Raw genomic sequence first — 44,082 nt, forward strand, 5'->3', positions numbered from 1 at the left:
CGGCAGCACTGGGAGCCGTCACCGCCCCCGCCCGGTGGCCCCTCGGGCGGCGGGCCGGCAGGCGGCGGCCAGGGCGGCCCACCGGAACCGCCGCGGTTCCCGAACTGGCTGTGGCTGGTGGCCGGCGCCGCGGTGCTACTGGTGGTCGGCATGGTGATCGCACTGGTGATCGCCAACGGCTCGGAGCGGAATTCGGCTACGGTGACGCCGGTTTCGCCGCTACCGACGGCCCCGAGTACACCGATTCCCAAGCGCACCCCGACAACCACGCCGCCGCCGACGCGGTCGACGACGCCCAGCACCACCCCGAGCACACCGCCGCCGACCACATCGACCACCGCCGGGGTCCCCGAGACCATCGTCTACAGCGTCACCGGGACCGGCAGGGCGCTCAGCATCGCCTACATCGACACCGGCGGGGTGCTGCAGACCGAGTTCAACGTGACGCTGCCCTGGACCAAGCAGGTCACCCTGACACCACCCGCATCGACTGCGGCAGCGGTCACGGTCGTCAACTTCGGCGAGCAGGTCACCTGCTCATTGTCGGTGGACGGCACCCAGGTGCGTCAGCGCACCGGGTCCATCCTCACGGTCTGCACGGCGAAGGGCTAAACCGTCACGCCGCCCGTCGCGGCACCCGCACACCGAGCATCGCCAGCAGACCGAGCACCAGCACGGTGCACAGCCCGCCCATACCGGCCCGGTCGCTGTGGAAGATGTCGACGAAGAGCGAGAACAACCACGGCGCCAGAAACGACACCGCGCGGCCGGTCATCGTGTAGAGCCCGAAGGCCACCCCTTCGAGCCCCTCCCGGCCTTCCTGCGCCATCCGCAGCAGCAACGTGCGCGCCGAGGACTGGGTGGGCCCGATGAACAGACACAGCAGCAGCCCACAGGCCCAGAACGCGACCGGCCCGGACAGCGTCATCAACGTGATGCCGGCGGCCACCATCGCGACCAGCGAGCCGACGATCACCGTCTTGGACCCGATCCGGTCATCGAGCAGGCCACCGGCGATCGCGCCGAGCGCGGCCACCACGCTGGCGGCCACCCCGAAGATCAGCACGTCGCCGGTCGAGATGCCGTAGACGTTGACGCCGAGCACCGCCCCGAACGCGAATACCCCGGCCAAGCCGTCCCGGAAGACCGCACTGGCGACCAGGTAGTAGACCAGGTTGCGATCGCGGTGCCATTCGGCGGTGATGTCGCGCCACAACTGGCGATAGCCGCTGAGCAGGCCCACCCGTGGCGGGGCCGGCTCCCCGGTGCCCGCCAGCCGGTGGGCGATCAGCAGCAGCGGCAGCGCGAACGTCGCCAGCCACGCGGCGGTCAGCCACATCGCGGCCCGAACGTTCTGCCCGCCCTCGACCGGCAGGCCCAGCAGGCCGCGGGTCGGACCGCTACCGGCGACGAAGCCCAGGTAGACCACCAACAGCAGCACCACGCTGCCGGCATAGCCTGCGGCCCAGCCGAATCCGGAGATCCGCCCGGAATTCGCCGGCGTCGACACCTGCCGCAGCATGGCGTTGTAGGGCACGCTCGCCAGGTCACCGCAGGCGGCGGTCAGCGCCAGCAGCACCAGCCCCGGTGCCAAGTAGGCCGGCGCGTCGCGAATCGTGCTCATCGACGCGATGAGCACCACCGCAGTCCCGGTAAGGACCGCCAGCGTCACCCGCCGGCGGTGCGGGGCGGCCACCCACACCCCGACCAGCGGCGCCACCGCGGCCACGGTCAGACCGGAGATGGCCAGCGTGCGGCCCAGCCAGCTGGCCGGCGACACCGCACCGGGCAGCTCCCGGCCGACGCTGCTGGTCAGATACACCGAGAACACGAACGTCACCACGATCGCGCTCACGGCCGCGGCGCCGGTATCCCACAACGCCCACGCCACGATCCGCGATCGCCCGGATCTGACCACCCCCGGGCCATCCATGCCTGGCACTCTACGATTGGCCCATGCCAGTGCCTGCTCCCAGCCCGGATGCCCGCGCCGTCATCACCGGAGCGTCCCAGGGGATCGGCGAAGCGCTGGCGACCGAACTGGCCGCCCGCGGACACGCGCTGATCCTCACCGCGCGCCGCGAGGACGTGCTCAACGACGTGGCGGCGCGGCTCCGCGACAAGTACCGGGTGACCGTGGAGGTGCGGCCCGTCGACCTGGCCGATCCCCCGGCCCGCGACGAGTTCTGCGCCGAATTGGCCGATCGGGAGATTTCGGTGCTGTGCGCCAACGCCGGTACCGCGACGTTCGGGCCGATCTCCGGCCTGGACCCCGCCGCGGAAAAGGCGCAGGTGCAGCTGAACGCCGTTGCGGTACACGACCTGGTGCTGGCGGTGCTGCCGGGCATGCTGGCGCGCCGCGCCGGGGGAATCCTGATCTCGGGTTCGGCGGCCGGCAACTCACCGATACCCAACAACGCCACCTACGCCGCCACCAAGGCCTTCGCCAACACCTTCAGCGAGTCACTGCGCGGCGAGCTGCTCAAATCCGGGGTGCACGTGACGCTGTTGGCACCGGGGCCGGTGCGCGCCGAGATGCCCGACGCCACCGAAGCCTCGCTGGTCGACAAGCTGATCCCGGACTTCTTGTGGATCTCCACCCAGCACACCGCCAAGCTGTCGCTGGATGCCTTGGAGCGCAACAAGATGCGCGTCGTTCCCGGAATCACATCGAAGGCCATGTCGATGGCCAGCGGGTACGCCCCGCGCGCGATCGTCACGCCGATCGTGGGCGCGGTCTATAAGAAGCTCGGCGGCGGCTAACGGCGGTCGCAGGCACGGCGAAGCCGGGGAACCAGGTGAACCCCGTCTGATTTAACGCCGGCGGCGGCCGGTGCCCATCTGGCCGCGAGAGATCTGCCCGACCACCACGGTGGTGACCGCGGCCACCACTCGCTTGCCCTCCCGGGTGGATAGGAAGTGGGCCAGCCAGCGTCCGAACCGCCGCCACCAGGGCGGCCGCTTCGGCGGCGGCGGAATGGTGACGTCACCTTGCGGGGGTCGGCTGCCCTCTCCGGCGGCCAGTTTCGCCGACAGGATTTCGTAAGCCGACTCCCGATCAACGGTCTGGCCGTATTCGGTCTGCAGCGGACTGGCTTTGGCCGCAGCGGTGATCGCGTCGATGCCGATGGTTCCCATCAGTGACCGTGGCGCACGCAGCCGGGTCCACGCGACCGGGGTCGGGGCGCCATGTTCGGACAGCACGGTGACGACCGCTTCACCGATGCCCAGCGACGTCAGCGCCGACTCCAGGTCGTACACCTTGGTTTTCGGGTAGGTGCGCACCGTTTTGCTCAGCGCCTTCTGGTCGTCGGGGGTGAAGGCACGCAGCGCGTGCTGGATGCGCGCACCCAGCTGCGACAGCACCGCGTTGGGCACATCGGTGGGCAACTGCGTGCAGAAGAACACCCCGACACCCTTGGAGCGGATCAGTTTGACGGTCTGCTCGACCTGTTCCAGGAACGCCTTGGAGGCGTCGGTGAACAGCAGGTGAGCCTCGTCGAAGAAGAACACCAGCTTGGGTTTGTCCAGGTCGCCGACCTCGGGCAGGAAGGTGAACAGGTCGGCCAGCACCCACATCAGGAAGGTGGAGAACAGCACCGGGCGCGCCGCCTGGTCGCCGAGTTCCAGCAGCGAGATGATGCCGCGGCCCTGCGGGTCGAGCCGGATCAGATCTTTGGGATCCAATTCCGGCTCCCCGAAGAAGGTGTCGGCGCCTTCGGCTTCCAGGTTGACCAGTGCCCGCAGGATCACCCCCGCGGTCGCCGGAGAAACCGCGCCGAGCTGCTTGAGCGCCGGCTTGCCCTCGTCGCTGGTGAGGTAGCTGATCACCGAGCGCAGATCCTTCAAATCCAGCAGCAGGTAGCCGTTCTGGTCGGCCCAGTGGAAGATCAACCCGAGCGTCGACTCCTGAGTGGCGTTGAGCCCCAGCACTTTCGACAACAAGATAGGCCCGAAGCTGGAAATGGTGGCGCGCACCGGCACGCCGATGCCGCCGGTGCCCAGCGACAGGAACTCCGTCGGGAACGCGGTCGCCGCCCAGTCATCGCCGGTCTCGGTGGCACGCTGGGTGATCTTGTCGCCCGCCTCGCCGGGACGTGACAGCCCGGACAGGTCACCCTTGACGTCGGCCATCAGCACCGGGACGCCGGCCGCCGACAGCTGCTCGGCGATCACCTGCAGCGTCTTGGTCTTGCCGGTGCCGGTGGCGCCGGCCACCAGCCCGTGCCGGTTGATCGTGGCCAGTGGGATGCGGACCTGCGCCGACGCGTCGGCGGTCCCGTCGATGACCACCGTGCCCAGTTCGAGGGCCTGACCGTCGGCGACGTAGCCGGCCGCGATCTGCTGAGCGGCGTTCGCCGCCGAATCGGGACTCACAGCCCCCGACATTACTTGCCCGGTCAGCACCGTCATGCGACTACGGGCGCCGCGAGGGGCTAACGTGGGCAAACTGTGAGCGCTGCACGAGACGAACTCGTCTGGATCGACTGCGAGATGACCGGTCTTGATCTGGCTTCGGACAAACTGATCGAGATCGCCGCCCTGGTCACCGACGGTGAGCTGAACATCCTCGGCGAGGGCATCGACGTGGTGATCCACACCGACGACGCCACGCTGGACGCGATGAGCGACGTCGTGACCGACATGCACACCCGATCAGGGCTGATCGAGGAGGTCAGGGCCTCGAGCATCGACCTCGCCACCGCCGAGGCGATGGTGCTCGACTACATCCGCACCCACGTAAAACAGGCCAAGACGGCACCGCTGGCGGGCAACTCGATCGGCACCGACCGGGCGTTTCTGGCCCGCGACATGACCGCGCTCAACGACTATCTGCACTACCGGATGGTCGATGTCAGCTCGATCAAGGAGTTGTGCCGGCGCTGGTACCCGCGGATTTATTTCGGCCAGCCGGACAAGGGGCTCGCGCACCGGGCGCTCGCTGACATCCACGAGTCGATCCGGGAGCTGAAGTTCTACCGGCGCACCGCATTCGTGGCCCCTCCCGGGCCTCCTACCAGCGATATCGCCGCGATCGCTGCCGAACTGGGACCGTCGACGGACGCGCCCGAGGAGATCGATTCGGTCGCTGAGCGCCCGAGCGGCTAGTATCGACGACGCTGCGTGCTCGGCTCGCCGATCGGCAGCAATGGTGGCTGTAGTTCAGCTGGTAGAGCACCAGGTTGTGATCCTGGGTGTCGCGGGTTCGAGTCCCGTCAGCCACCCCGACAGGTCGGAGGGTTTCGCCCTCCGACCTCTTTCTTTCGTGTTTCTTTCGCGGGGAACCGTTACCGGGTGACTATTTCGTGGCCTGACCGCCGGCAGTGGAGCTCCCGGACCCGGCTTGTCCACGCACCGGTGACTGGGCGCTCGATGCCTCTCACCACCCCGCTCCGGAACGAGATCTGCGCCACACTCGACCGGCTCCCAAGGGTGAACCGGGCGATGTAGTCGCCCTGCGGCCGCTGACTATCTTAATTCCCCAGGTCAGGATGATTTTTTGCGGCGGTTGACACCGGCCGGAGCGCGGTGAGTCCAGCCGCCGAAATGTGTCACCGCGGTGAGTATTTGTAACGCGATCAGGGCGCGTCGGTTTGGTGGGAATGTCACGTTTTGGTTACGGTCCCTGCGTGCTCACGCAAGGACTAGTTGATCTGCGCATGAAATCCTCGGTTCTGGCGGCGACGGCCGTGTTGCCGGCCGCCGTCTTGTTCGCCGCCGGCGGCGCCGGCGCTGAACCGGGTAACAACGACGAACCCGCGGCCGCCGCCGAGGCGCCGCCCCCGCCCGAGGACCTGCCTCCTCCGCCGCCGGAAGACGGGCCTCCCCCGCCTCCCGAGGACGCCCCTCCGCCGCCGCCCGAAGACTTTCCGCCGCCTCCGGCCGAAGCCTTTTCGGTGGGTGCCTGGGGCATGCCGGCGCCGCACGCACTGCCGCCGGGCATCGCCAACGAGCGCGGCATGCAGGTCAAGACGATCCTGGTCTCACGCAGCATCAGCGAGGCGTTCCCGCAGGTGCACAACATGATCGGGGTACGTCCGGACGGCCAGCGCTGGCACCCGTCGGGCCTGGCGATCGACATCATGATCCCCAACTCCGGCAGCCCCGAGGGCATTGCGCTCGGAGACCAGATCGTGGCGTACGCCCTGCGCAACGCCGGCCGGTTCGCCCTGCAAGACGCGATCTGGCGCGGCACCTACTACACGCCTGCCGGACCCAGCGGCCGAGGCAACGGCCACTACGACCATGTGCACATCACCACCTTCGGGGGTGGCTATCCCAACGGCAGCGAAGAGTACCTGCAAGAAGAGACCGAGCCGGCCCCTGCCTGAGCCGCGGACGCCGAAGCGCCGCTAACGCGTCGGCTCGTTGGCGTTGCCGGCTTCCCATTGCGACCACGGCACGTTCCAGTCGCCGAGGCCTTCGGTGCCGGGCAGCAGCGACCCGATCGTGTTGCTGATCTGCACCACGTCGCCGCGCTTGACGTGGTCGTAGAACCACAGCGCGTTGCTGGGACTGACGTTGATGCAGCCGTGGCTGGTGTTGGAGTAGCCCTGCGCACCCACCGACCACGGCGCCGAGTGCACGAAGATTCCGCTGTAGGAGATCTGGGTGGCCCAGTCCACATCGGTGCGATAGCCGTTGGGCGAGTTGACCGGCACCCCGTAGGTCGACGAATCCATCACGATGTGCGGGAACCGTTCGCCGACGATGTAGGTGCCGTTGTTCGTCGGGGTGCTGTCCTTGCCCATCGACACCGGCATGGTCTTGACGATTTCGCCGTTGACCCGCACCACCATTGACTTGGTGTCGTCATCGACGGTCGCGATCACCTCGTCGCCGATGACGAAGTGGCTCGACGCGTTGTCCTGTCCGAAGACGCCGTTGCCCAGGTCCACGCCGTAGATGTTGACCGCCACGTCGACCTTGGTTCCGGACTTCCAGAAAGATTGTGGGCGCCACCGCACTTCCCGGTTGTTCAGCCAGTAGAACGCACCGATCACGGGCGGGTCGGTGGTGATCTTGATCGCCTTTTCGGCCGCCGCGCGATCAACGATGTTCTCGTCGAAACGGATCGCCACCGGCTGACCGACGCCGACGACTTCGCCGTCGCGGGGCATGACGTAGGGCATGGTCAGGTTCTGCGGCGAATGGGTCTGGAAGGTCACCTGCCGGCTGGTCACACCGCCTAACCCGAGAGACTTGGCGTTCACCGTGTAGCGCTTGTTGTAGCCGAGCGGTTCGGTCGTCGACCAGGTCAGCCCGTCGGGGCTGAGCCGACCGTCGACCACCGCGCCGTACTCGTTGACCATGGTGACCGAGTCGAGCACGCCATCCTCGGCGGTCACCGTCACCGGCACGTCCACCGCCACCCCGACGGCCTTGTCGGTGACCGACGCGGTGAGCTTGGGCACCAGCAGGTCGGCGAACGGGGTGCCCTTGTCGGTGATGATCTTCGTCGCCTCCGCGTCGGCATTGCCGCCGCAGGCGCTCAGACCCAACACGACGGCGGGCACCACCAGCAGCGCCGCGAGCCGGGACCGATACCCCCGACAGCGGCGCGTCGAACCAACCTGCCCCATGCTCTGTTCCCACCTGACCCAGCTCAAACTGCTCGCAGGCAGTCTAGTGGCTAATCGGGCCTGCCGCTGCCGAGCGATCGCCGCCCGGGCACCAGCGGATTTCGCCTCGTGGTGCAGTGCCTGTTATTGTCTTCCTCGCGGTCTTGACCGCCCAGCGCCGTTAGCTCAGTTGGTAGAGCAGCTGACTCTTAATCAGCGGGTCCGGGGTTCGAAACCCTGACGGCGCACAGCTCAGGATAGGTTTTCAGAATCAGCGGGAACCCTAAGGGTCACCCTATCGACAGCGGGGCACCCTCGGCGTTGAATTGATGGCATGAACGCCACGACTGACCGCACCGTCACCGCCGGCCAGATCCTCGCTGTCGCCACGGCCTGGGAGCAGTGCGCCGACGAAGCCTGTGATGATGCGGCCCGCCTGGGAATGTGTCCCGACAGTGCGATGATGGCGATTTATTCCGCCGAGGAACGGATGCTGCGTAGTCACGCTGCGGCGCTGCGGAGTCTGCTGTCGCCCGCTAGCGGTACGGTCGCATCATGAAGCGCCTCACCCTCGCAGTCTTGGCCGCGCTGGCGCTGATCGCCGCACCATCTGCTCATGCCGACCCCGCCAGCAACGCTATCTGTCGCCTCCTTGCCGCCGGGAACACGCCGAGCACTTTGGAGTCGTCGGTGACGGTGCGCCAGGTGCTCGGGCCGGATGCGACGGCGGCTGATGCGCGGGTGTACATCCGGTCGGTGGTCGCGGGGCAGTGCCCGCAGTATCTGTGGAGGTGGTGACGGTGACGGCGCGATCAGAGATCGTCAGACGCGCTGGCCAGGCCATCCTGCTCCGCTACCCCGACATCCAGTACTGCACCATTGATGGCGTGGTGGGGGCAGTGCTCGCGGCGACCGTCGAGGCCGACGCCGATGACGTGGTGCGTTCCTACATGACCGAAATCGGGTGGCGGTGATGGGACTAGCCAGGACGGTGACGGTCAGCGAGGGCGACCTGCACGCGACCATCGCCAGCGTTCTCGCCGACTACCCATGGTTCGCCGACTACCGCTCCTGCCACGATTCGTGCGCGCGGTGGCGCATCGCAGATGAGTATGGCGACGAGGCCGGTCGGGCGTGGGGGCGATATTCCAGTGCGCTGTGGCTGCTGACCGGGCTTCCGGCCCACAAAGCGGAATGAGCCCCGGCGGTCTCGGAGCGCGGGACGGGGCGCTACAACGAGACCGCCGGGGCGGCATGGGAAAGATGGAACGGTGACGGGAAGCGAGCAAATGAAAACAGGCGACTGGCGCGATGACTTCGACTACCACCATCGTCCGTTCAGCCCAACGGGCCTTGTGGACGTTCTGAATGAAGCGCAGCGTCAGTGGCCCGGCTGCCTCGTCGGTCGGTCGGCCAGCGGCACGGGCAACCTCAACGTCTACACGGCCGACGGACGTGAGTACGTAGCCCGGATCGAACAGCACGATCCGCCCGAACTGGTCGTGTTCGAAACGGCGTTCGCGGTCTGACGCCATCGCAACCGAGTAACCCCGTGCAGCACATCCCACCGCTCGGGAAGAAGATCAACCAGGTGTAGCGCGACGTAGCCCACCACACCGTAAGTCAGCAGCGGATGTGCGAGTCGGTGTCGAGTGCAGGCTTCGCTCAACGTCTCGCCCGGGCCACAGGTTAAGTCCCACGCCGCCACCCCGCCAGCCAGCACGAGCCAGGCCCGATCCGCCGGCCTCATCGCACGAACCCGAATCCGCCGCGGTCACCCCACGGCGCGTATCGGTCATCGGGGCTGATCGGCGCGCAGTCGCGCTCAAAGTTGTGTCCGCTGCCGCCGCCCATGGTCGGCTCGTTGTTGCACTCAACGACGTCGGCGTCGTCGCGGTTGAACTCCACGGACCAGATTTCTCGGCCGAGGACAACGAATCGCAGCCTCACTGGTCATCCTCGCAATACCGCAGCTCATCCACCGCGCACAGCAGCCCGGTCGTGATGTAGTCGGCTTGACCGTCGGCAACAAACAGGGCGGTGCAGGCTTCCAGGTCGCCGTCACTGTTGACCCGTTCGGCGCCGATGAGGCAGACGAAGTGGTTGACATGCCAGCCGGGATGGTCGGCGTTCAGGGCGGCTTGGATGCCGTCAATGAGGCTCACGTGCGTTGAGCCCGTGAGTCGACATCCGTTAAGCGCGAGTCGTAAGCGGGGTGTGTATCCATGAATTCAGCGAGCGCGAATGCGTGCCATGCCACCGCGATAATGTGTGGCGATCCGGTTTCGGTGTCGATATCCTCACCCGACCAGAACTGCCACAAGTGCCGGTTGAGCGCGGCGAACGACAACTTCCAGTCGTAGCCTCTACGCCAGTTGTGATCGTCGTACTTCTTCGCCCCAACGCCATAATGGCGCGCAAGTAACCGCAGTGGCTCAGCGGGAATGAGGTCATAGCGCTCGTCGTTGCCCGCCTTCTGGCCGCCGGTTGGCGAAGTGTTGATGGACTCATTCGCGCTCATAACGCCTCGCCTTCGGGGTATGTGATAGACATACCTAGGGCTGTTGCAACATGATGCTCAAGCTGCGAGCCCTTGCTGCTCTTCCAGCCGGGCAAGAACACAATGTGCGAGCACAGCACCAAGACGGCGAGGTCGCGACGTAGGTACCAGTCGGTCGGCATCAGCGGTTCCGCAGGATGAATCTCCGCAGGTGAGATGACTGACTTCCCCGCCTCGCGCAGCTCGGCGGCTTTCGCCTCAAACGCGGGGTAATTGAAGTCGACGTACCCGGTCATCGGACCGGCGATGTAATAGATGTCGGGACTCGTCATGTCACACTCCGCAACTCGGTCGTGAGCTTGCTGCGCTTCCCTCGTGACACCGAGCCGCAGTGCGGGCACTTGTACGCCTGGTAGGCATACGCGGCGGTGTAGACCTTCTTCTTGAGCGCCCGCAGCCCCGACTTGCCGCACTTGGTGCAGCGCAGCACTTCATCGTCGGGGTCGCTGCGGTAGAGCGCGATGTTGAGGTTGGTCCAGGGCAGGTGCTCGTCAAGCAGGCGTTCGGTCAAAATGACATCATGCTTGCAATAATCGGTCATGATCTTCTGCGCCGCCCGTTGCTGAGCTCGCGTCCCATGCCGAATGTCGTGCCACAGGTCCGATCCGCCGTGTGGGACTTTGCCGTCGTGCAGCCAGTAGCGCGCCGACCATTCGAGCTTGCAGCTCATCAACCCCGCTTTGAATCGCCGCTTGACGATCTTGAACAGGTCGACCGACTTGTACGGTGCGGGTCTGCCCATGCCGAGGCGGGCGCATTCGGCTTCGACCCATTGCAGGTCGAAGCGGTCGCCGTTGTAGGTGACCACGATGTCTGCGGCGTCGAGTAGTTTCCAGATGGCCCGCAGCATCTTCTCGTACTGGACCGGGTCGACGTTGTGCTTGTCATCCTCGTCCCAGGCGGCGTGGAAGATGTCTTTGTCTTCACCTCGCCAGCGCGCGGACAGGCACAGGATGCGCGCCGGGACCAGGACACGCTGCATGGGCGTGTACTTGCTGAACAGGGAGAATGTCTCGATGATTGCGCGTTGAGTCTCTATGTCAAAAGTGAGCACCCGGGCGGTGGTGTCGAGTTCGCGCAGGCCCGCCAACTCGGCGGCCAGACTCACGACTTCGCCTTACGGCACTCGCGAATGTGCTTGCGGAAGGACGACTCGTTGCGGTCCAGGCCGTTCTCCTTGCACACCCTGTACACCGCCGACCCGGGTATCTCGTCGTCAAGGCAGGCGTCGAACTCGGCGCGGTCAGCCTCGGACAGTGCGTCTCGCCAGCGGCACACACCGCACTTAGGCACCGGCTTTCGCAACTCCGCCAACTCATCGGATAACGCCATCGTCCCTCCTACCGTTCGCCTTCGATGAACCGGTCGAGCAGCCGATCCAAGAGCTGTGAGTAGCCAAACTCTGCCGTGCAGTCGCCACTGAGCCGCGCAGCCTTAAGCCCGCGCCAAGCGATAGTGATGCGGTCGGTCAGTGGCAGCGTGGACGGGACGTAGACCATGACATCCGCCTCACCGTCCGTACAGCCGTGGACGATCAAGCTTGTCCACCCGGCGCTCCAGCGATCCCACGTCCTTGCGGATGTCGCCGATGGTGTCGGAGATCAGGTCGATCTTGCCCTCCATGCCGTCGAGCTGGTGGCGCATGTTCGGCTCGTCGGGGTGGCTGTTCTTCACCTGACTGTGGACGTCGTTGAGCTGCTTGCCCTGCTTGACGTTCTGGATGAACAGCGTCAGGATCGGCCCGGCGACGAACAGGAACATGCCTGCCAGTCCCACGTAATCGTGGGGCAGCTCCGTCACCGCTTCGCCGTCCAGTGCGTGACAATCGCGGTGGCGACGATGCCGACATAGGCGATGACGACGGAAGCGGTGCCGTCGATGCCAGGCATGAGCTGAAGTGCGGACACGACGGACAGCGCTGAGCCGGCTGCGGCGACGATGCCCTCTTTGACCTTGCCTAGGCGTGATGCCCATGCCGCCGGGATGATGGTGACGAGCAGCGCGAGGATCATGCCGACGGTCTTGATGGCGGTGTTGATGCGGGATTCAGTGCTGGTTTCTGGGTCGGGTTGTGCGTGGGTCATGGGCGTGCCTTTCAGTCGGTGCAGTCGTGCTCGGGGTAGTTGCCGTCGCGGACGTAGCAGGGTTTGCCGCACTTGGGGCAGTCGCGGATGTCGCCGACGTGGCCGCCCGTCGGTATCGCGAACTGGGCGGCTTCGGCCACGTTGTGTGGGCAGTTCTGGCCGGGAGTCACGCTGCGGCCTGCGCGGTGAGCAGATCGCGCACCCAGTTGATGCCGCCGGTGATGTCGTAGGGGGCGTAATGAGCCGCACCCTGCCCGTCCATGAGGAAGCCGATGCCCGAAACGATGGCGTTGAAGATCGCCACGACTTCCTCGAATGGCGTGCTGAACAGGTCGCTGATCTGCGCGACGAGGCTCGCCGGATCGGAGAAGAAATCGGCGCGGGCGACGGCCTGATACACGGCCGCCTTGACCTCTCCGGACTTGCCATCCTCGCAGTCGGCGAACAGGTCACCCTTGCGCCACACATCCATCCAGTAGTCCGGCTTGGGTGGCATGCTAGCCTGCCCGAGTCGCCTGTACGGGTCAAGTCCGTGCGACTCACGATCGCCCGCTTGCGCGACGGACCACGGCGCAATGGACCCGGCAGCCCTGGACGGGTTGCCGTAGCAGACGACGGAGATGAGGTCACGGGCGCGCGGCTCGTGAATCTGGCCGGGCTGTAGGAACTGCTCGTAGAAGTCGGTGACGACCGTCGCGCCCTGCGAGAAGCCCATGAGGACGAATGGCGTGCCGAGCGGGAACGGGTGTCCGGCTTCGGTGGTGGGGTTGCCGAGCAGACGGGCGAGTTCGTTGACTCCGGACGGGTTGTTGAAGGGGATTGACACCGAGTCGTATCCGACGGGTTGCCACCAGCAGTGGCCTTCGGCTTCGAGGATGCGGGCCGTGTCGGCGCATGGTCCGGCCATGAGGTCGCTGAGGTGCCCTTCGACGGTCAGCACCACGGGCCGAACGGGCTCCGGCGGCGCGGGCGGCGGGTAGGAGCCCAGTCGAACGCGGACGGCGTAGTCGGCGACAGCGAGTCCGTTCGGATCGCGGGGCGGGGTGAGGCCGACGCGGGTGCCGAATTCCTCGATGGCGGCGGCGGTCAGCTCGGTGTAGGTGTCACCGTGCGTGACGCCCATGTCGCGCGCCCACTGGTACTTGTCGTGCAGCTTCTCGCGGATGAGTGTGACGCGGTGCCAGTCGGGGTCGTTGCGTGGGACATCAGGATCGGTGTCGCCGACGCCGACGCCAATCCAGTTACCGCTTGCGTCTTCCATGTGCGCGCCTCCAGTATTCATTTCGATGACATGTGCGGCAGACCCGCTGAGTCTTGCCATTCCGCCTGACGTAGATTCGTGTGTTGACTGCGTCGAACGGATGTCCATTGATGCAGTGGGTTTTCGACGCCATGCCGTGAGTTCCGTGGCGGACCGCATCGTGCAAGTTTTCGGACTGCGTCCCCCATGCCGGGTTGTCCAAACGATTGTTCTGCGGGTTGCCGTCAAGATGGCGACACACCGTGCCATTCGGTCGTGCGGTGTCGAAGGCCTCAAGAACGAGGTTGTTGACGAGCGCGCGATAGGTCCGACGGTCGCGGCGCATTGAGACGGTCCGGTATCCGCCGCATTTAGCGGACCATGGCTTGAGCATCTTCCCGTGAAACGTTTGAACAACGCCATCAATGTTGATCACCACACGGGTTACGCTCCGCACCCGCCCCAGGTCGCTGACCTCGTACGAGCCTTCGAACCCGACTACCGGGCGCCATTCCTCATGGGTAGCATTCACTGCTAGCCCCTCTCTGCCGTAATCAGTGAGTGGGTCAGGGGCCGGTCAGCGTTGGCGCGCTTTCCGGTCCCGTCTTGATTGATTTTACTTGTCGCGCACGACAATCGGCGTCACTTGTCCGCCTTCCGAATGTGCGCCGCCAGCCCATCCCGCAGCGTCAGTTCCTCGCCCTTGGCGTTCTTACCGAGCGAGGACTCCGGACCCCACACGTTCGGGCCGAGTTGCTGCTTGATCCAGCGCACGCCGTCGAGCAGTTCGTGTTGTTCGGCGTCGGTCAGTGCCATGAGGGGGCCTCCGGTGTCAGGGTTGGGCGGCACTACGGGGGGTTGCGTGCCAAGATCGATGGCGTACTGGATGAGCACGTCGAACGGGAAGTTCGGGCCGGGGTCGGTGTGGTCGGTGCCGCCCCAGACGCGGGTGTCGCCGTGGCCGAGGATTCCGGGCAGGTGCGCGGCGTCGACCCGACGCAGGGGGATGTTGTATTTGTCGGCCCAGTAGCGGACGACCGTCGCGCCGGCGCGCAGCATCTTGTCCTGCGCGAGCCACTCGTCGCGGGTTTGGGACGCGGAGCCGACGAAGCACAGATGCAACAGGATGTCGTTGCCCTTGTTTCCCGTGCTCCAGGTCGCCCAGTCGTCGGTGTTCTGCCGTATGCGTTCTCCGTCGACGCCGACCATGACGTGGTAACTACCGGTGCGACTGGTGCATTGGTAGGTGGTGACGTTGTCGTCGGTCTCGTCGTCGGCTTGTGCAGAGGTGACGCCTTCGGTGTCGTGGATGCAGATGCCGACGATGTTGGCGGTGTTGCGTGGTCCGCCGAATGCGAACTCTTGGCTGCGGTCGGTGTCGTAGTAGGTCGCGGACGGTATATTTTCTGGCATATTTTCAGCCCCTTTTGTCAGCCGGTCGTAGAGCGCCTGCGCCTCACCCATGCGCTGGTCGTAGCGGTCGGGGTATGCGGATTGCTGCACCTGTTGGGCGTAGCTACCCGGCGAGCGCGACGTGTTGTTGTAGTCCAGGCGCGCGAGGCGGTCGAAGAACAGGCGTGTGCTGGACACGGGGTCTTGGCAGGTTTCGACCGGACCCCACCACCAGCCCATGCTGCTCATCACGACCTGCTGCTGTTGGACCCCGACGCTCATGCCGTCGCTACCCACGGCGTCGTGTGGGAGGTCTAGGGAGCCGGGCACTTTCGCGTTGGCGTAGACGGTCAGGTTGGATTCGACCAGTCCGACCGATAGTCCGATCACGATGCCGCGCGGCGTGATCCCTGCGGCTTGCCCGCCCGCGATGATGATGCGAGCGATGTCGTCTTTAGTCCAGCGGCGCGCGCTCATACCAACCTCCGTGCATTGCGATACGGCCCCACCGCGTCAATCGGCACCTCAGCCACCGGTCGCCCGTATGTGCTTGCGTGGATGACGTGCCCCTCGCCCGCGTACAGGCCGACGTGGCTGGCGTCGGGGTAGAACACGATGACGTCTCCGGGCTCGAGGTCGGCGCGGGCGACGGGCATCCCCGCGACTGCTTGCTGTTGGCTGGTGCGGGGCACGCTGATTCCGGCTTGTGCGTGCGCCCAGACGACGAGTCCTGAGCAGTCCATGCCGCGCAGGTCTGTGCCGCCCCATCGGTATGGCACGCCGACCGCGGTGCGTGCTGCTGCGACTACCTCGGTGGGGTCGGCGTTAGCCATCGGCGCGGCGAGCAGCCACGCGGTGATGGCCAGCGCGGCGAGTGCGCGGGACACTCCGGTCTCCGTCGAGGTCGGCTAGTGCGCAATCGCCCCACCGGACCAGTCGGACGCAATTACGCGGCATTGCGGCTCCTCGCTCTCTGCCGCGTTTCGCGGCTATTCCTTTCGCGCTCGCATGCGATGCATACGCGCGACGGACTGGGGTTGACGAAGGCTTTGCCCTTTGGGATTCGGTACTTGGTGTTCTCCGGCGTGAACTCGTGACCGTTCTTGCAGTGCGTCTTGTTGGCAGCATGGTTACGTCCATGTCGAACCGTGTCGTGCGCATTGGAACTCCATGTGCCCCAACGGAGGTTGGTGGGCCGGTTGTCGAGTCCGTCGCCGTTGATGTGGCAAACGCAATGCCCGTCTGGGCGCGGGCCTAGAAACGCCGCCGCGACGAGATGGTGGACCCTTTCGGCCTTTTCGATGCCGTCGGTATTTAGGGTGACCCGGTAGCGGCCGGTGTGCGTATCCAGGCGTAGAGCCCGAACGTATGGACCACGCTTGGTGTGGATCGACCTGATGCGGCCTAGCGAAGAGGCTTCGTATCGCCCCTCGTATCCGGGTATGGTCCGCCATTCTTCGTGCTCATGGGTAGCATCCACTGCTAGCCCCTCTCTGCTTGCTCAGTGATGGGGTTAGGGGCCGGTCAGCGTTGGCGCGCTTTCCGGCCCCGTCTATCGAATTCTACTGGCCCACAACGATAATTGCCGTGTTCAGAACGTAAGTATTGAGTCTGAACTGGCAATGAATGCAAGGCCCGCCGTGGTGGCGAGCCCGATGATGGTTAGTGCGGCAACGATTTTCATAGCAGTGCTGTGTCGATTGCCGCCGCCATCAGGTTGTGGCCCCGCGACGTCGGGTGAACACCCTCCTCGGTCATCGGCCCGATAGTCAATGCTGCATCGGTGACGGTTGTGCTGGCAATCGTGTTCGTTTGGTACGAGGTGTTGCTTTGGTATTTTGCGAGACTGCCCCGCAGGGCCGCACCGCTAGCTCCCGCGCCAGACAAGATGAACTCCAGCCCCTTATCACCACCTGACTCCTGGTTCGCCGAGCTGAAAGTTGTTGACGAAGTAGTCAAAATAAAGTCGCCAGACGCCATCGATCCTGTCGCCACCCGTGACGCCGGAGCCCACAGTCCAGAGTTCAGGGATGATTCGACCGTGGCGGCGACATCGAACATCCCCGTAATCGGATGCCCGAAACTGCCAGCCAACAACGCGCCGGGAGTGCCTACCGCGACAGCGGCTTTGGTTTCAGGATCCACGGGGCATTTGGCCCGAACCCAGGTGTTGTACAGCACCCGCTGCGGATTACTGGGGTCGGTGGTTTGGTTAGTGATGGTGGCCCAGTTGTCGGTGGAGGTCGAGCGCGGGACAATCGTCAGCAGGAACACCTTGCTGATTCCCAACCGGCGAAGCTTGCTGGCTAGATCGAGGACAGCGGCTTCAAGTGATGCCGCCGACACACCAGCTCCGAGGTCGTTGGCGCCGTACTCGATAATGGCACTATTCGTCCTACCTGCAACGCTTATTCGCCGGAAGCTACCGTTGGTGCCCTGGAACAAGGTTGCTTCATCCCCACCGATGGCAAGGTTCAACAACCCAGCTTTACCCGACAGCGCGCGTGGTAAAAATCCCCACATTTTAGTCGGAATCGTGTAAGTCCAGCTGATGTCACCACCGCCGTGGCCGATGGAGTCACCCAGCGCTAAAACGGATTTCGCGTTATTTGCATCGTCGGGATATCCCAGGACATTCGCGGGACCGTAATAGTATCCGGTCGAATCGGGAATAGCAGCACTGCCGGGGGCGGTAAGGTCGGAGCCCGCTGTGAAACCGCCAGGTACCCCGGTCGAAGCGTTGCCCCAAGTTAACTCAGGCGCGTAAGCAGTTCCACTGGAAAGGTACGTACGCACCGCGATAACATCACCCGCTGCCAGTGACAGTCCAAGCGGGTCGGATAGGATTTGTCCCCCCGGATCGAGAATGGGCGTAGTCCTACCACCGAACGTGAGTCGCCACAGCTGACCTACCACGGTGCCGGGGCTTGTGCTGCTGATCACCTCCAATGAGGCGCTGAACGTGATGGGACCAGACGGATCTAAGTCATACTCACCACCGTCCATGTCGGTGTACCAGTGATGCCACGCCGTTTGGATGTTGGTAGCACCTACGCCGATATTGAAGAACCGCTTGCTTGTGCCCGCCGTGCTGGCGGCAGCTTTCGAGTCAGGTGCAGACCCCCAGCAGTTGTCAGCTATAGACACCAGTTTTGGAGCGCCTTTGGTCGGTGACCAGGGGGCTAACGCATTCCACGGGGTGGTTCCGTCTCCGACCTTGAAATCGGTGCTGCCGGTAACGAATCCGATCTCACCCTGCGCCAGGGTCGGGTTACGCGATGCCCAGTTCCCTGCGGCGTCTCGCCGCTGCTGAATCCTAACGGACAACTTAAGCGCCCCCTCCATCTATTGACGTAATGGCAGCATCGGCAACGGCGTAGAACCCTGCCGGATTGTTTTGGTTGGCGTATTCGGCCGCGACACGAGCCGCGCTGAGGACCATGCGACTGGCGCGAATCTCGTCGAGAAGGCCAATGAAGCTTTTGGCGTTTAACTGTGATAAACCCAGATCGCTGGCGTTACTGATGTCCTGTCCCGCCAACGCGGCAATACTGAGCGGGTTCAACGCGCTTGTTGCGACGGCTCCGTCGATGAAAATCGACGCATTGCCGGCGCGGTCATAGATGACGGTGACCAAATGCCAAACACCGTCATTGACGGATTTTGACTTCGGTGCCACGGCGTCAACGGATGCGCTGCCGGTTATGTTCGCTGCTAACTGCCCGGAAGTCATTTGGATCTGCCACCCAGAGACGCCTACGTCCAGCTTCCGCATAATGACGCGCCCGCCCGGGGTTGTGTCAGTGGTGTTGAGCCACATCGACACTGACAGGTCATCGGTGCCCATATCCAAGTGGTCGCCGAACAGCACCTGGTCTGCGTAGTTGGTGACGGCAGTGGCGCCCCCGAGCTTGCCTTCGCCCGCACGGGAGGTGACCGAGACACTGGTCGAGTCAATGGCATTACCCGTCGAATCCCGGTACGCCCCAGTTGTTTCGCTCAGGTGCCACACCGCGGCATAATCCGACCACACTGCATTACGTCCGAACGGGTCGGTGGGAGCGTAATCGACCCCACTGCCATTGACCTTCACCGTGATTACGGTGTCTGCCGTGGATGACAGATCGACTTTGACATGCAACTCCCCGGTACGGGATGTCTTGTCGCACAACACCACTTCACGTGCCAGCTCGATCTCACCGACATAACATCGAATGTCTCCGCCGCCTTGAGCGACCGTCTCCCAGAAATTAACTGGCATCCCCGACAAGTCGACATACAAGGGAAATCCGGGGATATCAGCCGACACTTTAGTGCGGGATACCGTGACGTTTGTGACGTTGGTGAGTGTGGTAATGATGGGGGTATCTCCGATTGAGACACCACCGGGGTAGACGTAAACCGTGGACGGGTCTTTCGACGCCACCGCAGCGAACTGGGCCGCGGTACCAGTCCACAACGTCAATCCGGTTGCGGTGCCGTTCACCGACCCGGTGACCTTCTCAGACAATGCAGTAGTTGCAGCGTCAGACAGTGGCTTGTCGGCGTCACTGGTGTTGTCGACATTGCTCAGTCCCACATCAGCTTTCGTCACCATGACATCAGTCGTCAAGTCGTGCCCGTTGACCTTCCGACTTGCTGGTGCCGCCAAATCAGCCACCGCCGCCGCAGCCTCAATGCCGTCTTCCATGTGAGACAAGCGAGCCGCCGACAACGGTGTGTCAGTGGCCGGTGCATCGTGCCACGTCTGCTTGGTATAAGTCATCAGTCGTTACACTCCTATCGGAAACACGGACTGGGATGGAAACAAAGACTCAGACGGATGCCGTGGCGTCCACCGCACCCGATGACGCCCCACCACAATCCGCGGCACCACACGATGCGATGCACCGATCCGCGGTGTCGACAAATGCGATACCACAACATGCGAGACACGACGAACCTGAACACCAACAACGGGCGTCACCGCGGTGGCTTCCCGTCATAACGAGCCGTAACCCCGTTCAGCAGAACATCATCCACACCATTGGCATCAGTCAACACCAGCCGCCACAACACAGGTTTGGCCAGCTGATCGACAGGAAGATGATCTTCCAACACTGTCGCTTCACTGCCCGCAACATCAGCGACAACCACAACGGGAGCATCGGGAGCATCCAACTCCAGGCGGACGGTACAGCCCGGCGGATAATCCGCAACCGCGAACGTCGCCTTGCCATCCTCGTCCAGCACCGGGGTCCCGGATGAGTCGAGTACCTGCGGCTGATACACGAAAACGCAATGAATGTCTCCGCCTTTTGACAAAGGCAGCGTGAAACTGTCAGGCGGATCGAACAGCAATTCCGACGGTGTGGTCATCAAGGCTCCCTGCGCTGCGTGTGGGTCATGCGGGCACCCCCATTGGCCATAGCTTTGGCGAGGGGTAGAGGGTTGTCGACGGGTAGACGGGGTCCTGCGGCTGGGGCCACCAGCCGGTCTCATCAACCCGCCGATAATCATCATCGGTGCCAAAGAAGTCCGTCGTGAACAAACTGATCTGCGCATAGTTCGGCGACGGCAACACCACCGGGCGGCTGAACGCGGTCTCGATGCTCTTACGCTTCTCCCGGTCCAAGCTCGGGAAAGTCTGCCCGATACCCAACAACGGCACCGGATACGTGGGCGACCACACGTACTCAACCAGCGGATGATCCGGGTCGGTGTAGCGCACGTTGTGCTGGTCGTCGGGGGTGACGGTGAAGTAGTTCGTGTGGACCATCTGCATGCCCAGCACCGCGTTCAGGGCGGCATCAGCATGGGCGCCGATCACCGCGTTGACCACATCCTGCAAGGCTTTCAATGCCCAGTTGAACGGATCCGATGTAGCGGCCCCGACGCTGTCCACCACCTGCTGAATGTCACTGGCGCTAGGGAAGTCCGCAAACCCGTCGTACTGGCGCGCGAAGTCCGTCACCGCGTAGTGAACGGTCGACGTTCCATCTGACAGCGGATCAGGCAACCCGTCCACGTCACAGATTTGGTTGAGGTTGTTGTGCTTGTACGCGAACCCGCCATAGCGCCGTTCCGCATTGCCGATCAGCAGGAACGTCAGTCTCGATGTCGGTATTACGGGGCTGTCGATACCGTATTTCCGCAGCCACGCCGTTGCAACCTGCGCCCCCTCGGAATAGCCGAACACCAGAATCTCGCCAGTCGTGTTACCCAGCTTCGTGTTCAACAGCTCGACGCCCGCGTCGATGTTCGCTATCCCGGCGGTGTTGTTGTACGGCAGGCGATACACCGTGTCACCGGGTTGAACGAGCGTGCCCTTGAGGAGGAGGTACTGCATGCCGAGACTGACGAGGTTGAAGCCCATCGGGTCGATGACGATCAAGGTGCGGGTCACGTCTGCGCTTCCACCGCCGCGACAACGTCTCCCGAAATGAGGATGTCGACGCCGGCCCTAATGTTCCCGTCGACAATGCTAGAATACTCGCTCATCTCAATCGGGACAGAGCTTCCGTCGTCAGGCATATTGAACGTCCCTTCAGCTGGAGATCTTGGTCGCTACCACAATGAGGGCCTGGAGCGAGATGCTGCCGTTGCTCGTCGACGCGTTGTCAAACGTGAATCCTGGTAAGAAATAGAGGTTTCCGGGGTCTGTGCGCTGATAGATGTGTTTGCCGACCGCCCAGTTGCGCACCGATGAGTTCACGACCGTCACGCAAGTGCCGCATGGCGTTGTTGAGCTTCCGGTCCAGGTTCCAGTTGACGGGGGCGGGGTGCTATTGCGGATGAGCAACGGAGTAATGACGCAGTTCCCGGCCAGGCCGGCACTGGCAGTGAACGCCGCCGTCACCTCAAAGTCGTAGAGACCCGGCTCTTTAAGCCAAATGCCCTGTGTCGCACTTGCCCCCATCGATTCGCCGTTAACAAAGAAGGTCGTAATCTTGCTCGGCGGAATGAATGTCGAGGCGTTTGGCGCAAGTGAGAACGTGTAGGTATCAAACGCGATGCCGGTATAGTCGTGCGCGGTGATGTTCTTCGGCGGGATCGCGGTTAGATTCGCTTTGATCGCTGCAGCCGTTTTCGCAGAGCCTGTATCCGTGGTTCCGGTTATCGCCTGGTTGATGCCATCCGCGATAGCCTGCACTCCAGTGTTTGCGCCATCTGCCGTCGACTTCACCACTTGCGTCGACAGCTCCGCATCAGTCTTTGGATGCGCCACATTCGTTGCGTCAGAACGCGTCACCTTGTCGGACAACGGCGGCGACAACGCCGGGTAGTCGGTGGCCGGTGTCGCAACCAACCGCCATGCCTGCGCCGCATAAGTGTCATCCACCTCGCGGTAGATCCGATACGAATCCGCACCACCGGTTGGCGCGCTGTAGGCCAGGTCCACCCGGCCCGAACAGTTCGGCGGGAACAGCGTGCCAGCGAACACCGTCACCATCGCCGCCGGACCTTCAACCCCCCCCTTCACTGCAGCAATCGCGTACGTGATGTTGCCCGCCGGGAACCCCGGCACTGTAAGGTCAAGCCACGGAATCGCCACCACGCCGGTCGGCTTTCCCGGAATCGTCGCATCGACCCCTGGCGAGATCGCAGGCGTGTCATCACCGCGCCCCGGAGTCATCACCGCATTGCCGGACGGTTTTTCGCTATTCGGAATCGTCAGCGACGGAACCCACGCCCAGTTGGAATCGAAGTAGCCCCAGTGCAAGCCTTCGATCATCTGGTTGATGTAGCGGCGCACCGGGTCGAAGAGGTTCAGCCAGCTAGTGCCAGAGTTGCCCCACAGCCAGCCAGTGACAGGGTTGTTCTTCAGGGCGGCCTCGGTCGCGCTTGCGAGACTGGCGAAATCGGCGTGCGTCTTGTCCGATCCCCACGCCGCGAGCACCGCGTCGACCATCGTGTTCCAGGCCGAATTGATCGCGCCCGTCATCGTCGTCCACGCACCGGACGCACCCGGGTCGGCGGCGAACGTAGTGATCGCCTTCCAGCAGGAGTCACCGAAGTCCGTGACTGCCTTGCCGATGTTCAACACCGGCTGCAACCAGTCGTCCACCATGTCGAAGAACCAGCCGAACCAGGCGTTATTGCGCAGCGCCGCAGTCGTCGCCGTCGACGGATTCGGCATCGCCTCGGCCTTCGTGTTCGCCTCAGCCTCGGTCGATCCCCACGAGATGAACACCGCGCGGATGAACAGATCCCACGCGGTCTCAATGCTCGACACCATCGTCTGCCAGGCATTCGGCGCGGTCACGTTCCCGACGAAGACCGTGACTGCCTGCCAGCACGCATCGCCGAAATCGGCGCACGCCTTGCCGATCTTCAAGATGGGCTCAAGCCAGTCATCGACCAGCTGGAACAGCCAGCCAAACCACGGGTTCTGTTTCAGCGCATCCGAGATGATCCCCGAGGTCGACGGCGGCACATAGGAGTCCGCGTCCGCATGACGCAGGGCGCGCTTGACCCGCTTGACGAACAGCGCCCACGCCGCGTCCGTGTCGGTCTTGAGTGCCGTCCACGCCGACTGATCAAAGATCCCCTGAACCCACGCCTCGATAGCGGCCCACATGTCGGTCAGGTACTGGCGGCCCGCATCGAACAGATCGGCCAGCACAACCAGGAAGCCGCCCGCGGCAGCAACCCGCGCACCATCGAACCTGACCGGGACATCCCCGCCGGCCGACTCCGAGACAACCAGGCGCAACTCCACCGTGTCAGGGATATCCCCGACCTTCGGAACCTCATAGTCGACATCGAAGAACACAGCCTTCGAACCAGCCGGGGCCGCAATCCAATCCGACGAATCACCATCAGGCACACCGCAATGCGCCAACACCACCGCGTCCTGCAACACGCCCTTAAGTGACGGGACCAGCTCAAGCCGGATCGCCTGATCATCGGCGGCGGTAAACCCATCCTCAACCAGCGCATGAATCTGACACGTGAGAATCTGCCCCGCAGCCACAGCCGACGCATCACTGATTGCATTCGACATCAAGGCGTGCCGCGCGCCATCAGCGGTCGTCCGTGCGCTGCCCTGCGGATCGGTGCGCGGCAACCCACCCGGACCCGTCACCGTCCCCAACGACACGACCGCATCCCACGACCAGTCAGGAGCGGCAGCAATCGCAGACGGCGACGAAAAACTCGGCCGCGACAACAAATTCGGGGGACGCTGAATCGGATTCTGCAACCACGCCATCAGGTCGTTGGCCTGGCGCACCAACTCCATAATCGTGTTCGTCGTCCACGACCAGTCCAGCATCCAGAACAAGTCGATGCCCGTGTACTTCTTGATCTGCTCAAACAAGTTCTCCACAAAGAACTTGAACGGATCATCCACAGCATCACGCGCCGACGACCACCCGAAATCCGGGATCGGACCCGCCATCCCCTGATTCGGGCGCCGATCCTCAGGCACCCCACGCGGGTCAATCGCCCTAGGCACGCTGCGCCACCGCCTCGAACACGCGCCACTCGAACTGGTCAGACTTCGCGCCCAACTTGCGATCGGCCTTCGGCGGCACGTCCATCGGATTCATGCGCGGGGCCTCTTTGAACGACTGCACCACCAGGCCATCCGACTCGGCCGCGCGCCACATACCCTCAGCCACCAGCCACTTGAGCTGCACATCACTCATCGACTCGCCCTTGCGGATCGGAACCACGCGGCGATACGTCTTGGTGTAGGCCATCAGTTGTCCGGGCCGCCAGCGGGGATCACCAGCAGTCGCGCCTGGGCATCGTTGCGGGAGAACGAATACCAGGACGCCAAGCCCTCGTTCTTGAGGATGAAGTTCAACCGCACCTGCACCCCGGCGCTCACCACACCGACGCCATTGCCGGGAGCCACTGCGCGGTTCGGGTCGCCATTGCTGGAGAAGTGCGGGGAGATCGTCGACACCCGAGCGCTGGTGCCCTTGCCGTAAGCCACGATGTCGCCATCCATCGGGCCGGCGGTCTGCGGGGCCAGCTTGACGATGCAGCCGATTTCCGTCGGGTCATCGTCGAGCTCAAGCCCGGTCGCCTTGATCTTGCCGACGACATCAGGAATCCAGTCGAAGTCCTGCGCCGGGATCACGTAGCTGCCGATAGCGAACTCGGTGGGTCCGATGCCGATGAAGTTCGGCGTGCTGGTGAACGCGCCCTCGGGAATCGTGTACATGCGCGGCTGCTTCAACGCCGCAGTCGACGGACCCCACTTGCCATTCGCCAACACCGTCAGCGCATCACCGACGTTCTTGCCGCCGGAGCCGTCGTAGTCCAAGGCGTCATCAATCGCTGCGGCCGGACCCGGCTCGCCCTGCGGAGTCAGCGCACGGATCTTGAAGTTCGGGTTACGGATGTCGCCGGAGACTTCGACCGTCTCGACAACACCAGGCCCGCGCTCGTCCATCGGGATCGTCTCGAACTCAAGCGAAATGTTCGGCGTCGCACCCACCGGACCAGCAGGCCCAGGCAGCACGTGATGCCACTCCGAGCCGTCCCAGACATAAACCAGGCTCTTGGTCGGGTTGTCCTCATCGTCGACCAGCCACACACCGTGGTTGGCCATCGACGAATCCCAGTCGGGGAGCATCGTCAGCGCGTCATCGAACGTCTTCAGGCCCTCGATGAAATGCAACTGCACAATCGGCGCGTTGTCGCCCTTGTCGCCCTTGCGGCCCTGAAGAACCGGCGTGGTGATGACCGCCTCGCCGCCGACGACCTCCATCGTCATCGACATCATCTGCGGGGTGTCCTCATCGCACACGACACCGAACAGCGAGTTGCTGGTGATGAAGTTGGTCAGGTGGACGACATCGCCGACCTTGGTAACAGGCGTGGTCATCAGCACTCCTCATCGAGCTTGATGGACGGGCGGACGCGCCAACCGTCGGGCGGGGGTGGATTACTGCCCGCCCCGAATCGGGCGGCAATGAGTTCCTGGACGCGCGGGTCGTCGGGGTCCAGCTCGGACAGCGGCGTGTTATCCAGGTCAACCGGCTCAGGATCGGGGGCGTCGATGTCGATCCACTGCCGATAGCCGCCGGGTGCGTCATGGGGGCGAATAACGGCCTGACCTGCGACGGGGCCGATACCAGCGCGGGCAAGATGGCGGGCCAGGACGGGGATGTTGACGTAACGCAGGTCGTAAATCGTGCCGTCGGGTGATACTGGATTCATGAGCGCGTCCGCAATCGCCCACATCGCCTTGTCGAGCGGGTGGGCATGCGGGCCAGGCTCAGGAATCTCGGGAAGCTTTAGCTGTCCGAGCGCGTTGATATAAGGCGGCTTCACCAAGGCTCCTAGGAGGTAGCGATGAGGATTGCGAAAGCGATCGGTGCAGGCTTGATTGCCGCCGGGATGGCGGTTGGGACGGCGGGGGTGGCGTCGGCGGATGAGCGGAGCTACCTGGACGCCTTGGCTGCACATGGCATGACATACGGGACAGGGTTTCTACGTCCGGTTGGGATCGCCTCGCCTGCCGAGGCTGTACGCGCAGGCCATGACATCTGCGCCAACATCAAATACAGTGGCGACCCTCGCGCCGGGTTCAACGTCGTGACGAATGCTTCGGTCCCCGACTACATGATCGAGAGCGCGCAGCGGGAGCTGTGCCCAGGCACGCTGTAGTTAGGCCGCAGCCCTCGCGCGCTTGCGCTCAAGTGCTGATATAACAACCGTTCGTGCCGAGCGTCCATTTGTTGTAGGCGCGCTCCGCTGCACGTGCAGGAATTACTTTCATTACCTACTTTCTTATGGTGTACTCAGAAAAGGTCATTTGAACCTAACAGTGTCCCCACCGCGTTCCACATCGTCTGGATCGTCCGAACCGCTTGCCCTAGTGGGTCTTCCTGCTCAGTGTCAGTGCCGACCGTGACATCGAACGTCTTGGGTGTGGACTCGTCGTAGTGCATGCGAACGGCGTTGATCTGATCGGTGTAGAGCAGCGTGTCGACCTCGAATAGGCAGCGCGTCCCGAGGTCGAAGTCATAGTAAAGGTTGTACGGACGCCGATTCCAGATCGACACCTTGAAGGCCTGGTACGGCCGGGTCTTCCAGTGGCCCTGGCGGATCGTGAGAGCCGAGCTGATGGTGTAGGCTGTGCCGCCGCCTTCCTGTGTGAAGTATTCGAGGTAACCCATGTCGCCGGCGGCGATCTCGCGCAGGGGGTCGGTGTAGCGCTGGAAGGCCAGGAGCATGTTGTCGAATTGGCCCTGGTAGACCTCTTCGAGGCCGGAGCCTTGCGGGGCGGGGCCTATGCCGTGTCCGCCGCCGTATGCGGCAACCTCCACGTTGGTGATCTGAAATTGGCTGAGGCCGTACTTGATCCCGAACGTCTGCAACTGGTTGACCCAGCCGGGACTCTTACCGCCCGTGAGGATCGACTTGGCCTTGCTCTTGAAGATCGCCCGCTCGGACGACTTAACGGGCGTCTGGGCGTTGGAGTCACGGAACACGATCGACGGCTTGATCGGCGCGATACCCAACAGGTCCCTGATGTACGGGGGCACATTCTGGTTGGTGCGCGGGTCAATGGCGTCGGCGTCCCGGAACTCGTACAGAATCTCGCTAATCAGGTCATCGGCGGTGGTGGCCACCAGGTTGATCGCCCCGTCGATAGCCGTGCCGGTCAGCCCGACCATGCCGGAGTTGTCCTCGACGGCGAGCACGATGCAGTTGCGCCCCGGCCGCGCAGCTTCCTCGCCGATGAGCTGGGCCAGCTCGGGGTGCGGGGAGTCCTCGTCTTCCTCTAGCCACGTGTACGCCCGCACGTTGCAGCCAGAGTCCTTGAGTAGACCCGCGCAGGTGTCGTGAGCCGGCGACCAGCGAGTGGCGATGACAGAGAAGCGGCTGGTGTCGGTGAACGGGTTGACGAATTGCATTTGGATCGGCCAGTTCAGCGGCGACCACAGCGACGCATCCGACAGCGGCTTAAGCCACGCGCCCGGGTTGACGAAGTTGTCGATGATTCCCAACGGCGGCCAGAAGATCCGCGCCAGGTTCACGAAGCCGGTGGTGGCCACGATGGTGCGCGTGTTGCCCGGCAGCACCCAGGCCTTGAGGGGCTGGAATTCCGGGGCGAACCAGGGCGTGGCCGCGAAGTAGAGGTGTTTCCAGTGCTCGCGGTTCTCGGCTACGTCAAAGTGCAGCTCGTGCAAGCCCTGTTCGGTGCGGACGTTGCGGACGGCGGTCACCTTGGCCCCGTAGCGCCACCGCCAATTGCGGTTGTTGGGGTAGGGGTCGATGGTGATGTTCAGGTCATCGTTGGCGCGCACGTCGGTGCGTAGGAACTTGTTAATCCAGTCCGAGCCGCGCAGGACGATGGAGCCGGTGCCGGTGTCGTGAAGGCGCTGTTCGACATCGACCGACTTCTCGCCGCCGATGCGTCCGATGAACTGCATGTCTTTATCCCAGAGCCGGATCAGCGGCCGGGCGCGGGACTCGTAGTCCTTGACCTTGCGCTTGGCGTCGGCGTAGCGGTAGGCGCTGATAGGTGCGGTCAGCGGGTTGGGGACGCCGTTCTGGCCGATGGGAGGCAGTGGGGTCGTCACGTCAAGACCAGGCAGTCCGATAGTGCTGTGGGAGTATGCAGGTCACGGTCCCTTGCGGGTTGTCGTGCTCGACATTCAGGTGCGCCACCGTGCGCGCGGGGATCGGGTTGTCGAACAGCACGCCGCCGGGAACGCGTCGCTGCGCCGGGGTTGCGCGCGCCACCTGGTCGTGGAACATCGCTTCGAGGAGCTGGCTGTTGCGCAGGAACTTCGCCAACCCGTCGTCCACCGGCTCATTGGCCGTCACAATCGTCTGGCGCGTCGGGTCGGTGTCGACCATCATGAACGCGCCGTCGCTGTCGTAGAACTCGGGCAGCTTCACCATCTTGCCGCCGATGCCGTCCTGAATGCTGACGTTGCCGCGCCCGGTGATGATGAACTTCGGGTGATTGCGCCACGTTCCCCGGTTGGCAATCGCGATCTTGCCGTGCGCCACACCATCACCGGCCGTCACCAGCTCAGCCGAGGACTTCCAGGTGGCCGTCAGGGCGCGCTTGGCGTACATGGGATATGGGGCGTGGGCGACGATGTTCCACAGTTCAGCGTTGTTGCCGAACGCCGTCGGGGAATGCTTCGTGGCGCCGCCGGATACCGCGCCCTTCCCTTTGAGCACTTGTAGCCAGCGCCATCCGTGCACGCGGTTGAAGCAGCCCAGGTAGCCGGGCACCGTCTCAGACCAGGACTGCCGGAAGGCGTCGGCGGTCATCAGGTAGCGGAATGGCCCGGTGAGACCGGCGATGTGCCCCGCTATCCAGAACCCCATGTGGATTTCGCGCATCGGATAGTCGACGCGCTCAGGCTCGGCACCCACGACGTAGGTGCCGGACTGGTATTTGATCTCATAGTCGGGGTCCATGACGCCATCGAGGTCGGTTGCGAGCGCAACACCTTCACGTCCCTCGCGCGGTCCGGAAAGGTGCCAGACGCGCCAGTTGAACGGGTGGGTGTATACCCAGGTGATGTCGCCGCCCAGGTCGCCGTGACGCAACTGATAACCGTTGGGGCCTAGGTCGAACCAGTTCGTCAGACGCTGAAACGACGGGTGCCGGGGGTCGGGTTCGGCGTATCGCGGGTTACCGTAAGCATCGTCTGGGTAGTCGATGTTCAGGTAGTAGAAGTCGCCCGGGAGGGTCATAGCGGCAGCGGCCCTGTCGTCACACGGGTGCGAGCGGTGCGCGCTTGGTTGGCCTTGGCAAGCCCCTTGGATACGTCGCCATCAACGTTGCCGTTGAAGTTGGTGGAGTTGTCAATAGTCACGCCACCGTCGCCGCCCTGACGCGCTACGCCGCCCTGGGTGAGTTGCGTCATCATGCCTTCAGCGCCGCCGATCAGGGATGCCGATCCGCCAGCGGTGATCGCGGGGTTTAGTTCGCCGGGGGCAAGGTTGCGGGTGTCGCCGATGAGGCCCTGTTGGCCGCCACCGCCCAGCATTCCGCCGAAGATGTTGAGCAACGCCATGCCTGACTTGACGTTTGGCCACGATGTCGGGTCCGAGAATCCTTGGGGCAGGAAGGTCTCTTTCAGGCCGCCCTCGCCGATGGACTTGAGTTGGTCGAAGACCTGACGCGCTTGGCCGCTGCCGCCGGTTGCGCCGCCGCCAATGCTGGTGCTGCCGCCGCCTCCACCGCCTCCACCGCCCGAGGGGCCACCACCGAATCCGCCGAGGCCACCGCCTCCAACAGAACCGCCGCCCACACCGCCAGGGCTGCCGAGCGACGCGCCGTCCCCGCCGACCGGCTGCCCCTGCGGCGACATGGGCAGGAATGCATGGTGGTCGAACATCGGGTCGTCAGCACCGCGAGCGTTCGCGCCCATGGTGAACATGCCGGTACGACCCGACGATTCGACATTCGTGCCGTCTGGCAGAGTGCCGGCGGTGTGTCCGTTCGCGCCGCCGCCGTGGTCGAACCAGCCGATGCGGAAAGTGCCGGGACCGCCCTGGCCGAGAATGAAGCCGCGCGACTGCAGCCATGCGCCCTCATTGACCGTCGTCATCAACGACGAGCGTGGCGGGCGACCAGTGGCGACATTCGCCAACGCGCTCATCGTGCCGGAGCAGTCCCAGCGGTTGGCCATCGAATACGGCGTGCCGACGATAGACGCCGCGTAGGACTTCAGGGGCGAGTTGGCGCCCACCAGGCCGCCCTCGTCGAATCCCGGCAGCGTGCCGGAGTTGATCGCGTTGAGCAGGCCGATATTGCGTTGTGTCGCCTGCGCGTTGACGATGAACTCGCCATTGCTGACGCGCGCGACGATGGAGTCAGATGTGCCGGTTCCAGGGCCGGAGATGTATCCGCCGCCCGCATGGCCGCCAAGGAAGCCTAGTCCGGGCACGTGCGATAGGGCGTTGCCGATGCCGCCGAGCGCGCCACCGATTCCGTCCTTGATTTTGCTGATGATGTCCAGTACCGGCTGCATGACCTCTTTGACGCGGTCGAACACACCGACCACCACGTCGCGGAACGTTGTGAATGCCGCGCCAGCGAATTCGATACCGGCCTTGATCCCCGGCCACAACGTCGACTGGAACCAACTCCACGCCGCAGATGCCTTGTCCTTGACCCAGTCCCAGGCCTTCCCGGCGACGTCGGTGAACTTTTCCCAGATCTTCCGGCCGGTCTCGGTTTGGGTGAAGAAGTAGACGAGTCCGGCCACCAGTGCCGCAATGGCCGCGACGACGATGCCGATGGGGTTGGCGGTCAGGGCGGCGTTGAATATCGTCTGTGCGCCCGCCGCCGTCTTGGTGATGCCAGAGAACGCGGAGATGGTGTCGTTGACCGTGCCTGTGACAGCCTGGATTGACCCCAGCGCGCCACGTGCATGGTCTAGGCCATCGGCGAAAGTGGATACCGCGGACCCGACGAATGTGTCGCCGAGCGCTCCCCGTAAGGTCTTCGCTCGATCCGACAGGTTGCCCAGGACGCTGTCGACGCCGGAGAAGTTGGTGGACAACGCGGCAGTGAATCCCGAGGCGACGGCTGTCCCTGCCGCAGCCGCAGTGGCCTTGATGCCGCTTTCGCGCAGACGTGCCGCCACGCGGGTGGCAAACGACCCGGCCGCTTTGGCTCCGGCGGTGCCGAAGATGTCGCCGAGATCGCCGAGGTTGTCGAACACACGCGGGAACTTCGATCGCGCCCAATCCCCGACACTGCGGCCGATCTCGCCACCGATGGTCTCGGCGATCTCCTGTCCCGCACTCTTGGCGCTCTTGGCGCCGGAGTTCTTGACGTCCTCGCCGACCTTGGTGCCGACCTTCTTGCCGGTGTCCTTGGTTGCGTCCTGAACACCTTGGTCGATCTGCTTGCCCGCGTCCTGACCGGTCTTGCGAGCCTGCGCGGGGTCGACCTTGACCTCGATGGTGGCGTCTTTCTTGGCGCTGTCGAACGCCGCCGCAATGCCTTTTTCCAGAGACTTTGTGTCGGGAACGAGGGTGATCCAGTGCTCAATTGCCACGAGATGCCCTCCTTTCCTCGATGCGCCTCTGGAACTCTTCGGCCGACATCACCGACGCGCTCATGCCGCCCATGAGCGGGGCTTCAGTCGGACGCTCATCGCTGTAGTCAGGTCGCGGAATCGGCTTCGGGCGGTGGCGGGGGAACTTCTGCTGTGCGTCGGGGGTGTTCTGCCACGCCAGGATTGCCGTCAGGTCAACGAGGACGGCGACGAGATGATCGGTTGTCGACCAGCCCTTTTCGACCGAGTTGAAGAACGCTGACCCGGGAGGACTGGCATAGATGAACGCGTGCAAATCCTTGAATGAGAGCTTGCCGTCATCGAGACGCAAGCCCGCACAGATCAGGTCGCGCCTTATCGCCGCTTCTTGCGCTTCGAGGGCTTCGTAGACCTCGGCGATTTTCCCGGGGTCACCCCGCCGTCTTCGTCCCAGGCGTCGAAGAACTCTTTGTACGCCTCGTCATTGAGGTCGAAGATCGCCATGAGCGCGTCGTCGTCGGCGAAGATCTTCAGGTAAAGCTTCAGACGCAGGTCATAGTCCATCCCGGCATGACGAATGATCCACGCTTGCGGAATCGGCTTGCCGCGCTTAATTGAGATGATCGCGCCGTCCGGGTACTCGCGCCCGTCATTGAACTCCGGGTCAAGGAAATCCTCGGCGTCGAACTTGGCCGAGAACACCTCAGTACCGGCCGGATAGTTGCCAAACTCCGGCCGGTCCACCGTCACGTCATCACTCATCGTCTTGCGCGTCCTTCACGATCGCTCCGTTGTCCGTCACCGTCACTTCGCCGCAACAGAACGTCACCTGAACCCGGTTGAGTTTGTCGTGTCCGCCGGGTAGCACAACAACGCCGCCAGCGGTCGAATCGGCAATGATTCCCGGCAACTCCTGGCCGTCGATCAGGACGCGATGCGGCTCGATGACAGCCTTCGGAAGTTCGGTCACGAGGACACCGTCACGCCGTCATCGGTGTGAATGATCAGGTGCTTGCCGTACTGGTTCTGCAACGTGCGCCAGGTCGGCTTCAGCGACAGCGGCTTGTTATGAACCAACGTCAGGTCATCGAGGCTCGACCGCTGAGCGGCGGGCACAATCTGCCGCATGTACTTGTCGCCATAGAACGACTCGATCAGAATCGTGTTGATACCCGGCATGATCGGCGTGATGGACACCTGCATCCGAGCGCCAGTGCTCGACGTCGCCGCCGCAGTAGACACCCAGTCCTCGCCAATGACGGCCGCCCACGCCTTCGGGTCCAGCGCCTGGTACAGCTCGGCGGTGATCTCCACGGCGAACTTGTCGCGCAACTGGGCGATCTCACCGCCACCCCAGACCTCGACGGGACTGGTGTTGTCGTCAACCTTGATCTGCACGCCGTCAGCCGAGACGTAACCAAGGTTCGTCCAGCCCGAGCTGGCCGCATGAAGGTCAGTGTCGAGGTCCACATCCTCGGCGGGGTTGAAAGTCGGGTCATACGGGCGAATCCAGAATCCGCCGGCCACTTCAAACCCGGTCGGCGATGCGGCGTAGACCTTGGAGATGTCACCCCATGTCTGCGCAGGAGTCGGTGAGGTCATGGTTGTTACTCCCTTTGTTGGGCCATCAAAAAAGCCCCCGCATCAACGAGGGCAATGACGAATTGGGGGGTTAGAGAATCGAATTGGACATCAGTAGCCGCACGCCCATGCGACGACCGAATAATGGAACATCAGGGTCGGGGTAGTCGACGGGGCCGAAATCAGGACGCCCAGCGAGTAGGTGGGTGCGGCCTTGGATGGTGTCGACGGGCGTGTTAGCGACCGACAACATCAGCGCCAAGATGAGGTGCGTGGTCAGGCCGACCTGAACCGCATCCTTGTCATAGACGATCACGTCGACCAGGTGCTCGGTGGTGAACCTATTCGGATGCGACTTGTCGAAGATGTTGCCGCCGTAGGTGAGCAGGATGTACCGGTCCGGCTTGCCTTCGGGTGCGCTGACGCCGATGTGAATGCCCTTGTCGCGCTCTGCCAGTTGGGCGTCGAGGTAGACCTTCGTGGCGAGTAGGGGGTCGACGGCTGAGCCGATGACGCTCACTTGGTGTTGCCTTTCGGCTTCGACCTGCGCCCGGTACGGCCCTTGCCGTGCTGGCTGGCGGCGGCCACAAGAACGGCTGCTTTGCGTTCCGCGTGGATGGCGGCGCCGTTCTTGGCCCAGATGTACGCCTTGGCTCTGGTGAGCACCTGGGAGTCCACGCCGAACTCGGCGCCCTCCTTGTGTTCGTCACCAACGAGTGCGTCGGCGGCCGATGTGGCTTCCGCTGCGATCTCCCTGGCGACACCGAGCAGAAATGCCTCGGTCTCAGGGGAGGTCGCGATCTGCTTGGCGATGTCTTTCGCCGACACACCCTTAGGCATCGGTCACCCGCCGTAAACGAATCGTGTAGCCCGGCTTCCATCCATGCCAACCGTGCGTGTAGTCCGCGATTTGGCCGTCCACCTCATAGGTGACGCCATCAACAACCACGGCATCGTTAGCCTGGAAGTCGTTGGTCGGGCAGGTGATTTTCAGGTCCGTGACCGTGCGACCGGCCAGCGCGGCAGTGTATTGCTCGCTTTGGCTCGTCGGCTGAATGCTGCACACCGCCACGTTTTTCACCGTCTCGGTGTATGTGGGCTGCCCTAGGGCGTTCTCGCCGCTGCGGGTGCGGCGCACACGCTGGACGGTGAATGGCGTGGGGAACATCAGAAGCGCGCGCTCCACCAGTTGGCCCAGTCCCATCGCCAACCATCCAGCCAACGGTTACGGCGGTCATCCCAACGGGAGATGATGACCGTTCCGGCGACCGGACGATAGGAGCGGGCCTCGGCCTTCTCGTCGTCAGTGAGCACTGACGTCGACGTCACCCAGGCCGCACCCTTGGCGCGGAAATCAGACCCCGCCGTCAGGTCGGTGAACTTCGTCTCCGGAGAGCCGGGTTGCACCGACAGGCGGCGAGCCACGATGGAGCCGATAGCGGCCTTCACCGCTTCAGGGACCGGTGGGGCTGTGTAGGAGACGTTGACGATGACGCCAGACGGGAGGGGCCAGTCATTGCGACCAACCTTGAGTCGTGGGCCGTCGCTCACCATGGCGGTGAGTTCTTTGCCGTCGCGGTCTTCTATTTCGATGTCCGTGCCGTCGACGGGTGAGTCCATGAGAGTGACCCACCCGCCGACGACCGTGCACTGGACGCGGACGGGGCCGGGCGTGAAGTCTCGCTCCGCTTCGCGCAGGAACGCACGTTCCACGCGCGCCAGCTCACCGGGCAGGCGGGTTACCTGACTGTCGGTGAGCTCGCTGATGTCCTCCACCCCTAAAGCGGCGGCGACATCAGCCTCGGTAGCGAGACTCACGGCGATTAGCTGCCGCCGCCGGGGTTGTACACCGCAACGCCGTCGCCGCGGATGACCTTGGCGCCGTAGACGTGCAGCATCCGAACGCGGTCGGCGATCCGGTCGTGGGCACGCAGCGCCTCAACCTCTTCGATCTGCGACACGTAGGCGATGGCCCGCTGGTGGAACAGCACGAACTGCGGCTCATCCATCTCCGGCAGGGTGTTCGACTCCACGACACGAGCGCCACCGAGCTGGCCGATGGTGCCGTTACGCAGACCCTCGGTGTCGCCACTGGTGTTGAAGCTGGTCAGCTTGGAGTCGGCACCCTTGAGCAGGGCGGCGAACTCGGCGTTGACCACGGCGACACGGCCGACGAACGGCACGTTCTTCTTGGTCAGCAGCTTCTGCGCCTTGTTGAGCAGGTCGAACGCGGCGTCGCCGGTCGTCGGCGCGGTGCCGGTGACCTCGATGCCGGCGTCCTCGACAGCGGCGTCGGCGATGTACTTGTCGGAGTCGACAGCCAGCGCCTGACCGGAGGCCATTGTGTACTCGTCGAGCCCGCCGGCGACCTGAATCCGGTCGATGTCCTGGACGTAGAAGTCCACAACCTTCTCCTGGTCGATCAGCAGGTCGACCCCGGTGTCGGAGATGGCGTCGGCCGAGGTGGTGCGGGAGACGCCGCCGACACCGGTCTTGTAGTTCTTCACCGTGGGCACAACGACACCGGAGATGGTGACCTTGTTGCCCCGGCTCGCGACACCCTCATAGGTGCGGTTGACCAGGTTGCCGAAGACGGCGGTGGCCTGCCACGCCTCCAGGAGCGCGGCGCTCCACAGGGTGGGGATGAAGTGGGTGAAAGCCATGATGGCTCACGTCCTTTCAGTGCTTGGATTTTGTTGGGTTTAGCGCCCCAGCAACTTGTCCACGCGGCCTTCCTTGTACGCAGCGAGTTGCTGCGACGGGGTGAGCTTTCGAAGCTCGGCCTCGGTGAGTTGCTTGGGGCCTTCCACGCGGTCGCCGCTTGTGACGGTGGACGTGGATTCGGTTACGGGGGCGGTCGTCTGCTTCAGCGCCGCCTGAACCTTCGCGTTGACGTCGGCCAGGTAGCGTTCTGCTGCGGCCTCCATCTCCTCCTGTGTCTTGCCAACCACATAGATGGGGTCGACATTCTTGACTCGGGCAACCTCGGCGCGTTGGCGCTCAGTGTTGGCCGACTCAATCTCGCTGCGTAGTTGCGCGAGTTCCGCCTTCGGGTCGAAGTTCTCGGTCTTGGTGTCGCCGCCGAGCGCCGACAGGAGATCCCGGAACTTCTGCGCGTCGTTGTAGTTGTCCTTGGCGCGCTTTTCCCAGCGACGCTCGTCCTTGTGGATTGCCCGCAGGCGGTCCAGTTCGGCACGTTCGTCGCTACTGAGGCCATCTGTCGCCGTCGAGGCGCTGGTCTCAGTGGTGGCGGTGTCGGTCGATTCGGTCACCGTGTCGGCGGTCGACTCAACCTGGGTGTCGGAAGAAACGGTGTCAGCCATGACGGCCTCCTAGTGCGTATCGCAATTGGTGTTGTGCCCTTCACGGGCGGTGTTTCGGGCCTCGCTGAACCGCTAGTTGGCGGTCGCGGGGTTCCGAAGTCTGTTGTCGGCCAGCGGCCCGGAGTCGTCCGGGCTGGGCTCGTCGGGAGCCTGTGACGGCTCAGGCGGAATGGCAGCCTGCTCCTGTGCGCGAGCGGCGGCATCTTCGGCGATTTCCTCGGGGCTCATGCCGAGGATGCGGCGCTGAATGGTTGCGATAGCCTCGCCGAGCGCCTTGGCGGACACTGCCGCCTGGTACTTCTCGCTCAACATCACACGCGCGGGGTCTTCGAAGGACACGCACACTGTGTCGACACTGGCGAAGCCCTCGACGGCGAGGGCGATCAACAGTGCCGCCTCGACTGCGAGTTTCACACTCGTCAGCACCCGGTCGCACTTGAAGATGAACGACTTCTCGGCATTCTCCGCGCCGGCCGCCGACTGGTTCTGCGAATCCGGGACCAGCATCGGCAGCGGGGTTTTCGTGACCGCCGACAAGTGCCGGATGTAGTCGTTGACCGCATTGAGCATCGGGGTCGTGTCAGTTGCGGCACCCTCCCACACCTTCACGCCGGGAGGAAGGTTCCACAGCGCGGCAGGATGGGGCTCGAACAACTTCGCCCAGTCGATCAGGTTGCCGTCCTGGTCACGCTGCGGCAGGCCGGGGTGATTCTTGTCGTCAATTGTCAGCGCCCGCTGCCGGAATGCCTGCATGGCCAATGTGGTGACCTGGTTGAGCACGGCGCGGTTGATGCGGTTGATGACGTCGATGTGGGGCTCGAACTCCCCCATGCCGCCCAGGTTGTCGTACACCACCACGGGCGGCGCGGAGCCGGTGTAAACGGGCTCGGGCGTCTCGGCCTCCCAGCCTCCCGACGCGTGAGTCGCGACGACCTGCTGGTGCTCATCGGTGTAGCAGGGGCGGGAGAACTTCTGCTTGTACTGGTCGGTCCAGACCACCGCGTAGTCGCGTGCGGCATCCCGGTCACGCCAGATCCGCACAGCGGCACGAACACGCCACGGCTGCAACGGGTCCGTCGCCGCGCACATGGTTCGCGGCGAGTCTGCCGTCACGACCGCATTGGAGTCGTCGTCGTTCCATACGGTCAGATAGGACCGTCCGAACGTCGTTCCGTACTCGATGAACTCACGGACAACGCGGTCCATACGATTGTCACGCCAGATGCGAGTGGCAGCCTTGGCGGCGCGGGACTTCACACTGCCGCCGACGGTGATGCCCGACGGCACAATGCGGTCACATACCGCATCCCGGATCAACAGGCCGAAGTTGGTGCGCGCCTCACACTGGAAGTCGCGCCACGCCGTCTCAGTGTCTTTCGACAACTCAGGAAGTGGGGCCTGGCCGTTGACGTAGCACTCAAGCAGTTCGTAACGGGTGTGACTCAAGTCCATCCGGCGAGTGAGCTTTGTGAGCCATTCTGCGGGCGTCATCGCCAATTGGCTCACCGCCTTTCGCTATCGGATTTTGAATGGCACGTAGGTCACAGGGTTCGGCTTGGCGCCACTACGGCGCGCATCCAGGCACGCCTCCCATGCCAGAGCCAGGGACACCGAGGCGTCGATTTTGTCCACCAGGCGACCGTCTTGCTTCTGCGGCACCCACAACGGCTCGCCGTTGTCATCACGCACCCGAAGCTCATTGCGGCTGGTGTTACCCATGTGCCGGAACAGATCGCCCCGATACGGTCCCGCACCGAACGTGATGGCCCCCGAGGCGATTGCCTCGGTCAACTTCCGCATCACGAACGCCATCGCGCGGTGACGGTTGGTGTGCCACTCGATGATCTGGTCGGGCCAGCGTTGCGCCCAGGCGGCGACCGTCTCAAACCAGTGCGGCGGGTCGCAATACGCGCGCCACACGTGGAAGCGGCGCATTGCATCGGCAACCAGCTCGGTTACTTCAGCTTCGGGAACGGCCCACTCCTCGACCTCTTCTGGCCGCTCCCACATGCCCAGCAGTTCAGCTACGCCGGTCTCGATGTCCACTGCGGTCAATGCCGTGGCGTCACGGAAGCGGGCGCCGTCGAAGCCCAGCGCCACGAATGCGCCGTCCTCGATGCGGTTCTCGGTCTTCAGTTCCCGAACGCGCGGCATGTCGAACGCCTGCGACTCCCCCTGCCGCCAGCGGTTCAGCCAGACCCGCTCCCAGTAGCCGCGGTCCACACCACGGCGATCCCAGTCGCGAGCAATACGTTCGAACTGCCCCGGACCCCACTCGCCTACCGGGCCGGTCGCATCCGCCACAGCAGCAATGCGACCTTCAACAGTGGTCAAGTCCTTGTGTTCTTCACCGGCCCAGCGGGCAAAGAAGAACAGCGTGGCGTCCTTGGCCTTGCCGGCGGCGATGTCCTCGGCCTCCAGGCGAAGGTTCTCTTCGATAGAGCCTTGCCCTGGCTTGCCCGCCGTGCTGGTGTAGAGCGTCCACGGGTCTTCCATGGGCCGCTTAGGCATGTTCTGCAACATCGTCTCGTGCGCGTCCAGGTGACGCTGCATGAACAGGCGATGCGGCTCATCAAAGTGCTGAAAAGTCGTGCGCGCGCCATCGCGGCTACCCGGCGCATTCGACACCGCCACCAACTCACCATCATTCGAGCCCGTCGGGCTCAGGCGGATGATGCGGTCCTTGGAGATGGCGAACAGGTCGGCATCGCAGCAGTTCTCCAGGATGTTCCGCAACACCCCGTATGCCAGTTCCTCAACCTGGCCTTCCGTGACGGCCATCATCGGGATGTACGGCGAACGCACCGGACGGCCAACCGGATTGCCATTGGCATCGAAGCCATCGCAACGCACCGGGGCCTCGGGGTGAAGTTCACATCCACTCACCCAAGCCGCGAACTCAGTCTTCGCCAAGCCCTTGCGGATCTCACACCCGCAACGATGAAACCGACGACGGCCAGCGAACTTGTGCCCCTGTGGATACACCTCGTACAACCGCGCCAATAACGCACGCTTCTCGGCGTCCAGCTTCGCCGGCTGGCCCTCAAGCGAGCCGGGGCCGAACGTGAACCGTTCCTCGATGAAGTCCGCGAGCTGGTCGCCGAGCGAAGGAAAAGACAGGTCGACCGGCGGAACCATGAGAACCGCCATGAGCGGCCTGAACTCCTGGCTTACTGCACGAGTGTCAGGCGGGCGTCAGTCGATGCCGATTCTGTCGGCTCGGCAGGCTTCGCGGCCTGACGACGAGTACCGCGCGCCTTAGCCTCTTCACTCGATTGAATCTGCCACTCAAGACGGCGACGAGCCAGCGGGTTCGTCCCGAAGTCGGCATCGGCCTTCTCTAGACGCACCTGAATTTCCGCGCGCTCCTTCGGCGTCCCCGCCATCCAAAAATCGTTCTGCAACATCGCCACCCGGAACATCCCCGACAGGTCAGCGTCCTGGTACTCCGGCGCCATCGGCGAGGCCCACAAGTCCGCCCACCAGCGACGAGTCAGCGGATGCCAGTCCACCCCCTCGGGCAACTCCGGCGCGACAACATCGTGATCTTCGGTGAGCGTTCGCCGCGTGGTCGACTTGTTGCGACGAGCGCGGACAGATGGGTCTTTCAGGTGAGCGGGCATTAGCTGTGACCTCCCGTTTCGGGACTTGTTTGCTGGCATTTGCTGCCATGTTCGAACAGTTGTTCGTGCGAACGGATGTTCGATGTATAAACCACTGCATAAAAATCGGGTGGAAGCGTACGCACAAAAGTTTCAGCGCGCCCACGATGGTTTGGCCAGGTGGGGGTAGGGGGTTGCTGGGGGGCTATCGTCGCAGGTCAGCGCGTTTTTGACGTTAGCTGGCCCCATTGCCTACCGAGCCGTCCCGCGCCAGCCATCCCATGCATGATTATGCAGTTCCATGCATGATCCGAACGGGTGTTCGACGCACGCATGTTCGAATGCCCATCAATACATAGGTTGCCTAGTTAGCTGAGATTCGCGGGATTCCGCTCGGGTCTTGACCTGGTGGCATGGGCCGCACACAGCAGCCAGGTTACCGTCCTCATCCCCGCCGAGGTTGTCTATGTGGTCGACCTGCGTGGCGTGTTGCGTGCAGATACCGGGAAGTTGCAGGTAGCACGTCCATTTGTCGCGGCACAGGATGCGCGCTCGTGTGGACCGCCAACCGGGCGGGCGCTTGCGTGTGCCCACCCACGACATGCTGTGTGATGAGCAACGGTCGGTGCCGGCTGAAAGTAGTTCGAGACAGCCGCGCTCAGCGCAGTACTTGGGGGCGCGCTTCACGCGTCAGCCTCATGTCCGCTCGGCTCCGGGAACATGTAGCGCAACTGTTCATGGAAGTGCTGGAAGCTGCGCGTGGTTGTCGAGTGGAACGGCTGGTTCAGTTCCCCTGCGTGGTATGCCTTGACGTCGGCCTGCTTGGTTCCGCCGAAGTGGTTGAGGTTGCCGACGAGTGTTCGCCACTGTGGCGGGTTGTCTGGTGTGACGTGTCTGAACTTGGTTAGTACGTCTGCTATCTGCTGCTTGCGTGCGGGAAACGGTACGTGCAGCTCGTAGCTCAGTGGCTCGGGCATTCCGTGTGCTTGTAGGCAGATCAGGGTTGCGTGTAGTGACTCGCTCCACCAGCCGCCGCGCTTGACCTTGGGGGTGTTGAGGTGGTTGACGAGTGTGTCGCGGAAGTAGTGCGGGATGCGATCCGTAGGTGAGGTGACGAAGAAGTCATCGTTGGTGACGAGCACGCTGTCGGCGACGTCGGGGTGTTCGCAGGCCGCGCGAATGTTGTTGTAGACGTTGGCGTGGTAGCTGCCGTGGTTGCCTTCAATGAACTCGACTCCGGTCAGCCACGATGGGCGATAACCAGTCACCCATATTCGTCCGAACTTCAAGTTCTTTTCCCAGGATCGGATAGCCATCTTCAACTGAGGGTTGTTCTCACCTGGTTTCACGGGGACCACAATGTCAGGAAGCGTCAACGTTCAGTCTCGCTTCCCTGTCGGCGTCGTTGTGCGTGAACAATTCGCAGCGTTTCCTTGCAACTGCCTGCGCTGCCGCTTCCTTCGACGCGTACCTTCCGGCGGAGACATTTCGGCCGTTGTGGTGAACGTTCGCCTTCCACTTTCCGCAAGATCTGTCCCATGTAACACCCTGGTGCCCGGATGTGTTGTCCACCCGGAGTCCGGCAGGGTTCTCCATGTTCTGCTTGTTTGTGGCTAGCCGCAGATGTTCTGGATTCACGCATGCCCGGTTATGGCAGATGTGGTCAATCTGCATTCCATCTGGGATCGGTCCTCGCGTGAACTTGTAAGAGAGTCGGTGCGCGGGCTTCTGTCGTCTCTCTATGGTGAATATTCCATACCCGGCCTTGGACTTCGCTCGGGTCCAATTCCAACAGTCCTTCGTCTTGTCGACGTAGGACCAGAACCGATCTTCGTAGGTCGTCTTGACCGGATCGGCAGTGGTTCCCGTTGTCCGCCAGCGCTCGTAGTGCTTGCCGCACCAGCCGTGCGTCTTGACCTTACTTGTGCACCCATCAATGGAGCAGACACGTTCGGGCCTGGGGGCAGGCGCGCCTTCCGCGTCACCGTATTTGTGCCATCTCCGGTAGTGCGCTCCGCACCATCCACGCGCCGAGTCCGCCGGTCGGACGCATCCATCGATGGAGCATGTGATTCTCACCTGGCCGCGGCGTACTTCTTGGTAGTGCTTCTGGCACATGCCCTTGCACCTAGTGGGCCGGTCACAGTTGTCTACAGAACAGGTACGCTTTGCCATGTCGAACTCCTCAGTAGTTCGGCCGTACCCCGGGGCTGTTCGCGCAGTCGCCGGGGCCTTTCGTTCAATCTTACCTGTTCAGACCATGGTTAGCCGTCCAGCGGGAAGTGGTACGCGGTGTCCTTGAGTCGTTCGCGGTTGCGCTTGGCTTCATCCATGCGTTCGTCGCTGCGTTCGTCTGCGGCGACCGAGGTTTCAACCTCGGGGCCGGTGAACAGGTGCCCGGTGTGTGCCGCGTCGGCGAAGCGCCAGGTGGTGAGCCCGTAGGCGTGGATGCGGTCTGAGTAGTTGGCGTGGTCGTATCCGACGGCGCCGAAGGTGTCAGCGTCGTATCCGCCGACTGTTTCGATGACGTGGCGTTGCATGTAGAGCACTGCGCCACTGGGCCAGTCGGTGATGATGTGGCCGTTGATGGTTCGGGTGCTGGCCAGTTTGCGGCGTCGTGGACGTGCCCAGCATAGGTGTGGTTCGGGTGAGCTGATGTAGGGCAGCCACCAGTCGTCTGTGGTGGGGTGGATGTCGTCGTCGGCCAGGAACAGATGCTCACAGCCGGCGGCCATGAGCAGTTCGAGGCACTTGTTCTTGGCTCGTGGTGCGCCGACGTTGACGTCGAATCGGAACGTCGCGTCCGGGCAGGGTGTCGAGCTGGCGTCATCCACAACGACCGGAACGGCGTGTTCGGGAAGGTGTTGCTGCCATTGGCGGTAGCAGTAGGCGAAGGTGTCGGCTCGGTTGTGGGTGGTGATACCGAGGCCGATGAGTCCGGTCACAGCCCGTCACTGCTGTAGCGGTCGCGGAAGTCCCAGGCCTCAATCACTTCGATGATGTTCTTGGCCTGGTCGCAGACGACGTACGAGCCTGCTGCGACGACTTGTTCGCCGACGCGCATCTTGAGTGGTCGGTCGCCGACGGGCGCCTTCGGGTCAACGATCAGCTCGGCGTCTCGATCGGCCATTTGTGAGATTCGCTGGGCTGATTCCAGTGTGCCGTCGAAGCATACGGCGAAGACGTGATCGGTTCGCTTCGGATAGAACTTGTACTTGCTCACCTGATCGTCCCTCGTCTGCGTGTCACTGCCAGCCGCCCACCATGCACCTCAACCGCAGCGAGTCCGTCGGTGGTGATGATCTCGTCAACCGCGCGCTTCACGCCGGGGAACGTCTCGGTGTAGTCGTCGAAGCAGATGTGCGCGCCGTCAGCGAGGTGTGGCCGCCATGCGGCGAAGTCGGCGGTCACCGCGTCGTAGGTATGTTCCGCGTCGATATAGAGCAAGGCGATCGGCGGTCCGTCGTAGGCTGCAGCGACCTCGGTGGAGAACCCGCGAACCAGCTCCACGCCCAGGCCGTCCACAGCACGCTCGGCGATGGCCATGGTGTCGAGGCCGCCGTACTTGCTGGCCGACTCGCTTTTCGATGCGTAAGAACCCTCAAGGCCCCACGCGTCCACGCCGTAGATGTGACGGGTGCGCGCGGCTTTGGCGATGGTGCGCAGACTGCCGCCACGGAACACGCCGACCTCGACGATGGTGAATCGCCCTGGGTTTGATGGAGGCTCCAGACCTTGGAAACGAGGATGGAGCCATGTCGAAGAAGCAGTTGCCCG

At 63.6% G+C, this 44,082-nt stretch carries 58 protein-coding genes and 2 tRNA genes; 12 read left to right on the plus strand and 48 right to left on the minus strand.

Going from position 1 to position 44,082, the window contains the following annotated elements:
* On the plus strand, positions 1 to 612 hold a 612-nt coding region (locus BST28_RS18740; protein WP_083082283.1), incomplete at its 5' end, for an MmpS family transport accessory protein.
* A gap of 4 nt (positions 613 to 616) precedes the next feature.
* Here BST28_RS18740 and BST28_RS18745 read toward each other — a convergent pair.
* On the minus strand, positions 617 to 1,933 hold the full coding sequence (locus BST28_RS18745; RefSeq protein WP_083082285.1) for an MFS transporter: 1,317 nt from the start codon (positions 1,931 to 1,933) through the stop codon (positions 617 to 619).
* Between the two features lie 23 nt (positions 1,934 to 1,956).
* On the opposite strand from BST28_RS18745, the gene cmrA reads away from it, so the two are divergent.
* Positions 1,957 to 2,763, plus strand: a complete 807-nt coding sequence (gene cmrA, locus BST28_RS18750; RefSeq protein WP_019738636.1) for a mycolate reductase — start codon at positions 1,957 to 1,959, stop codon at positions 2,761 to 2,763.
* Positions 2,764 to 2,814: 51 nt separating this feature from the next.
* On the opposite strand, the gene BST28_RS18755 is transcribed toward cmrA, so the two are convergent.
* Positions 2,815 to 4,377, minus strand: a complete 1,563-nt coding sequence (locus BST28_RS18755) for a helicase HerA-like domain-containing protein (RefSeq protein WP_083082286.1) — start codon at positions 4,375 to 4,377, stop codon at positions 2,815 to 2,817.
* Positions 4,378 to 4,452: 75 nt separating this feature from the next.
* Here BST28_RS18755 and orn point away from each other — a divergent pair, with 75 nt between their 5' ends.
* The 3 genes from orn (at position 4,453) to BST28_RS24425 (ending at position 6,332) form a co-directional block, all read left to right on the plus strand.
* Positions 4,453 to 5,109 (plus strand): oligoribonuclease, encoded by a 657-nt coding sequence (gene orn, locus BST28_RS18760; RefSeq protein WP_019736303.1) that lies wholly within the window; start codon positions 4,453 to 4,455, stop codon positions 5,107 to 5,109.
* A 43-nt stretch (positions 5,110 to 5,152) separates the two neighbouring features.
* Positions 5,153 to 5,225: transfer RNA gene (locus BST28_RS18765), tRNA-His, on the plus strand.
* 435 nt (positions 5,226 to 5,660) lie between these two features.
* Positions 5,661 to 6,332, plus strand: coding sequence for a VldE C-terminal domain-containing protein (locus BST28_RS24425; protein WP_019736302.1), 672 nt, complete (start codon positions 5,661 to 5,663; stop codon positions 6,330 to 6,332).
* Positions 6,333 to 6,353: 21 nt separating this feature from the next.
* On the opposite strand, the gene BST28_RS18775 is transcribed toward BST28_RS24425, so the two are convergent.
* Complete coding sequence (locus BST28_RS18775; RefSeq protein ID WP_029249050.1) at positions 6,354 to 7,583, minus strand: L,D-transpeptidase; 1,230 nt, start codon at positions 7,581 to 7,583, stop codon at positions 6,354 to 6,356.
* A 154-nt stretch (positions 7,584 to 7,737) separates the two neighbouring features.
* On the opposite strand from BST28_RS18775, the gene BST28_RS18780 reads away from it, so the two are divergent.
* The 6 genes from BST28_RS18780 to BST28_RS23775 all read left to right on the plus strand — a co-directional run bounded on the left by BST28_RS18780 (position 7,738) and on the right by BST28_RS23775 (position 9,091).
* A tRNA-Lys gene (locus BST28_RS18780) sits at positions 7,738 to 7,810 on the plus strand.
* Positions 7,811 to 7,896: 86 nt separating this feature from the next.
* Positions 7,897 to 8,121 (plus strand): hypothetical protein, encoded by a 225-nt coding sequence (locus BST28_RS18785; protein ID WP_083082287.1) that lies wholly within the window; start codon positions 7,897 to 7,899, stop codon positions 8,119 to 8,121.
* Positions 8,118 to 8,360 (plus strand): hypothetical protein, encoded by a 243-nt coding sequence (locus BST28_RS18790; RefSeq protein ID WP_083082288.1) that lies wholly within the window; start codon positions 8,118 to 8,120, stop codon positions 8,358 to 8,360. The genes BST28_RS18785 and BST28_RS18790 overlap by 4 nt, the downstream gene beginning before the upstream one ends.
* Positions 8,361 to 8,362: 2 nt before the next feature.
* The gene (locus BST28_RS24185) at positions 8,363 to 8,536 is read left to right on the plus strand and encodes a hypothetical protein (RefSeq protein ID WP_165758108.1); all 174 of its coding nucleotides are present in this window, start codon (positions 8,363 to 8,365) and stop codon (positions 8,534 to 8,536) included.
* Positions 8,536 to 8,760: a hypothetical protein gene (locus BST28_RS18800; protein WP_133054327.1), complete on the plus strand. Its 225-nt coding sequence runs from the start codon at positions 8,536 to 8,538 to the stop codon at positions 8,758 to 8,760. Before BST28_RS24185 ends, BST28_RS18800 begins: the two co-directional genes overlap by 1 nt.
* Before the next feature lie 73 nt (positions 8,761 to 8,833).
* Entirely contained in the window at positions 8,834 to 9,091 is a 258-nt protein-coding gene (locus BST28_RS23775; RefSeq protein WP_133054328.1) for a hypothetical protein, read from the plus strand.
* Here the strand turns inward: BST28_RS23775 and BST28_RS25290 are convergent.
* From BST28_RS25290 to BST28_RS18895, 24 genes are all read right to left on the minus strand, one after another.
* Positions 9,001 to 9,312: a DUF7427 family protein gene (locus BST28_RS25290; RefSeq protein WP_420093447.1), complete on the minus strand. Its 312-nt coding sequence runs from the start codon at positions 9,310 to 9,312 to the stop codon at positions 9,001 to 9,003. The genes BST28_RS23775 and BST28_RS25290 overlap by 91 nt on opposite strands.
* Positions 9,309 to 9,512 (minus strand): hypothetical protein, encoded by a 204-nt coding sequence (locus tag BST28_RS23780; RefSeq protein WP_133054329.1) that lies wholly within the window; start codon positions 9,510 to 9,512, stop codon positions 9,309 to 9,311. The genes BST28_RS25290 and BST28_RS23780 overlap by 4 nt, the downstream gene beginning before the upstream one ends.
* On the minus strand, positions 9,509 to 9,727 hold the full coding sequence (locus BST28_RS18805) for a DUF7213 family protein (protein WP_083082291.1): 219 nt from the start codon (positions 9,725 to 9,727) through the stop codon (positions 9,509 to 9,511). Before BST28_RS18805 ends, BST28_RS23780 begins: the two co-directional genes overlap by 4 nt.
* Complete coding sequence (locus BST28_RS18810) at positions 9,724 to 10,083, minus strand: dATP/dGTP diphosphohydrolase domain-containing protein (RefSeq protein ID WP_083082293.1); 360 nt, start codon at positions 10,081 to 10,083, stop codon at positions 9,724 to 9,726. The genes BST28_RS18805 and BST28_RS18810 overlap by 4 nt, the downstream gene beginning before the upstream one ends.
* Positions 10,080 to 10,394 (minus strand): DUF4406 domain-containing protein, encoded by a 315-nt coding sequence (locus tag BST28_RS18815; RefSeq protein WP_083082295.1) that lies wholly within the window; start codon positions 10,392 to 10,394, stop codon positions 10,080 to 10,082. Before BST28_RS18815 ends, BST28_RS18810 begins: the two co-directional genes overlap by 4 nt.
* Positions 10,391 to 11,230: a ribonuclease H-like domain-containing protein gene (locus BST28_RS18820; RefSeq protein ID WP_234808326.1), complete on the minus strand. Its 840-nt coding sequence runs from the start codon at positions 11,228 to 11,230 to the stop codon at positions 10,391 to 10,393. The genes BST28_RS18815 and BST28_RS18820 overlap by 4 nt, the downstream gene beginning before the upstream one ends.
* On the minus strand, positions 11,227 to 11,454 hold the full coding sequence (locus BST28_RS18825) for a hypothetical protein (RefSeq protein WP_083082296.1): 228 nt from the start codon (positions 11,452 to 11,454) through the stop codon (positions 11,227 to 11,229). The genes BST28_RS18820 and BST28_RS18825 overlap by 4 nt, the downstream gene beginning before the upstream one ends.
* 8 nt (positions 11,455 to 11,462) lie before the next feature.
* Entirely contained in the window at positions 11,463 to 11,621 is a 159-nt protein-coding gene (locus BST28_RS24190; protein ID WP_165758109.1) for a hypothetical protein, read from the minus strand.
* A 10-nt stretch (positions 11,622 to 11,631) separates the two neighbouring features.
* Positions 11,632 to 11,922 (minus strand): DUF2746 domain-containing protein, encoded by a 291-nt coding sequence (locus BST28_RS24195; RefSeq protein WP_083082298.1) that lies wholly within the window; start codon positions 11,920 to 11,922, stop codon positions 11,632 to 11,634.
* Entirely contained in the window at positions 11,919 to 12,206 is a 288-nt protein-coding gene (locus BST28_RS24200) for a hypothetical protein (RefSeq protein ID WP_083082300.1), read from the minus strand. The genes BST28_RS24195 and BST28_RS24200 overlap by 4 nt, the downstream gene beginning before the upstream one ends.
* Before the next feature lie 11 nt (positions 12,207 to 12,217).
* Positions 12,218 to 12,376: a hypothetical protein gene (locus BST28_RS24205; RefSeq protein WP_165758110.1), complete on the minus strand. Its 159-nt coding sequence runs from the start codon at positions 12,374 to 12,376 to the stop codon at positions 12,218 to 12,220.
* Entirely contained in the window at positions 12,373 to 13,527 is a 1,155-nt protein-coding gene (locus BST28_RS18840; RefSeq protein WP_234808327.1) for a PE-PPE domain-containing protein, read from the minus strand. Before BST28_RS18840 ends, BST28_RS24205 begins: the two co-directional genes overlap by 4 nt.
* The gene (locus BST28_RS25295) at positions 13,448 to 13,978 is read right to left on the minus strand and encodes an NUMOD4 domain-containing protein (protein WP_083082304.1); all 531 of its coding nucleotides are present in this window, start codon (positions 13,976 to 13,978) and stop codon (positions 13,448 to 13,450) included. Before BST28_RS25295 ends, BST28_RS18840 begins: the two co-directional genes overlap by 80 nt.
* 110 nt (positions 13,979 to 14,088) lie before the next feature.
* Positions 14,089 to 15,315 (minus strand): peptidoglycan recognition protein family protein, encoded by a 1,227-nt coding sequence (locus BST28_RS24900; RefSeq protein WP_083082307.1) that lies wholly within the window; start codon positions 15,313 to 15,315, stop codon positions 14,089 to 14,091.
* Complete coding sequence (locus tag BST28_RS18855) at positions 15,312 to 15,725, minus strand: NlpC/P60 family protein (RefSeq protein ID WP_234808328.1); 414 nt, start codon at positions 15,723 to 15,725, stop codon at positions 15,312 to 15,314. The genes BST28_RS24900 and BST28_RS18855 overlap by 4 nt, the downstream gene beginning before the upstream one ends.
* 59 nt (positions 15,726 to 15,784) lie before the next feature.
* Positions 15,785 to 16,318, minus strand: a complete 534-nt coding sequence (locus BST28_RS18860; RefSeq protein ID WP_083082309.1) for an NUMOD4 motif-containing HNH endonuclease — start codon at positions 16,316 to 16,318, stop codon at positions 15,785 to 15,787.
* Between the two features lie 200 nt (positions 16,319 to 16,518).
* The gene (locus tag BST28_RS23785) at positions 16,519 to 18,183 is read right to left on the minus strand and encodes a hyaluronate lyase N-terminal domain-containing protein (protein ID WP_133054330.1); all 1,665 of its coding nucleotides are present in this window, start codon (positions 18,181 to 18,183) and stop codon (positions 16,519 to 16,521) included.
* The gene (locus BST28_RS18870) at positions 18,167 to 19,603 is read right to left on the minus strand and encodes a LamG-like jellyroll fold domain-containing protein (protein ID WP_083082313.1); all 1,437 of its coding nucleotides are present in this window, start codon (positions 19,601 to 19,603) and stop codon (positions 18,167 to 18,169) included. The genes BST28_RS23785 and BST28_RS18870 overlap by 17 nt, the downstream gene beginning before the upstream one ends.
* A 197-nt stretch (positions 19,604 to 19,800) precedes the next feature.
* The gene (locus BST28_RS23790; RefSeq protein ID WP_133054331.1) at positions 19,801 to 20,196 is read right to left on the minus strand and encodes a hypothetical protein; all 396 of its coding nucleotides are present in this window, start codon (positions 20,194 to 20,196) and stop codon (positions 19,801 to 19,803) included.
* Positions 20,197 to 20,221: 25 nt separating this feature from the next.
* Positions 20,222 to 21,223 carry a PE-PPE domain-containing protein gene (locus BST28_RS18875; RefSeq protein WP_083082315.1) on the minus strand — a complete coding sequence of 334 codons (1,002 nt, stop codon included), beginning with the start codon at positions 21,221 to 21,223 and terminating at the stop codon, positions 20,222 to 20,224.
* 141 nt (positions 21,224 to 21,364) lie between these two features.
* Positions 21,365 to 24,220, minus strand: a complete 2,856-nt coding sequence (locus BST28_RS18880; protein ID WP_083082317.1) for a hypothetical protein — start codon at positions 24,218 to 24,220, stop codon at positions 21,365 to 21,367.
* A 49-nt stretch (positions 24,221 to 24,269) separates the two neighbouring features.
* Positions 24,270 to 24,524, minus strand: a complete 255-nt coding sequence (locus BST28_RS18885) for a hypothetical protein (protein ID WP_083082319.1) — start codon at positions 24,522 to 24,524, stop codon at positions 24,270 to 24,272.
* Positions 24,524 to 25,660: a hypothetical protein gene (locus BST28_RS18890; protein WP_133054332.1), complete on the minus strand. Its 1,137-nt coding sequence runs from the start codon at positions 25,658 to 25,660 to the stop codon at positions 24,524 to 24,526. Before BST28_RS18890 ends, BST28_RS18885 begins: the two co-directional genes overlap by 1 nt.
* The gene (locus tag BST28_RS18895; RefSeq protein WP_083082321.1) at positions 25,660 to 26,109 is read right to left on the minus strand and encodes a phage gene 29 protein family protein; all 450 of its coding nucleotides are present in this window, start codon (positions 26,107 to 26,109) and stop codon (positions 25,660 to 25,662) included. Before BST28_RS18895 ends, BST28_RS18890 begins: the two co-directional genes overlap by 1 nt.
* A 21-nt stretch (positions 26,110 to 26,130) precedes the next feature.
* Between BST28_RS18895 and BST28_RS18900 the strand changes: the two genes are divergently transcribed.
* Positions 26,131 to 26,445 carry a DUF732 domain-containing protein gene (locus tag BST28_RS18900; protein WP_083082322.1) on the plus strand — a complete coding sequence of 105 codons (315 nt, stop codon included), beginning with the start codon at positions 26,131 to 26,133 and terminating at the stop codon, positions 26,443 to 26,445.
* A 134-nt stretch (positions 26,446 to 26,579) separates the two neighbouring features.
* Here the strand turns inward: BST28_RS18900 and BST28_RS18905 are convergent, their stop codons facing one another.
* The 21 genes from BST28_RS18905 to BST28_RS19005 all read right to left on the minus strand — a co-directional run.
* Entirely contained in the window at positions 26,580 to 28,319 is a 1,740-nt protein-coding gene (locus tag BST28_RS18905; RefSeq protein ID WP_165758112.1) for a Gp37-like protein, read from the minus strand.
* A 49-nt stretch (positions 28,320 to 28,368) separates the two neighbouring features.
* Positions 28,369 to 29,355 carry a hypothetical protein gene (locus BST28_RS18910; RefSeq protein WP_207570140.1) on the minus strand — a complete coding sequence of 329 codons (987 nt, stop codon included), beginning with the start codon at positions 29,353 to 29,355 and terminating at the stop codon, positions 28,369 to 28,371.
* A 143-nt stretch (positions 29,356 to 29,498) separates the two neighbouring features.
* A complete protein-coding gene (locus tag BST28_RS23795; protein WP_083082325.1) occupies positions 29,499 to 31,820 on the minus strand; it encodes a phage tail family protein in 2,322 nt (773 codons plus the stop codon).
* On the minus strand, positions 31,810 to 32,151 hold the full coding sequence (locus BST28_RS18920; protein WP_083082326.1) for a DUF5361 domain-containing protein: 342 nt from the start codon (positions 32,149 to 32,151) through the stop codon (positions 31,810 to 31,812). Before BST28_RS18920 ends, BST28_RS23795 begins: the two co-directional genes overlap by 11 nt.
* Before the next feature lie 23 nt (positions 32,152 to 32,174).
* Positions 32,175 to 32,561, minus strand: coding sequence for a hypothetical protein (locus BST28_RS18925; RefSeq protein ID WP_083082327.1), 387 nt, complete (start codon positions 32,559 to 32,561; stop codon positions 32,175 to 32,177).
* Positions 32,554 to 32,769: a hypothetical protein gene (locus BST28_RS18930; protein ID WP_083082328.1), complete on the minus strand. Its 216-nt coding sequence runs from the start codon at positions 32,767 to 32,769 to the stop codon at positions 32,554 to 32,556. Before BST28_RS18930 ends, BST28_RS18925 begins: the two co-directional genes overlap by 8 nt.
* Positions 32,766 to 33,401 (minus strand): phage tail tube protein, encoded by a 636-nt coding sequence (locus BST28_RS18935; protein WP_083082329.1) that lies wholly within the window; start codon positions 33,399 to 33,401, stop codon positions 32,766 to 32,768. The genes BST28_RS18930 and BST28_RS18935 overlap by 4 nt, the downstream gene beginning before the upstream one ends.
* A gap of 70 nt (positions 33,402 to 33,471) precedes the next feature.
* Positions 33,472 to 33,900, minus strand: a complete 429-nt coding sequence (locus BST28_RS18940; protein ID WP_083082330.1) for a hypothetical protein — start codon at positions 33,898 to 33,900, stop codon at positions 33,472 to 33,474.
* A complete protein-coding gene (locus BST28_RS18945) occupies positions 33,897 to 34,220 on the minus strand; it encodes a hypothetical protein (protein WP_133054333.1) in 324 nt (107 codons plus the stop codon). Before BST28_RS18945 ends, BST28_RS18940 begins: the two co-directional genes overlap by 4 nt.
* Positions 34,213 to 34,584, minus strand: coding sequence for a head-tail adaptor protein (locus tag BST28_RS18950; protein ID WP_083082333.1), 372 nt, complete (start codon positions 34,582 to 34,584; stop codon positions 34,213 to 34,215). Before BST28_RS18950 ends, BST28_RS18945 begins: the two co-directional genes overlap by 8 nt.
* Entirely contained in the window at positions 34,548 to 35,198 is a 651-nt protein-coding gene (locus BST28_RS18955; protein ID WP_133054334.1) for a hypothetical protein, read from the minus strand. Before BST28_RS18955 ends, BST28_RS18950 begins: the two co-directional genes overlap by 37 nt.
* 5 nt (positions 35,199 to 35,203) lie before the next feature.
* A complete protein-coding gene (locus BST28_RS18960) occupies positions 35,204 to 36,043 on the minus strand; it encodes a major capsid protein (RefSeq protein WP_083082336.1) in 840 nt (279 codons plus the stop codon).
* A gap of 39 nt (positions 36,044 to 36,082) precedes the next feature.
* A complete protein-coding gene (locus tag BST28_RS18965) occupies positions 36,083 to 36,703 on the minus strand; it encodes a hypothetical protein (RefSeq protein ID WP_083082338.1) in 621 nt (206 codons plus the stop codon).
* A gap of 72 nt (positions 36,704 to 36,775) precedes the next feature.
* Complete coding sequence (locus tag BST28_RS18970) at positions 36,776 to 38,155, minus strand: phage portal protein (RefSeq protein ID WP_234808330.1); 1,380 nt, start codon at positions 38,153 to 38,155, stop codon at positions 36,776 to 36,778.
* A gap of 63 nt (positions 38,156 to 38,218) precedes the next feature.
* Entirely contained in the window at positions 38,219 to 39,853 is a 1,635-nt protein-coding gene (locus tag BST28_RS18975; RefSeq protein ID WP_083082341.1) for a terminase large subunit domain-containing protein, read from the minus strand.
* A 20-nt stretch (positions 39,854 to 39,873) separates the two neighbouring features.
* On the minus strand, positions 39,874 to 40,326 hold the full coding sequence (locus BST28_RS24905) for a phage terminase small subunit (protein ID WP_083082344.1): 453 nt from the start codon (positions 40,324 to 40,326) through the stop codon (positions 39,874 to 39,876).
* Between the two features lie 662 nt (positions 40,327 to 40,988).
* A complete protein-coding gene (locus BST28_RS18985; protein ID WP_133054335.1) occupies positions 40,989 to 41,654 on the minus strand; it encodes a hypothetical protein in 666 nt (221 codons plus the stop codon).
* A 13-nt stretch (positions 41,655 to 41,667) separates the two neighbouring features.
* Positions 41,668 to 42,480 (minus strand): HNH endonuclease, encoded by an 813-nt coding sequence (locus BST28_RS25300; RefSeq protein ID WP_109560737.1) that lies wholly within the window; start codon positions 42,478 to 42,480, stop codon positions 41,668 to 41,670.
* Positions 42,481 to 42,569: 89 nt separating this feature from the next.
* A complete protein-coding gene (locus tag BST28_RS18995) occupies positions 42,570 to 43,250 on the minus strand; it encodes a glycosyltransferase family 2 protein (RefSeq protein ID WP_083082351.1) in 681 nt (226 codons plus the stop codon).
* Complete coding sequence (locus tag BST28_RS19000) at positions 43,247 to 43,528, minus strand: hypothetical protein (RefSeq protein WP_083082353.1); 282 nt, start codon at positions 43,526 to 43,528, stop codon at positions 43,247 to 43,249. Before BST28_RS19000 ends, BST28_RS18995 begins: the two co-directional genes overlap by 4 nt.
* A partial coding sequence (locus tag BST28_RS19005; protein ID WP_133054336.1) for a class I SAM-dependent methyltransferase occupies positions 43,525 to 44,082 on the minus strand: 558 nt, incomplete at its 5' end. The genes BST28_RS19005 and BST28_RS19000, both read right to left, overlap by 4 nt.

This window comes from Mycolicibacter kumamotonensis (genome assembly GCF_002086285.1).
GTDB lineage: Bacteria > Actinomycetota > Actinomycetes > Mycobacteriales > Mycobacteriaceae > Mycobacterium > Mycobacterium kumamotonense.

Bases quoted from the DNA above. Each gene is read 5' to 3' on its own strand.
- BST28_RS18745 (WP_083082285.1), bottom strand. From the start codon at position 1,933: ATGGATGGCCCGGGGGTGGTCAGATCCGGGCGATCGCGGATCGTGGCG.
- cmrA (WP_019738636.1), top strand. From the start codon at position 1,957: ATGCCAGTGCCTGCTCCCAGCCCGGATGCCCGCGCCGTCATCACCGGA.
- BST28_RS24425 (WP_019736302.1), top strand. From the start codon at position 5,661: ATGAAATCCTCGGTTCTGGCGGCGACGGCCGTGTTGCCGGCCGCCGTC.
- BST28_RS18775 (WP_029249050.1), bottom strand. From the start codon at position 7,583: ATGGGGCAGGTTGGTTCGACGCGCCGCTGTCGGGGGTATCGGTCCCGG.
- BST28_RS18785 (WP_083082287.1), top strand. From the start codon at position 7,897: ATGAACGCCACGACTGACCGCACCGTCACCGCCGGCCAGATCCTCGCT.
- BST28_RS18790 (WP_083082288.1), top strand. From the start codon at position 8,118: ATGAAGCGCCTCACCCTCGCAGTCTTGGCCGCGCTGGCGCTGATCGCC.
- BST28_RS18800 (WP_133054327.1), top strand. From the start codon at position 8,536: ATGGGACTAGCCAGGACGGTGACGGTCAGCGAGGGCGACCTGCACGCG.
- BST28_RS25290 (WP_420093447.1), bottom strand. From the start codon at position 9,312: ATGAGGCCGGCGGATCGGGCCTGGCTCGTGCTGGCTGGCGGGGTGGCG.
- BST28_RS18810 (WP_083082293.1), bottom strand. From the start codon at position 10,083: ATGAGCGCGAATGAGTCCATCAACACTTCGCCAACCGGCGGCCAGAAG.
- BST28_RS18815 (WP_083082295.1), bottom strand. From the start codon at position 10,394: ATGACGAGTCCCGACATCTATTACATCGCCGGTCCGATGACCGGGTAC.
- BST28_RS18825 (WP_083082296.1), bottom strand. From the start codon at position 11,454: ATGGCGTTATCCGATGAGTTGGCGGAGTTGCGAAAGCCGGTGCCTAAG.
- BST28_RS24190 (WP_165758109.1), bottom strand. From the start codon at position 11,621: ATGGTCTACGTCCCGTCCACGCTGCCACTGACCGACCGCATCACTATC.
- BST28_RS24200 (WP_083082300.1), bottom strand. From the start codon at position 12,206: ATGACCCACGCACAACCCGACCCAGAAACCAGCACTGAATCCCGCATC.
- BST28_RS18840 (WP_234808327.1), bottom strand. From the start codon at position 13,527: ATGGCAAGACTCAGCGGGTCTGCCGCACATGTCATCGAAATGAATACT.
- BST28_RS24900 (WP_083082307.1), bottom strand. From the start codon at position 15,315: ATGAGCGCGCGCCGCTGGACTAAAGACGACATCGCTCGCATCATCATC.
- BST28_RS23785 (WP_133054330.1), bottom strand. From the start codon at position 18,183: ATGGAGGGGGCGCTTAAGTTGTCCGTTAGGATTCAGCAGCGGCGAGAC.
- BST28_RS18870 (WP_083082313.1), bottom strand. From the start codon at position 19,603: ATGACTTATACCAAGCAGACGTGGCACGATGCACCGGCCACTGACACA.
- BST28_RS23790 (WP_133054331.1), bottom strand. From the start codon at position 20,196: ATGACCACACCGTCGGAATTGCTGTTCGATCCGCCTGACAGTTTCACG.
- BST28_RS18880 (WP_083082317.1), bottom strand. From the start codon at position 24,220: ATGGCGGGTCCGATCCCGGATTTCGGGTGGTCGTCGGCGCGTGATGCT.
- BST28_RS18885 (WP_083082319.1), bottom strand. From the start codon at position 24,524: ATGGCCTACACCAAGACGTATCGCCGCGTGGTTCCGATCCGCAAGGGC.
- BST28_RS18890 (WP_133054332.1), bottom strand. From the start codon at position 25,660: ATGACCACGCCTGTTACCAAGGTCGGCGATGTCGTCCACCTGACCAAC.
- BST28_RS18900 (WP_083082322.1), top strand. From the start codon at position 26,131: ATGAGGATTGCGAAAGCGATCGGTGCAGGCTTGATTGCCGCCGGGATG.
- BST28_RS18925 (WP_083082327.1), bottom strand. From the start codon at position 32,561: ATGAGTGATGACGTGACGGTGGACCGGCCGGAGTTTGGCAACTATCCG.
- BST28_RS18935 (WP_083082329.1), bottom strand. From the start codon at position 33,401: ATGACCTCACCGACTCCTGCGCAGACATGGGGTGACATCTCCAAGGTC.
- BST28_RS18945 (WP_133054333.1), bottom strand. From the start codon at position 34,220: ATGCCTAAGGGTGTGTCGGCGAAAGACATCGCCAAGCAGATCGCGACC.
- BST28_RS18950 (WP_083082333.1), bottom strand. From the start codon at position 34,584: ATGGGACTGGGCCAACTGGTGGAGCGCGCGCTTCTGATGTTCCCCACG.
- BST28_RS18960 (WP_083082336.1), bottom strand. From the start codon at position 36,043: ATGGCTTTCACCCACTTCATCCCCACCCTGTGGAGCGCCGCGCTCCTG.
- BST28_RS18965 (WP_083082338.1), bottom strand. From the start codon at position 36,703: ATGGCTGACACCGTTTCTTCCGACACCCAGGTTGAGTCGACCGCCGAC.
- BST28_RS18970 (WP_234808330.1), bottom strand. From the start codon at position 38,155: ATGGACTTGAGTCACACCCGTTACGAACTGCTTGAGTGCTACGTCAAC.
- BST28_RS18975 (WP_083082341.1), bottom strand. From the start codon at position 39,853: ATGGCGGTTCTCATGGTTCCGCCGGTCGACCTGTCTTTTCCTTCGCTC.
- BST28_RS24905 (WP_083082344.1), bottom strand. From the start codon at position 40,326: ATGCCCGCTCACCTGAAAGACCCATCTGTCCGCGCTCGTCGCAACAAG.
- BST28_RS25300 (WP_109560737.1), bottom strand. From the start codon at position 42,480: ATGGCAAAGCGTACCTGTTCTGTAGACAACTGTGACCGGCCCACTAGG.